Genomic DNA, 41,103 nt, shown 5'->3' with positions numbered 1-41,103 from the left:
TATTGCTGATATTCAGCTTTTCGATTTTTTAAATAATTATAATAAGCGTTTGGACAGATATCGAAACGGCATAAAAGCCATCTTAGACCATACTCTTTATTGTGTTCTTGGATAAATCGATAAGCCTCTAATCGATTTCCTTCGCAAAGAATGCCGCCGCTTTTTTTAGGAATTCATTTTCCTTTTGAAGTTCAGCAAGCTGTTTTCGAAGTTTGAGATTTTCCTTCATAAAATTATAATCGGCTTGGGCTTCTTCGTTTGTTTGGCATTCATTGCGAAATTGGTTTGTCCAGTTTGATATGCTTGCATGTGATACTCCATATTCAACTGCAAGACTTTTGAGGGAGCGTCCCTCTTCAAGATGAAGGCGAACAATTTTCTTCTTGAATTCAGTTTCATAGTGTTTCATTTGTAACATCCTCTTTTCCTTCTAAGATTATATCTTTTTTGGTAGTAGTGTTACAACTATAATATATCACAACAGGATTTATCTAATCTGTATTATATATTAAATAATGCCCACTCTCATTAAGAAGCTTTACATTTACATCAACCCATAAGCTGATGAAACTTTATAATATACACTCAATTCGTAAAAAAGGTTACAAAATCACAACTAATTCAAAGCATAATTAACATTGTTTCACCAAATCTTTTACAAAGAAATTTTACAGCAAATAAACCAAATCAAAAATGGGTTGGCAATATTACCTATATACCCACGGATGAAGGGTGGCTGCATACCACAATCGTTAAGGATTTATGCCTTAAGAAAATCATCGGCTATGCCTTTTCAAGCCGAATTGATACCAACCTCTCTGTTGCAGCTTTGAGTACAAATGGGTATCTTTGCGATTTTTCAAACTATGGGAATAAGGTAGATATCGCGGCCCCTGGAAGAGACATATATAGTACCTTGCCGAAGGATAAATATGGTGACATGAGTGGCACCTCTATGGCGGCGCCGTTTGTTAGCGGGATTGTGGCGTTGTTGAAAAGCAACAATCCTACACTGTCTGCCAAAATGATTCGACAGAAGATCTTGGCCGGACACAGTGTGCTGACGAAAGGCGGCCAACAGCCGAAAATCAGCGTCAATGCATATGGCGCTTTAAGTGTCTCGCTGGAGACACCGCAGCCCAACATCGAGCGATACGGTGCGTCAGCGGCAGAAACTGCCAAAGGAACCTTTTTGATTGGCGGCTATGACGGAGCGGGGCAATATATCTCTCAGATTGAAAAGTATGACGAGACAAAAAATGCGTGGGTCAATTCTGTTTCGGCTTCCACATTGGCTCGTGCCTTTCAGAGTAGCGTGGTTATAAATGGCAAGGCATATCTGCTGGGGGGATATGGCGGCATGGGAATTTCAGACGCTGTCTATTGCTTCGACGGCAATGAAGGCCAACTGATAGGGACAATGCCTGCAGCTGCCTACGCAATGGCGGTTGCGTCAGATAATACGTATATTTATACCATAGGCGGTGTAAACGACACCGGATATTTGAATGATGTTCGCAGATATAATGTTGCAGCAGACACATGGCAAACGCTGCCTGATCTGCCGGTTAACTGCGGTTATGGAAAAGCGGCATGCTGGAACGGATCTGTCTATGTCTTTGGCGGGGCAAACGAAACTGGATGTTTGTCTGGTGTGTATCGGCTTGACACAGTGGCAAACCAGTGGGAAGCTTGTGCTTCTATGAATATTGCTCGCAGCAATATGGGATTCTGCCAGATCAATGACAAAATGTATGTTTTGGGCGGTCAGGTCAGCTATACAGAAGATGGTACAGATGGAATCATAAATCAGTCGAATGGATGGACAGTATTGCAGACCACCTCGGTTGAGGAATATGACTCCGTCTTAGATGCCTGGACAGAACGAATAGATTTGCCGCAGGCAAAAGCAGGCTTTGCGATTGCAGAAGTGAACGAAACGCTTATGCTGTACGGAGGCTTTGATGATACAGTACCAGCAGAGGGATTTGCCTACTATGGGGCGGCCGTGCCTCAGCTGAATCTCAGCACAGACGGAGACACTGTCATAGTCAGTTGGAATAAAATTGCTGGGGTGTCAGGGTATCAGTTAGAGGTCAATGGCCAGGTCACAGAGGTGGGTGCAGAGGCATCTTATTCTCATGTCGTACAGGAGGGAACTGTTTATCAATACCGCGTCCGTGCGATGTTTGCAAATGGAGAAGGTGCGTGGAGCAGCTCTGTCTATAAGACACCGTATGACAGCACAAGGGATGCAAAGCAAATCATCAGCGGGACAGCAGTCAATGACAAACTATATTATCTGGAACAGGAAATTTGGTATCGGTTTACGCCAGAGACAGCGGGAACACTAGACATTGTGCTCGGTGATATTCCGCAAAACTGCTTGTACCGGGTGTCGCTTTATAATGAAACCGGAGAAATTATAGTAAATGATATAGAACGAAACGGCAATAAAGTAGTTGAAAATTTGTCTGTGTTACCGTATAATTATTATATCAAGGTATTTTCAGATTTGGGTGTTAGTGTAAGTCAAGCCTTCTCTTTGATGGTGAACTTTACAGCATCTGCGGAAGGGGAGATACCGCTGCGGATGCAGATGAGTACATTGCAGCAGAACATTACAACGGTAACCCCTGATTTGATTACGGATGCCCCTATGAACAATATTTCATATGTTCCGCCTGTCAGTTTTACTACGCCGGATATCTGGTTAAATGCGGAACAGGTATCCAACGGTTCTTATAAAGAGTGTACAGTGACAGAAACTGCCCCGGCAACATTTCAAATTTATATACCCAGTGGGAAAAAGTTGGTGGTTGTTACCCGGCCAAAGGACGGTAAAACGATAGGTGTGCCAAATGTTTATGATACAACTACCGACAGTTTTTTGAGCTCCGGGTATATACGACATTGGGAAAATGATAGTAAGGTTGCATCTACGCATTATGTGTCGCATTATGCAAATAACTATGGAGTGATGGTATCAGCCAAGCCAGGTGAATTGTCAAACGGGAAAAGTGCGGTCTTTGAGGTTGATTTCTACATAGTGGATACATACGATGGTTATGAACCAAACCAGAATTTTGATGACGGAACAGCGGATTCCCCGCTTGGCACTGCTGTGTTGGGAGACGGCAGCAGATATACGTCCGGGATCAGCGGATTGAATTTTGATACTGCGGTGGATGAGGATTATTATTATCTGCGGGCAAACGAGGGTGATAAAATAACGGTGTGCCTTGAAACCTTTGGAGAAATGAAAGCGGACAGCTGTGCGCTGTATCTATTCAGCAATATGCGAACAGAAGAGAATGGTGCTTGGACGGATTATTGGTTCACCATTAATAAATATGAAAATCCAAGTCCGCCGCAGGCTTCGGACAAGATGAAATATGTGACCTATGTTGCACCGGCCAGCGGAGACTATTATATCTATTTGCGGAACAAGGAAGGGAATACCGAAGGGGAATATAAGCTAACAGTAACCAAAACTTCTTTGAATGGAGATTTAACCGGGGAACAGTATAGTGAGAGTTTGACGAATGATTTTATCAGTTATAATGGGACGGATATCACTGCCGAGTTAAATAGTTCGGTCAGCGGCAAGCTGGACAATCAACTTGATATTGATTGGTATAGAATTCCAGTGGGAAATAGAACGCAAACCAAAACGATAACCCTGGAGGGAGCAGATGCGTTAAAGCAAAACAGTGTGTTTGTATTGTATGATCTAAGTGAGCAGCAGTTTATCATGCAGAGCACCGGTGCATCTTCGCTTACCTATACCATGGAGCCCGGCAAGAAATATTATGTTGGTATTACGCCCAAGGCTACAAGCGAGGCATGGAATTCCATTAAGGTGAATTCTGAATATAAAATTAGCATAAATTATTCAAGCCTGTTTTTATCTTATCATCGTCAGGAGAATATTGGAGATGGAGATTATACTAAGCCAGTGATAGGAACCAACAATCAGTTTACATGTGATGTCCCCATAGGAGCAGATCGAGCAATATTATATGCAAGATGGAGCGGTGATAGTACTGCATATTTAAAAAGTGAGGCATATGTGGCTGGTGAAAAAATAGTTTCATTTTATAACGTACGCTTTGACTCGTCGCGATCAGGTAAAAAAATTGAGCTTTACGTGGACTTTTTAAAAAACGGAAACAGTGTGGCAAGAAGCTCTAGTTTGGAAACAATAGTTCAGTCTATTATTACACCTCAAGAGGTAGTATTTGATCAAAATCCAAGCGGAGAAAATCACAAGTATATTTATGTAGATGAACCAGAACATATTCCAAATACAGAGATAGTTAATCAGGAAAATTCTATGGCACTTATGCATCTGGATCATTTACAGCCAGGCACATATACGCTGTTTGAGTACCATCATAAAGGAATGGAGGGTTACGTTCCTCAAGGCACAGCGTTTTCTGGTAATGACTCATTATATTATAATGGGGTATTTTATAATACCGGAAATGATACTGGAACAATTAAGGTGACAAAGCTGGGAGTAACGAATGCGGGCTATGATGGGAACTGGAATTTATTTAAGACATGGGGAGATTTTTCTGGAAATGAGGTGAATAGCCCAGGTCAGCGAATGATTAACGATTATAAAGAGATAGGAGCTCCGAAGGAGATTTTTCAGGATCAAAATGGAGATCATTTCTGGTGGTTTAGTGATATGCTTGTCAGCGGCGACATTTTGATTTCTGATAACGAAGGTTATGGTTATGTCTGGATTATGATGGAATTTGTTGTTTTAGAAGGTTCGGTGAGTTTGGCGACTATGGCAAGTTCTGATTCAAATTCCTATGGAAATCAAAATTTTACAAGTTATTTTGTTCCAGGAGAAACGAAGAGTCAGTTTGCAGATCAAAATCCGGTTGTAATGAAGGGAATAGGGAATTTTGCACAGACAATAGAGGCTGCTCCCATGCATTTTTATATTGATAACGATACACCAAGCGGAGAAAATCTGAAATTTATTGTGAAAAATGAGAAGTTGTATCCAGGCCAAAACAATATAACTGAGAGCTTTTATACACATAGTATGCCGTTGTTTGAGGATTGTAAAAAGCGTATGCCGGAAAGTGCGATCTTTCCATTAACGTACGATGGACCTCTTATCACGGATGATGGCGGGCTGTCGGCGCCGGTCATATTTGACGGTTATCATTCTGCGTACATGAACTATTGTGATGTGCCGTTTGAGGGACGCATTGGTCCATATAAAAACAAAGCACAGTTTTCTGGAAACGAGGAATTTGATGTGGATTGGATGCGTGCTTTGCCGGCTGACGATCCAACCCGTACAAATGCTGCGGCAAATGGCACGGAGAGCTTGTCGGATTTTATCGGGCATACCACCATGCAGGGTTATGGAGTGACACATAAATATACGGTGACCATTCATAATGCTGCGGATGTGGATCGTCGCTTTATCTATCATCCAACTTTACAGATGGATTACTATATTAAATACTGGACTAATGACGGACAAAATGATATAATTGAGGTTTATCAAACGAACCCTGATCAAAAGGAGTGGAATGAAAAAGTATTTGACGTGGTTCTTCCTAGTGGTGAAGAGACAACAATTGAATTTGAAGTTACACAATATACAGGAAGTTCTGCAACCTGCAAGAATAGATTTATTATTGAGTAACCAAAATAGGAGAGATGAAGCATGAGAAAGTTATCTTTAATAATTTTTTGTATTATAATAGTATTTTTGATGAATTTCCAAACTGTTTTTGCGGTTATTCAGGCTCCAGTAATTCAACCAACAGAAATAAACGATGATGAATTACTTTCAGCGTTGGTTATTGATAATAAGGTAAATGATGGAAAGGCTTGGACTCAGATAGATGGGAATATTTTTGTGATTGGATCTAACTATAGACAAACAGAGTATAATGAAGAGGAACAGCGGCATTTTTGGTATATGGACTACATTCAGGCAGGAGAGTATTATTTAGCAAGAGATCTAAGGGAGGCCGGTATCCCTCAGTGGAAAGCTGTCCCCTTGTTGATTTATGACAATCAGTTTAATTTGGTGAAAGAACAATATTTTTCAAATGGGTATGGAAAAGTATTGGATATGTCTTATGTCAACGGAAAATATTATTGTATCTACTCTGAGCTTTTTCAGATCCTTGAAAACGAAGATGGAACGCAGAGCTACCAGACGTTTGGAGAAGGGTTCGATGAAAAATATGCAAAGATGACTTATAATTCTTGGCCCTATGGTTTAAAAACAACAAGCTTTGTGTCTGTAGCTGAATCAAACAATGGACTAGATTGGACAACGGTTGCCGCTCGCCTGCCTGCTGACGGTTATCAAAATTTAATTCCACGCAGTAATGGTGAAGTTGCCATAGCAAGACAAAAGACAGCACCAGATAATGTGAATTTTAAAACAATCTTATACGAAGATAAAACAAAAAATAGTTTAGAACCAGATTTTATAAATGATTATAAGTATGTTAATTTATTCGGAAATTGGTTTTTAATGTATGAGGGTGGTACTGCAAATGATAAAAATGGTGAAGAAGTGGATGAACCATTGCAACTTTATTTGACAAATGATAACGTATATTTTGTAAAAATTGTACCAGAAAGAGATAATTTTAGGACTGGTGCTACAATTCCACTGTACGGATATGAAGTGGGCGAGAGCATATATGTAGTTTTTTCGTATGTAGGTTCACGACTCAAAATTCCAAAAGCCGAAGTTTATGCAGAGCTGGAACGGTTGAAGGCTGCACCATATGTGCAAGTGAATGATAAGGTGCTTGGGTTTGAAACACCGCCGGTGACAGAGAGCGACCGGACACTGGTGCCCATGCGGTTTTTGTTTGAGCAGCTGGGAGCGGAAGTGACCTGGGACGAGGGAACGCAGACCGCAACGGCGGCCATAGCGGCTGAACCCGATACGCAGAGCCTGGCACAGGCCAAGAGTGTGTCCTTTGCCATAGACAACACCACAGCCACAGTCAACGGTGCAGAAGCCGTTATGGATGTGCCGGCACGGCTTGTCAATGACAAAACTATGGTACCCCTGCGGTTCTTGTCAGAGAACCTGGGATATCTGGTCAGCTGGAATGAAGAGACCAATACAGCTACAGTCATTGACCCAGCAGAGTTTTCTGCGGACAAAACAGAACATCCAGAACTTTCAGAAACCACCCAGCAGCATTATGTGATCTACCAGGAGGGATACAGGAACGGCAGGATAGAGCTTGCGTTGTTTGACATAGCAGACGGCAGTGCCCAAAGTCTGGTGAAACGTGACAAAGCGCTGGAACTGACGGATAACAGCAAGTATCAGAATGATTCCAAATGGTATTGGGAGGATGGAAAGTGGATTCCCTTTGAGGAAGGGTATGAGCGTATCAGCAACAATGCAGTAGCGGTGATTGCCTCCGACCTGCCCGTAGCGGAATAAGAAAACATGTCATGTGTTTTGTAGGGGCGATTCACAGATCGCCCCTGCTTCACAAAGGGAGGGTAAATAATGAAAAAGAAATTTAAGATATTAACAGGTCTGGTGGCTATGCTCAGCTGTGCCGTGTGTGTCTCGGCGGCGGATGTCAATGATATCGGTCAGGGGACTTATGTACAGTTTGGAAAATACCAGGGAGACCCCATTGTGTGGAAATGTATCAACACAGAGGATGAAAACGGCATTCTTTTGCTCAGTGACAAAATTCTGACGCTAAAGGCCTTTGACGCCCCCAGTTCTGATGAAAATTCAAAACATTTTGAATATGGGTATAGTCTGTGGGAAGACTCCACCTTGCGGGCATGGCTGAATGCCACAGCGGCAGGCGGGGAGATCCAGTGGCCCGGCGGCAATCCGCCGATGGGATCTATTGACCTGCCAGAGGGAAGGAAAACTGAATTACTGAATCCCTACGATCAAGAGGATGGCTTTTTGTCAGACACCAACTTTACTCCAACTGAGCGGAGTCTGATGAAAACGGTTAGCCAATGGCAAACATTGGCAGAAAGTGAGGTGAGCCGTTCAACCAACGGAATAGATTGTTGTTTTCAATATAGCTATATTCCAACATCAGATATTGTACGCTTGATGGAGCGAACCGATATCAATAAACTGTACCAAGCGGACGCAAATCATGCGGCCATGTATCGTGTGACAGACACGGTATTCCTGCTGGACGCGTGGCAGCTGGACGCCATGTGGCAGGCCTTTGGAAATGTGGAGGCAGAGGCAACGGAAAAAGCCTGGGCTACCTTCCAGCCCAGTGACTACCAGGGAAATAGGAAGATTTGGCTTTTGCGGTCACCGTATGGAAGCACCTGTGTGAATGCTATATATGGTACAGATAAATTCTCTTTTGTAGGAACCGAAAAAGGGAATTCGGGAGTACGTCCGGCAGTGTATTTGAATCCGCATCAGACAGTTGTCCTGTCCGGAAGCGGTACGCAGGAAGATCCGTATGTGCTGGACGGCAACGAGCAGTATGGCACCATGGTGTTCAGTCAGGGCAAGCAGCTGTATCTCGACCAGCTTCCCGTGGAAGAAAACGGCCGTCTGTTGGTGCCGGTGCGTGCAATTTTTGAATCTCTGGGTGCGGAAGTAAACTGGGACGAAGAGGCAAATCAGGTAACCGCGGTGAAAGATGGCACAGCAGTTCAGCTGGAGATAGATAACGCAACTATGGTTGTCAACGAATCGGAAGTAGAGCTGGAAGCACCTGCGCGGTTGGTGGGAGACCGGAGCCCAAAATCCATATTTTCCGATAACATAGGCGTAATATATGCCATCAAATTTATGTATTAGGGGCCGTTTAAACTCATAAAATACGCACTTTGTCAACAGCCCAAAACTCTCACACCGCCCAAGATTAGATTTTGTCCGCATCCCCGTCTCTCTTAATGGTATTTCGTCTGTTCTTCGTAAAACATATAATCCTGTGATAGAATGCGTGTACCCCCTTTGAAGAAGTTTAACCCAAAAAGCAAGCAATTCTGTAGGCTTATATAAATCTCATATCTTGTGTTATAGTATTCATATACGGGGTCTCATTTGTGTGGTGATATAACTATAACACAAATTTTGAGATTTGCGTATTTTTTAATAAATATTTCATTTTTTTTGCTGTTGCTGGGATATTGGAATTGTGTTTAACAATTTGCGTTTTCCACAATTTCAATATCGGTATAACACATCTATTGTAGTCCTACACTTTTATCTATGGTAAGGTATGACAGGTCTTGCCTTATCAATTTCGATATATGTTGTATATATAAACGATATTTTCGCTCATTTGTTTATACATTTGTTTATATTTGTTTAGAAATTTGAATTTATTTTTTATATACCGTGTGTTCGTTACGATATAAACTGGGGAGCATATTAGTAGCAGCATGAAATTGCTTGGAAAAATATGCCTGAGTATTATATCCTACCTGTTCGGCAATTTTGCCTATGCTCAAATCGGTATTTGCGAGAAGGTATTTTGCTCGTTCAATTCTTAAATTTGTCAGATATTTTTTAAAGCTAATACCTGCTTCTTTGGTGAAAACTGCACTTAAATAACTTGGTGAGACGTAGAGCTCTTTTGCTAATCCAGTAAGAGAAACATCTACTTGAAAATTGTTTTTTAAAAATTCTTTTACTTGATGTACAATTTTCTTGTCTTTATCCACCATAATGACGCTGATTTGTGACATTGTCACCAATGTAATGTCAAGTAGAAATTTATGTAGCTCATCTAACGTCTGGTGCCGTTCTACAACTGACCAAATATTTGTTTTATTAAATAATACATTTGGGTCTAGATTAAATTGAATCATTGTAAGAGATAGTTTAACAATAAATTCAAGGCAAATTCTTTGTACAGTTTCAATTTTATCGAAATTTGACTGAAATGAGTCAAATAGCTCCTTAAGAATTTCAGCTACAGCATCTTCATCACCAATTTTTATTGCGTCAATATATTTCCCTTCAAGTTTTGTTTTAAATTCAATTGAGCACTGAGTGGGTTCTATATCCTCGATATATAATATCTGGTTATTACCAATACGAAAGTTATATTTTAGTGCTTCTTGTGCTCTTTTATCTGCAATACCAAGGTTTTCAATTTTATGCACAGGCTTTGAAACTCCAATAGAATATTCAGCATTGATGTTAAACTCAAGATAATTTTTTGCAATTTCAGCATACTCCATGGTTAGCTCTAATGCATTATTTATATCTGAAGTAGATAAAAACTCTAAAACAAAAGTGAATATGTGATCCTCAAAAAATGCAAGAGTGAGAAATTGATCTGAAATTAAAACCTTATTTAGTTCCCTAAAAACCTTATGGTATAAAAACGGGTTGTGCAAAAGAGTTTCATCATCGTAAATTTTAACTGTGAATACAGAAAAGATATGCTCTGTGTTTTCGATATGGAACATGCGCAACATATCGTTTTGTAATGAAGCATTTTTTTCGATTAAGCCAAAGAAATAACCCTTCATAAATTGAATGCTGTTTTCTATTTGCTTTTCCATCTCCATAAAGGTCAATTCTTTTTTTAAAGATTCCTCTATGGTGTGTTTGGCACGGCATACTGTATCTAGGATAAGAGCTACATCTAGTGGTTTTAATAAATAGTCGAATACGTTGAGGCTAAATGCTTGCTTAACATATTCAAAATCGTTATAGGCTGTCAGAAAAATTATTTTCGTATTAGGCATTACATTGTAAAGATACTTAGCAAGGTCGATGCCGCTACCGTTAGGCATTCGTATATCGGATAAAATGATATCAGGATGAGTTTCTTTTATGATTTTTATAGCGTCATCTATGTTTTGAACAGCTCCTACTAATGAAATGTCTATTGACTCCCAAGGAAGCTTAGTGAGAGCTTGCAAGCATAGTAATTCGTCTTCGATAACTAATAATTTCACTTTTTAATCACTCCTTATGGTGTTATTTATGAATCAAATGGCATTGTTGTTATATGAATAGTGGCAGTTAAACCACCCATGTCGTTTTGGGAATAGCTTAAGCCATATTGAGGACCAAAATACAACTTAATTCTTTGATTAACATTATATATACCATACTTTTCAATAGGTTCATTGGGATCAAAGGCTTTTTGAACATATTGATTCAGCTCATTTAAGCCTATTACATTTATTCCCCAGCCATTATCCTCTACTTTTATATAAATATCATCATCTTCTTTGAAGGCCTTTATATTAATTACACCATGAAAATCGCAACAATGTCCGAAACCGTGAACAATACAATTTTCTACCAAAGGCTGCAGGGAAAGATTACATATTTTTTGTTGAAGCAGATCCGGTTCAATATCAAAGTTTATTTCAAACATATCGCCAAATCTTATTTTTTGGATATCGGTGTAGCTTTTAACATGTTTTATTTCATTTTCAATTGTAGAAATTTCATTGCCATTATTTAGTGAATGTTTAAAGAAGCTTGAAAGCGATGAAACTGTATTTACAATATCATCTGCCTGGTATTTTGCGGCCATAACAGCAATAGAATTGAGGGAATTATACAGAAAATGAGGCGTAAGTTGTATTTTAAGTGCTTTCAGCTCAGTTTTTTTCTGAATTTTTGCAGCAGTGTTTATGTCCTTCACTAAATTTGAAATAATATCTTGCATTATATTGTACGAAGTATAGAGTGAATGTATTTCATCTCGCCGTCCTTTGGGGACTTCTATGTTTGATTCAAATTTATAATTTTTCATTTTGTCTGCAAGATTTGTTATGGTTTTTGTAATGTAAGACGATATTAAATACAGAATTGTGGGGATAAGAATTAACATAAGCAATAATACGGATAAATAAATTCGCTGAAGAATTATTCCGCTATCACCAAATTCCTTAACATTCACGCAACCCACAAGATACAGACCTGTATCTTGCAAGGCATAGCTTACCAGAAGATAACGCACATTGTCAATTTCTGTATATTGCGTATCATGATTTTTTTTCAGCATTGTTTGAAATAGAATGTCGTTATTTTTTAATTGATTAATTAATGGAACATTATATGAATTTATAATATGGTTTTCAGTAGTTAAAAATACTCTGCCGGTGTTTGCTAAGCGAATATCCTTTAGAATATTATTAAAATAGTCCATATCTATGTTAAGTTTTACAATAGCCGTAGGCTCTTTTGTAATAGTGTTTATTAGTTGCTTTGCGACTACAATATATGATTTATCGGGGTAATCAAAAATATTCCAGCAGGTTTTGTCGCCGCTATTTTTTACGCTTTGGTACCATGGGTCATTTCTCATTTCGGAAGAAGAGTATACATTGAGGCTTTCTGAAAGAGAGGGGTAATACGGTTGGGGAACATACAACTCGGCAGATGTAAATTTCTTTTTAAATGGATCTATGCTTAATAAGGCATTTTCCAAAACTTGTATATCGTTATAGAAACTTGCTGAGCTTGGATTGTTTAGAATCTTTTGAATTGATTTGTTAGCTTGCAAGGTGAAAATTTCATATTCAATGTCTTCTATGAATGTGTTCAAAAGCTCACTTGTTGATAATATCATTTGATCAACATTCTCCTTGGAAAGATTTTCCAACGTCCTATCAGAATAATAGTATATAATTCCTGTAAATATAGATAAACAAAGAATGATGGTTATAATGTAACCGATAAGCAATTTGAAATTGAGAGAATAGCTAAAAGATATAACTTTTTCTTTCAATATGTGCCAAAAATTTTTCATAGTCCATTATTCCTTTCGGCTGAAACATAATACAATAATATAAATTGCATAGGTAACATTAAAAAATAAACCATATTTACTATATCATACAAATAATTTAATGTCCATAATAATTTCCCAAAAATAAAAAAGTGATAAAAAAAAGAAAATTGTTATATTGATTTAAAAATAAAATAATGTTATTTTAATAAAAACATAGTATATGAGGAGGATAAAAACGTGAAGAAGTTGTTGCTTTATGGTGTTTGTTTTCTTCTTATTATATGCGTAATAATCGTAATCATTATTTCTAAAACTACAGACGATGAGGGGAAGTCAGTTGTGGGTGATACAAACCCAGTGGAAATATCTGTGGCTGTAAGAAAAGATGAATCAGGACACATTCAGCGTGTCAAAAGGGAATTTGAGCAGTTGAATCAAAACATAAGAGTTAAACTTATCGAACTGCCGGCACAAAGTGATGATGCGTATAGAATATTAATATCGGCATTGAATTCCGGAATGCAAATGTTTGATGTATGTGAGATAGAAGATGTATGGATAGGTGAGTTGGCAAGCAGACAGTGTATTATGGATTTGTCGCATTTAGAAGCTAATTATCATGAGTTATTGCCAGAGGCGGTAAGTGGCTTAGAATACAATGATAGGTTATATGCTGCTCCATATGAGATGGATTTGAATCTTTTATTTTACCTCAGAGATACAGTAGAGGAAGAAGAAAAATTTATTTTGAATAACTCTGCGGACTCAATTAGTTTGCCAATAGATATATGTGATGAAACTTTGTTAAACGATGAGATGATTTGCATGATTATGGAATTGTCAAATTATTTTAACAATGATACAGAGATGGCGGTAAGATGCTATAAGTGGATTATAGCTAACAATAGTGACAACATAAAGGAAGGTAAGGATTTAATAACAACGTTTAAATTAAAAGAATGCTATGCTTTATGGACGGATGCAAGTAATAAAAATAAGTTGGACAGTGGCTATTCAAAGGTAACTGGATTATATGGGATAAGGGAGTTACGGAATAGTAAAGGAGAACCTATTTCTGTGCTAAAAAGAAGTGGGTTAGCTATAAACAGCCAAACAGAGAAATATGATGAAGCCTTGAGGTTCATAGAATTTTGCACTTCGGAAAGCAATCAAAAAAGACAATCAATGGAAAAAAATAATTTGCCAATTAGATATGAATTTTATAATGATCCGGTTGTATTGGACGCAGTTACATATGCTAATGACATGAAAGACCAAATTTCAAAGCTGGATGAGCGACCGTGCCGAGAGGATTATATGATAAAAACCGAAGAAATAAAGCAAACCATGAAGAGGTATTTAATTGGAGAGATAGGAGCCGATATAGCTGCAACACAAATAAATGAATTGGAAATAAATAATTTTAAATAAAATATATAAAAGGAGAGATTGTTATGAAAAGGGTTTTAGCGCTATTTCTTGCAATTGCATTTGCAGTAATAGCTGGGGGATGTGGAAATTCAGGTGAGCAAGGCGCAATGCTTACAGAAGATCCCAATGAGGTTCCAAGTGATACATATGAAATTAATTGGTATTTAATGGGAACACCTCAGGAAGATATAAGTTCGGTTGAAATGGCAATTAATGATTATTTAAAGGATAAAATAAACGCTACAGTAAAGATTCATGCAATGGATGCAGCTCAGTATGAACAAAAAATGAATACAATGATACAAGCGGGCGAATATTTTGATATAGCATTTGCGGCTCGTTGGATGCTTGATTATTTTGGAAATTCTGAAGCGGGAGCATATTTCCCAATGGGAGACTATTTTGACAAGTATATGCCGGAATCAAGTAAACAGATGGATCCGGATCAATTAGAATCAATAAGGGTAAGCGATGGAAAAGTATACGGATTGCCAGTGCATAAAGAATATGCAGGCCAAATTGGTTGGATATACAGAAAAGATATTGCAGATAAATATGGAATAAATATGGCTGACTATAAAACTGTCGAGTCATTAAAACCGGTTTTGGAAACGATAAAAGCAAATGAACCTGATATGCAATATCCGATAGATTGGGATAATGATAGTGCTCCAAGAATTCTTGTAGAGCAAGAGTCTAACATTTTTAGAAATGGAATGTATTCAAATTTAGAGGTTGTTAATTACATGGATACACCTGAATTTAAAAAGGCATGTGAGGTTGCAAGAGATTTTTATGAATCAGGCTTAGTTAAAAAGGATGTGCTAACCACCCATGATACCATACAACGCATGAAAGAGGGAAAATGCTTCTGTATGCTATCTCCATTAAAGCCTGGCAAGGTAGAGGAGCTTTTCAAAAATACAAATTATGAATTTGCACAACAGGAAATAACAGCTGCAAGAGTAGATTATATGCCAGGTGCAGCAAGTATGCAGGTTATATCTGCTACAAGCAAAAATCCTGCAAGATGTATGCGTTTTCTTGAATTATTGAACACAGACCCTGTACTTATGAATTTAGTAATATACGGTATAGAGGGTAAACATTATAACAAAATTGATGAAAACACAGTTCAAATAAAACAAGGAACCACATATGATTTTTCTGCTAATGCATGGGCGGTTGGAAATAACTTTATTGTATATTTAACAGATAAAGATGACCCACAAAAACACGAAAAGTTAAAAGAACTTAATGACAATGCAGAGCGTCTGGTTTCTAATTTGTTTATGTTTGATGATAAAGGTGACAATGAAATGATACAAATTCAGACAGAGCTTGATGTTATCAATTCACGATATATGGCACAGGCTACAACAGGTGCGCTTGATCCAGGACCTATATTAGAGCAATGGAAAGAAGAATGGAAGGCTGCTGGAGGAGAAAAATACATCGAAGAAATGTCTAAGCAATATGAAGAATTTTTAAAGAAATATCCAGAAAAGGTTCAGGAAACAATTGAAAGAGAAAAAGAATTGTATAACATAGAATCAAAGGATGACAGTTTGACAGAATAATACTACAATTTATATTTAAAGAGAAAAGGAAAAGAATATGAAAAAGGAAGCTCAAAAAAAGCCAATAGGATATAAAAAGCTGTCATTAGGGCTAAAGAATGATATGCCAATATTGATTATGATGCTGCCAGGCGCTGTGTTAATATTATTATTTTCATATTTACCAATGTTTGGCATTATCATTCCGTTTAAAGATATTAATATGCGAGATGGCATTTTAGGAAGTCCCTGGTGTGGATTGCAAAATTTTGAATTTTTATTTAGAACTGAAGATGCATGGCTTATAACAAGAAATACTATTGGATATAATGTGATTTTTATAATTATAGGTACTTTTTTAAATGTTTCAATTGCGATAATGATGAGTCTATTTAGTAGCAAACGAGCTTCAAAAATATATCAAACTATTATTATTATGCCGTATTTCCTATCTTATGTCATTGTTAGTTATTTAGTGTTTGCATTCCTAAGCATGGACAATGGTTTTTTAAATAAAACCATATTGCCCATGCTGGGGATTGAACCAATAAACTGGTATACTGTTCCGGAACAATGGCCGTGGATTTTATGTGTAGTAAATTTCTGGAAATGGACTGGCTATAGCAGTGTTGTATATCTTGCTGCAATTGCGGGAATTGATGTCCAGCTTTATGAAGCGGCTGAGATAGATGGTGCAAATAAGTGGAAGCAAATTATACATATTACATTGCCATCTTTAAAATTATTAATAGTTATTCAGACCATATTATCAATAGGAAAAATACTAAATTCAGATTTCGGCCTGTTTTACCAGGTCCCTATGAATTCGGGAGCATTATATTCTACTACCAGTACAATTAATACATATGTTTATAACAAGATGATATCTGGAGGTGCAAAAACCTTGGGAATGTCATCTGCAGCAGCGTTTTATCAATCTGTGGTTGGTTTTGTACTTGTTTTACTTGCAAACATGATAGTAAATAAAGTAGACCCTGACAGTGCATTATTTTAGAGAGGAGGAGTAATATGCATAAAAACATTAAATTAGAGACATTCTTGCACGCATTTTTTCTTGTGTTATGTGCCTGCAGTATTATTCCTCTGCTTCTTGTTATAAGCGTGTCTTTGACAAGTGAATCAGGAATTGTATCAAAGGGCTATACTTTGTTGCCGTCAGAGTTATCCACAAATGCATATGAATATATATTTAAAAACGGTAATAGTGTTGCAAGAGCATATGGAGTAACTATTATAAACACAATAACAGGCGCAGGTATATCCACATTGCTCACTGCATTATTTGCATATGGACTTTCAAAAAAGGATTTTAGATGGCGTAAGATTTTCACATTTTATGTATTTTTTACAATGCTTTTTAATGGTGGAACTGTGGCTTGGTATATTGTTTGCACAAAGTGGCTGAATTTGTCTAATACAATATGGGCAATGATATTGCCGTATTTAATGAATGCATGGAATATTATAATATTACGAACATTTTTTTCAACCACAATTCCTGATGGAATTATCGAATCAGCAAAGCTTGACGGAGCAGGTGAATTTAGAATTTTCTTTCAATTGGTTTTACCTATTTCTCTGCCCGGCATAGCAACAATTGCTTTATTCCAAACCTTGGCATATTGGAATGATTGGTGGCTGCCGTTGTTGTTTATAACTGAGCCTAAGCTTTATAATTTACAGTTCATACTTCAAAATATGATGAACAATATTCAGAAAATGTCTGAAAATAGCAACTATGCACTTTCAACTGGAGCCATGGATGTTCCTTCAGAAAGTGCAAGAATGGCTCTTTGTATTATTGCAACAGGCCCTATATTGTTTGTTTATCCATTTTTCCAAAAATATTTTATACAGGGGCTGACTGTAGGCGCCATAAAAGGTTAATATAAAATGAAAGGAAGTGTTAAAAATGAAAGTAAACAATAAACAGATAATAAATATTATGTTATGCATATGTTTAATAGCTTCTTCTGTAATGTATATTTCACAGTCGACTTATGCTTCCGGTGTGGAAGAAATTTGGCAGGCTGTTATGGATACAGAGGTTAAAATTGAACAGGGGTGGGATTACACCAGCGGAGCACCAATTTTAAACTCTGCCTCGTTTCAAAATGGCAAGTGGGTTTCAGAGTGGGCATGGGAAACAGGTGAAGGAAGAATAGGTGATATTACTGATGAAGGCTTTAAGCTTTACGATTTAAAATCTAAAAAGCATTGGTGGGGACCATATCATAAGCTGAATGATACAGCACCTAATATGGAATTTGGTGATTCGGTTCGTATCACTATGGATTTTTCAACAAATGAGATTAGTAAAATTACTAATAAAATGCAATTATGGCTTCGTTGTCTTGAAAGTGATGGCAATGGGTATTCGTTATTTTCAGTAAGAAATGGTGATGGAAATACTACCGGTACATATAAACCATATACTGCAAGTATTGAAGAATACTGGATAAACGCCAATGAACTTGTTGGTTCATTATCAGATAATACGAGCTATAAAATTACTATCATTGCACGCCAAAGTCTGAGTGGAGAGGCATATGATTTGTCATATACACTTAAAGATCTAACCAATGGTACAACTGTTGCAAAGGTTACCCAAAATGAATATAAATTTTTTGACCCATCAAAAATAAGAGGTCTTGGATTTAAGGTGCAAAATGTAAATGTTGATAATGAATCCTCTGATGTAATAGGTTCAGGAGAGCAATTCCTTACAGTAAAGAGTTTAAAAATGGAAAAATCATCTAACAGCTCCTTGCCTGTAGCTACGTTTACACCTGAAAACGGTGCACGACCTGTGCCCATAGACACAAATGTTGTTGTGAAATTTGACAAGGAAGTTGAACCGTTTACAGCAGATAATGTTTCAATAACAAATGGTGCAAGTGTTGTAAGTGTTGAAATGGATGAAAATAACATGGGTGCGGTTATCAATCTTGCAAATTTACAAAAGAGATCAGAATATACTGTTACGCTGAGCAGAATAGTACAAAAATACGGAACTACTGAAAATGAATACAGTACAAGCTTTATAACTGGTGAAGATATATATTTTGGTGACTTATATAGAAGTCCTAATAAAATAGAAGATAATTTTGATAATTTTGCGACTAAGGCAGAAATTGACTATGGTAATTTTGCAGACGACAAGGAGTGGAAAGCAGGTAAATTATGGGCATATGAGATAGGATATGAAGCTGATTATAATCAAGGGAATACATATGATTTTACTGCAGACTCTGCTAATACATTGATTGAAGGCAAAAATGGTATGTTAGTTGCATATAATAACTATTTTAAGGATAGCTCAACTGATACAAGAAATTTGCGTCAAGCTGTCTGCAAAAAAATTCCATCTATTGATGTAAATCAGCATCAGGATTTAATAATCTCAATGGATATCTGGCATTCTGGCAGACAATGGATTAACAATCCATATTTTGGGATTTCATTGGCAAATTCAAAAAACACATGGAATAATAGGGTAATATATGCTATGGCTAACGGTGGAAGTGTATGGCAGGCGTTTTCATGGGGCCCAACTCTTGAGACAATAGACTATAATTTGTGGACTGGTGCTATTGATGGTGAGCTTGTAAATGTTAGCAACGATTGGGAGGTTAACGGCTGGCGCACTGAAGGTTGGTGTAGATTAATAGCAAGCTTTCAATACAATGAGTCGTCACAAAAGTATGATTTAACAATGACATTAAAGGGTCTTGATAAACAAGGTGAGGATAGTTACACAATAGAGGGAATTGACCCTGCTGCACTTGCTGAATATGATACAATCAGACTGATACAGGGTAAAAATGAGGGATTGCTTGGTGGAAACGAAAAAATAGAAATCGCCAAAATAGATAATTTTAGTGTTCAAGTTGGAGATGGAACAGATTCTTTGATTACGGGAACTAACAGCTTAAAGTTAGATTATAAGAATTTTGGAGATACACCGACAGATTTAAGGGCATTCGTGACAGTTTTTCATAAAGATGACAATATCTTAGAAAGTTGCAGCACAGAGGTTGTTACATTAAACCCAGGAGATGGAACCATATATCTCCCTGATGTAGAGATTGATGATTTATCTACCAATGAATTAAAGGTATTTCTATTTGATGACAACTGTGCACCTATGTCATCCGTAAAGCAATTTAATCAATAAAGGATATGTTGGTGAGGAAGGAGCAATATAATGAGATGTAGTATAAAGCTTTTTATTATAGCTTTTTCATTCCTTGTGGCGGGCTGTGGATGCATACAGCCTGCCTTGGCTAAGGAATTTGCATATATGGATGAAAATATGTATGGGGTTGCAACATCGGAATATTTTGTTAATAATCATTGGGGCGGAACAGGAGAAGATTACGCAAACGGTGAAGTTTGGGAGACAGGCTGGGGAAGCCAAGGCTTTTTTGAAAATGCAGAGGATGAAAGCGGAATGATTATTCAGACATCTGCAACCTGCGAAAATCCAGGCAATGCAGACATTGCAATTTCAAAAATATTTACTGTAAATGAAAGTCTTACAGGTCAAGAGGAGCTTAATTTTACCTTTGAATTTAATACATTTGGTATTGATGATTTGGAAAATGGAGCAGAGATTTGGTTTTGCTATACAAACGCATTGGGAAGACTGCCTATGATGAAGATAGGTATGAATCAGAGTGGATATTCGGTTGGATTTGCAAGTTCGGATTCTGGTCTATTTATGGGAATTGTTCCGGACAATGATACTGGTGTGACTATTGAAAAAAACAAATCATATGTTCTTAAATTAAGTATGCGTCCTAATAAGCAAGGTAACAGTAGATTAGCCTGTGTCTTAGAATCTAATGGAGAGAGAAAAGTTGCAATTGTAGAAAATTGGGAACTTGCAGCTATTGAAAGAATGCAATCTACAGGAGTGGTTTCCATTTTTGTAAAGCAAGACATGAGAGCTAAAACACCCGTACAGCTTTTAAATTTAAAGCGTGTTAAGATTGACGGATACAGAGAGGACGTAAAGCTAAATACAACATTTGTACCTAATGACGGCGCAAAGGATATCAGAGTAGACCAAACCTTTTCAGCAGAATTTGAATCTGCTGTGAATGAAATTATGCCTGAGCAGATTTCTGTAACAGGTGAGGGCTTTAATGGATCCGTTGAAAATTTAAAGATGGAAAATGACGGGAAAAAGGTTGCCTTTAATATAGCCGGATTGAAATCAAACTCGACCTATACAATCACATTATCGAATGTTTATGAGCAAGGCACTGAAACTGCATTTGACTATACATGGAGTTTTACAACAGGAGATTCTATTGCATTTGGAAGAGCGAGATTGAAGAACGGTGGAGATTTGACATTGGGACAGAACACGGTAGTTGTACCATATACAAACAGCGAAAATACAGCATTTGATGTATGTGCAGTAGTAGCGGTTTGCCAGGGAGCAAATAATAGATATAAAATAGTTGATGCGTTTATTGAGGAGTTTACACAAATTGATGGTTTAAACGGAAATTTAGAATTTGATGTAACGCTTGATTCAAATACCGACAGATTTATAAAAATATTTATGCTTAAGGATAAACAAACTCTTATTCCTATGGCAACAGAACAGCTTTTGTATACAGCAAATTAGGTCGTGGAGTAATTTGAATTGTTAGTTTGTTAAAATTATATGTGTGGTAAAATTTATACGCAGGAAAGGTAATAAAATGAAAAGATTTTGCGCATGGGTTTTAATATCTGTACTTTTTTTGTGCTCCTTCGGTGGTATTGCGTATGCAGAAAATAATAATATTGATGTTTATGTTGATGGAGTAAAACAAGATTATGTGGGCATAACCAGTGATGGAATACCATTTTTGCCGATGGAAGAAAGTTTTGATTCGATAGGTATTATAGATGCAGAGTATTTCCGTGATGAAAAAAAAGCAACTGCTACATGTGGAGAGGGAGCTGTGGAAATTCTTATTGGCGAGAATTATGCTACTGTACATTTAGTACCCATAGAGCTGTCTGCTCCTGCTTATGATGATAATGGAGTTATGATGATTCCGGCTGAATTTATAGAAAATGGACTTAGTGGAACATATAGCTATGATTCAGTGGAAAATAAAATATTTATAACTAAACCCTCTAAAGTCGTACCTGATGCTTCTACAAATAAGGATGCGTACTATAAAATGCTTTTGGAAAATGCCAAGGCAGAAAATCAGATATTAGAAGAGGATTTAGAAGGCAAGGATTGTCCGTTGCAGAGAGGATATAAAGGCGGTGAATGTGCAGATAGCCTTTCATACGAATTGAATGTACCGATTACCTCTGCACCGGATGAATCAATATTAGATTATGGTATAAGTCTTGAAACAACAGAAAAAATAGAGGAGTCGTATCAGGTTCAATGGTGCGTTGGTGTAACAACAAGGCCTGGTGGAGCTGATGATGTTAAACTTGATTTTAATCCAGGCGATATAGGTTTAGTTTCCTTTTGGGCAAAAGCTCTTGACTGGGGCGGAGATGAAAGTGGTGTAGCAAGAATTTGGTTTGATGTAGATGGAGGTAATGCACATAATTTTGATGTTTTAGGACGTCAAGAGTTTTTAATAGGCGAGGAATGGAAACAGTATTATATGCCTATATATCTATTGGACGAAAATTCAAATACATCGTTTTTAAAATCAGAAATAAGATTTGTTTTTAATCTCGGATTCAATAAACAAACAATTTTACTAACATCTCTCAAAGCATATAAACTTGAAGGCGTGACACTTGATGAGTTGTTACCTGATTTAAAGGTCTATGAGGGTATGGAGGAGGATGCGCTTTGGAGAAAAGAGGCTTTAAGGAGAATTGATAAATATCGTATGAATGATTTTACTGTCACGGTAAAAGATGCTTTAGGAAATCCCATCAGCGATGCAAATGTACGTGCAGATATGACGAAGAACGAGTTTTTGTTTGGAACCTGCATAGAGAGCTATGGTATAAATCAACTTGACACTCCAGACGGAAGAAAATATTCAGAGTTAATATTAGAAAATTTTAATACCATAGTACCCGGAAAAACAAAATGGCTTGATACGGGCGAGGATGATGGTGCACAGGCGATTCGTCTTGCAAACTGGGCATACGAGAATGGACTTAATTTTAAAGGGCACACAGCTTTTTGGGAAGGTGATGGGGTTATGCCTAAATTCTTATCCGGGAAGCCACGGTATATGAATTATGCAGAGATATATGATATTTACACAAAGCGTATAGCCGAATGCATGTTGCCTTTTAAAGGAAAAGCTGTACAATGGGATATTATTAATGAGATTACATACAATTCATATGATGTTTGGAAACCTCATGGAATAGAAATTTATGCAGATATGTTTAAGCTTGCTCACGAAATTGACCCTGAATGTAAATTATACATTAACGAAACAGGATATAATGGCGACCGACCATATAATAGTGTGGAAAGCTTTAAAAACGATAAAATAAAAGCATTACAGGATTTAGGTGCAGAAATTGACGGAGTTGGAATTCAAGGACATTATGTTAGAGCTATATATCCTCAGATGATATATAATGAGCTTGATAGCTTGACAGAGTACACAGATGAATTTACAATTACAGAATACGATTTAGATCCTCCGGATGAGGCTGTTAGTGCTCCGTTTTTAAGGGATATGCTTATTTTGACATATAGCCATCCAAAGGCGGCGGGTTTTATTATGTGGGGATTTACTGACAAACAACACTGGAAGGCAAATGCCCCTTTGTATGATGAGAATTTCAACCCAAAACCGGCTCTTGCTGAATGGCAAAGATTAGTTAAGGATGAATGGATGACTCACGAAAGCGGGGATACCGATTTAAAAGGCCAATGTGTTTTTAGAGGGCATAGAGGAGATTATATAATTACTGTAACAGTAGGCGAAAATACCATTGAGGTACCCTTTAAATTAGTTGAAAGCGGAAGCAATAAAATAATCGTCACATTAGATGGTGACGGTATGAGTGCTGATGTTTCAAACGCACCGTCTGGACCATGTGAAAAGATTGACGAAATATCATATACAGCTGTGTTAGAAAATTCCTTATATCCTCAGATAGAAATGATAGACCAATTAAAGCCTATTGTTACAGAGGATTATAGCAACTCATTTAAAAGCAGTGTTATTGATGTAAGTAGATATTCATCTGACGCAGAATGGTTAAAAGGAGATTCTTGGGGTACCCTAAAAAGTCAAAGAGCCCTTTTTGAGTTGTTGATAAATGATAGTCAAGGTATAAATTTTCAAAGAGTAGATGGTGATAGGAATCAGACAGCATTTGCCAAGAGAATTTGGCCAGAGGGGTTAAACGGAAATGAAGAAATACACTTTGAATTTTTATTGGATAGGCAAAGATTAGATGGAAATGAAAATATAGAACTAAATTTATATTTAGATAATTCGCAAGAAACCTCCGGTAATAAAAGAAAGGTTTTATATTCTATTTCATCATCAGATGGAGTTGTAACAGAGTCATATTTTGGAACGCAAATGTCTCATGGAAGTTTTTGCCTGCAAAGAAATGCAGGTCAATCACAATCCCAGATTGAAAAAATGCACATTTCTCTTATCCCGAGAGAGAACGGAGGATATACGGGAAAGGTTAAAATCACAAATCTTGACGGTGAGTTGATTTATGAGGGGCAATGCGATTATAGCGCTGATGTAACCAGTAGTGTTACTATGTCAAGTGAAATTTACGGAACAGATATGTTGCGTTGGGAATTTATTCAAAATAGTAGCAATACCAATCAAGAAGTAAACATTATAGGTATAAAAAAGCTCGATATATATACTAATGAGCAATCGAAATTGGATATTCAAATTGATGATATTTCTCGCGTTAGTGAAGATTTTAATCATTTTGATATTCCGATATTTGATGATAATACAACAGGGCAACCTAATGATTGGCAGTTAAATTTATACGGTGATGAGGAAGAGGCTCAAACATTGCTATCTTCTCAAAGCGACAGACTGACCATTAACTCAGGGGTTATAAGCACAGAGGGGGCTGAAATAAGCAGTTTTCTTTCAAAGGAATTTACACCTATAGAACAAGGTGAAAATTTAATATTCAGTACCGATATATGTTTTGAAAACAGATGGGCGGACTACACTCATTATACCGATTTTGCCATTTCGCTGACAAACAGCAGCAATGATGACGGTAATGTTAACATTATAAAAAGAGGTTGCGGAGAAAATGGTACAAAATTATTTAGCTTAGGCAGTGACAATGTTTTTGGCGATTATTCCTGCAGTGAAGATGTTTTACAGTTTAAAAATAATACTTGGTATAGTTTATTTGCAATTCTGCGTAGTAATAATCAGAATGGATACAATATACACGTAATTTTGTCAGATATGAAGAGTGGAGAAAAGCTACAGTATATAGAAAATAATGTTATATCCTATGACGACGCGAGAGGATTAGATGGTATATGTATAGCCGCACGAACAAAAGGAGCTGTTAGCGAAAGTATACCACTTACATCCGTAAGAAACCTGAAATTAAAAACTAAGGATTCAACAGATACGATTCGTAAAGGTATAAATGAAATTTTATTTTCTATTGATAACAATTCTAACGAAGATAAAACAGTATCAATTATTCGTGCTTCAAAGAAAAACGGCGTGTTAGTGGACTATGTGATAGAGCGCACACATGTTAAGGCTGGAGAATCTTCAACTGCTAACCTTATGCTTGTAAATGATGGGGAAACAGTGAATGAATTATTTATACAGGATGGAATTGATAATTTAATGCCTAAAACACTAAAAAAAGAGTTTGGCACGGTACAGTAAAAAAGGAGTTAGTCTATGAAACGTATTTTATGCTTGTTTATATCAATGATCATTATTTTAATGACTATGCCTTGTTCTATAATGGCACAGAAGAGCCAAACCATGGTTTATATAGATAATGTCTTATTAGATTTAGAGCATCCAGCTGAGATAAAAGATGGTATACCATACATACCTCTAATTGAAACATTTTTTGCAATGGGCGTTCAAATGTCTTATGATGAAAAGGAAAATGCGTACGTTGGCTATGGCAACAACGGTGAAATTGAGGTTGTAGTTGGCGAGGATGTAATATATGTTGATTGGGTAAATATTAAACTCCCTGCAGAGATATATGTTTCAGAAGATAATACTGTTATGATACCAGCATATGCGGTTGAAGATGCTCTTAAAACAGAAACATATGTTTATGATGAGTCTAAAAATATAATTTATCTTGTAAAGCCGGAGCTTGAATTTAATGAGGCCATGGAGTTCAATCTCGCCAACGAAGTTCGTAAGTTAGGCGAAGGAGAGCAAATTTGTGATGATGAGCCTTTATTTAGATTGCAGCCTGACAATGGTGATAAATATATAAAAATGGAAGAGGTAGATGTATCGGCAGAGGGAATGCCGTTTGATAGAGCTATTCAAATAGAAACATTACCACTTGAGGGGAATCAGGTTCCGGTTTCAAATTATAGCATACAAAAGGTTGTAAATAATGTTGGAGGAGATTTTGACATCGGTGATGTGGGAATCATGACATATTGGGCTCGTGCAACCAAGATAACAGACGAAACTGGTTCAGCTGGATTACGTATGTGTTATGAAAGGACAGAGGACTATCATAAGTTAAGCGCACAGGGCGATGGCTCTGTTACAGTTGGAACAGAGTGGAAGCAGTATTATGAGGTTTTATGCAATCAAAGATATGCAATTCCAAATAATCGCTCAAGATTGTGTATTGGTGTTGGTTACAAGCCTCAAATAATACAGATTGCTGGTCTTAAAATTGTAAATTATAAGGATACTGTAGATTTGGAAACGCTTATGCCAAACTCAGGCGATACATATAAAGGCATGGAAGAAGATGCTCTATGGCGCAAGGAAGCAAATAAACGAATAGAAGAATATAGAAAAAATGATATGTATATTAATGTTGTTAACGAAGATGGTGAGCCCTTAGAAAATGTTAACATCAATGTTGATATGACAAAAAGTGAGTTTATTTATGGCGATACGGTTATGCGGCGTGAATATATGAATCTTGACCCTGAATTGGAAAGCACAAGGCTACAAAATGAATTCTATAGTGAATATCTCAATACTATTATAGATTCATTCATCAAGTGGGCTGTTTCCTATGTTAATGATGGGCGAGATGCAATTCAGGTTGCAAATTATGCGCTCAGTACGCTGAAAAAACAAATAAGAGCTCACTGCTTGATGTGGGATGGTGTATATCCAGGGGAATATAAAAATATTGCGGACATGCCATATGAAGAAATATATGATATTTTTACAGAAAATACAATTAAATATATGTGGGCATTTAAGGATAAAGCCGTACAATGGGATGTTTTAAATGAACCATTTGATTCCAATGTGATTAGAAACAAATATGGAAATACATTATTTGCTGATATGATGAAATTAGCAAAGAAAATAGACCCTAATACACCGCTCTATGTTAACGAAACAGGTATGGAAGGAAAGAATTCGAAGGATGAATATACACGAGATGAAGGAGCGGCTAATATTATAGAGGCTTTCTTAGATGAGGGAGCGCCTATTGACGGAGTTGGAATACAAGCGCATTGTACAAATTTAAAATACCCTCAAGGTTTTTATTGGCAAATTGATACATTTGCAAGATCTGTTAAGAATTTAGCAGTAACTGAGTTTGATTTATATACAATGGCAGATACTGAGGCCTGTAAGCAATATATGGAGGATATAATGCGTATAACATATTCTCATCCAAAGGCAACAGGGTTCTTGATATGGGGACATTATGATCCAAATCATTGGAGGGCAGATTCTAATTTCTATGACAAGGATTATGTTGCAAAATATGGCCACGAGGTTTGGCAAAAGCTTGTGTTAGATGAATGGTGGACACGGGAAAGTGGCACAACGGATTCTGAAGGGAACTTTAGTGTTAGAGGGCATCGTGGTGATTATGACATTACGGTTGAATACAATGGAGAAAAGGAATCTATACCATTTACACTTGTTCAAAGTGATAATGACATCGTAGATAATAGAATAGATATTATAATTAAGAATGATGGAACAATAAATGGCACAGTAACTAACACTCCAAAACCTCTACCAACACCTATTAAATTTGAAACTTTATCAGAGGCTTATGCTGATTTTATGGCAAGATTCGGAAATGACGAAAACCCAATTTATATAGCTGACAGTTATTCTGATATGGGAAAACAGGTATTGGAAACATATGATGGGATAGAAAATACATATTATGAAAGCCAAAATGAAAATCATTGGGTCAGATATGAGCTTAGCGACCAGACCTATTCGGGCATAATTTCTATTGAGTGGAAACAAGACTCAAATGAAGCTGCTCATGAATACGAAGTGCTTGTATCAGACGATGGTGTTGAATGGGAAAGTATATATACAGGGCGCAGTCGAAAAATAAATACCGTTGGATACGAAAGCACAAAATATCTCATGATTAAATATGAAGGCGGAAACGGATTTGGTATTTCTGAGGTTACTGTAGATGCATTAAAGGAAGGAACGAAAAGCAATGAGTAAAATTAAGAAAGTTGTGGCAGTGATAAGTTCAATAATGTTGACAAGTGGAGTGTGTGTGTGTGTATACGGAAATGGACAGGCTGAGCCATCTATATCTAACACAATTACTGTTTCTCAAGATGGAATGGTTCAAATTGATATTCCGGAAACAGAGAATAAATTCGGGAAAATTGTATACGTTTTTGAACCCGGCACTGATCTTTCAGGGGGACTTTCTGCAGAAAATTTAAATAAAGCAATTAAGATGGAATTAGTCAGTGGCAATAGTTTTAGCTTTATGTTAGATTCAAATGCACCATATGGTATCTATAAGGTTGTGTTTAGTGAGGAAGGTGTTAATAATATAGCGTTGTTTTCTTACACAGAACCGGGAATAGAAGCTGCTGCTGTTGAAGCCTTAAAAATGGCAAACGAACAGAATATCTCAGGAATATTGGAGCAATACAATAATTATGCTTATTTGATTGATATACCTGCCGATGAGAGTAAAAAAGAAGAGGTTTCAAAGATAATGTTTAATGTGATTAGAGAAAATGAAATTTCAAGCTCCTATGACATTGAATTAAATTATAATACAAGTCTTGCAATATACGAATTGCGGACCTCTGATGCTTTGGAAACAGAAAATATTTTGCGCCGTAATGTTCAAGATTGGGGCTGGGATATTTTAAGTAATACTGATTACACTGATTACATAAGTGAAAACTCAGAAAGATTTGCATCACTGCGTAACGGAACAAGTCTTGTGAGCCTTGAAGATGTAAGAGGAACACTCGATGTTGCAATAGCGCTTACAGGGTTTGATAATGCATTACGTAGTGAAAAAATAAGCAAGCTTCAGGAATATAACCACATTTTCAATTTAGATTTTTCTGGTAAGTTTACAAACGCTAATATGGTAACACTTAATAGGGAATTAGATGGTCATAGCGTTGAAACCGTAGAGGACGTAAAAAAATTGTTTAGTGCTGCTGTTGATAAATCGGTTGCTGTGAAGGATCCTGTCGTATATCCCGGCGGCGGCTCAAGTGCCGGCGGTGGTGGTGGAGCAGGCATTATTGGTGGAATCAATAATAGCTTTGATATTGAAACAACAGATGATAATGTGATTGATGCAGATACGATTGAGGAATTAGTCGGTAAAGATTCAATAAAATTTTTAGATATATCTGATTTTGAGTGGGCAAAAAAAGAAATAGAATATTTAGCATATAACAACATTATGACAGGTGACGGAAATGGTATGTTTCGTCCCAATGAGGCTATAACAAGGGAAGAATTTGTAAAAATTTTAGTATCAGCATTTTCTCTTAAGGCACAGAATAAAGAGGTAAGTTTTTTAGATGTAAATCATGATGCGTGGTATTATGAAAGCTTGGCAATCGCCACAAATAAAAACATTATCAATGGTATCACTGAGGAATACTTTGGTGTAGGCGAGGAAATTACTCGTCAAGATGCAGCGGTTATATTATACAGACTTATAGAAAATGAGGGATATGTTTTAACATATATGCGTGAAAATATACAATTTGACGATAATAATAATATTTCCCAATATGCATTATTTGCTGTCGATTCTCTTTATAGGGCAGGAATCGTAAATGGAGTAGATAATAATAAATTTATGCCAAATGGTTTTATGAATCGTGCAGAGGCAGCAAAAATGCTTTATGGAGCGTTGGAGCATCTTTTGCTTATTAAATAATTTAATAGGTCTATATGGTATAAAAATGATAACATTATGTTGCCATTATGCATCTTATTTTGCCTGCGGGTAAGAATGCAGATATAATTAAAATTATGTGGGTAGAAAGGCTGCTGGAATTATAATGAAGCGTTATTGGAATATAGTATTTATACTGTTGTATGTGTTATCCACCAACTTATTCAGCGTGTATGCTGAAACTAACACTGGTAATAATGCAAACCAGTTTATCGCAAGTGAAAGAGCGGTAAAACTAATTACAGATCTCGAAATTATGAAATCACTTAATATGGATGAGATTGCTACATATGAGGACTTGGAATATGCAATAGGTAAAATAACAAATTATAGCCAAATTGGTGAAAAATATTTTAAATCATATAAAATTACTGAACCAGTAAATTATGCAGAAACCATAATGGTATTACTTGATATTATTGGTTATACCCCTGTTATAGGTATTGATGGATATAGCGTAGATAAATGTATGAATACTGCAAGGGAGATTGATTTAACCTCAGGAATTTCGTTGCAAAAGGATGACAACATAACCATAGGCCAACTTTGTGAATTGATATACAGAGCGCTAAATACGGATATTATCAAAGAAATTGGAGCTTCGGAAGATGGGATTACATATGCAAAAAATGAGGGGCAGACACTTTTGACGGATAAGTTTCAGCTTGAAAAGATAAGAGGTATAGTGGAAGAAACGGCTCTTTCGTCACTCTTACAGGTATCTCGCAAGGATAAAGGTATGATTACAATAAACAGTCAATCGTATCAGTGCGACCTTGAAAAATATGAGGATTATATAGGACTATATGTTGAAGCATATGTATCAAGTGATGATAGAACTGTAAAATCAATCTTTGCTGATGATAACGATAATATTGTTATAACAATTGATGCAGATGATATCAGTAATAGCTCCACAAAAAATAAAATTGTATACTATAACGAAAAAGGTAAGCAAAAAAATATTAGTTTAGATAGCAATGTTAGCGTTATTTACAACGGAAGCTTATACCAGGATTACACAAGTGTTGATTTTAAGCCTGAGGAGGGCACACTTTATCTCATAGATAACAATAAAAACGGAGTATATGATGTAGTCCGAATTGAAGAATATAAGAGTATTGTTGTTGCAGGTGTATCTATTAATTCTTGTATCATGAGAGAAAAAGGAAACAACGACACAATTGATATTTCAAATATAATTGATGGTTATGGAATATTGGTAGATGCAAATGGCAGTAATATTTCCATAGATAAAATAGGCGCTAACACTGTTGTTTCTTATGCACAAAACAAGAATAATGAAGTATATAAAATGGTTTTATCAGAGAAAAAAATAAGTGGATACATTAATGTAATTAATGAAAATGAAAGTATAAGGCTGGGGGATACTGAATACGAGGGAACAAAGACCTTCTGGGAAAATCTTCAGAACTTTGGAGCTGGTGATCTTGTATGGGCTTATATAAACTTCCAAGATAAAATTGTTGAAATCGATAAAGAAACTTCATTGTATAAATATGGATATTTAATGGATTTTGTAAGTGAATTATTCTGTGTTAGGGTTAAAATTTTTACATCTGCAGGAACTATAGAGACATTTGAGACAACGGAGGATATTAATATAAATGGTCAAAAGATGACAGCTCAGACTGCATTTGATCAAAACAGAAGGAATTCACCGTTTTGGAATGAAGCAGGCAAAATACCACAGTTAATCAAATACAGACTGAGAGAAGGAAAATATGTATCTAATATTGAAACCGCAATCAATGAAGAAGAAAAAATATCAGATAATAATTTAGTGCTTAATATCAGCGGAAATAGAAAATGGTTTGGAAACGCACAAGCAATAGACCCTATGGTGCGGTTGAATCAGAATACAATGGTTTTTTCTATTCCATTCGATGAAAGCGATGAATGGGATTACAAGGTTCAAGGATACGCCGATATAGGACTTGCGACTGACACAACATATACATGTAAAATATATGATGTAGATGATGATTGTTATGCAAAGGCGGTTGTGATCAAAAGAAATACAAGTCTGCCGAGTGTAGATAGAGTATACCCATTATATCTAATTACCTCTGTCGGACATGCAATAAATGATAGAGGGGAAAACGTTATATTCTTTGAATATGTGGATTCAAAAGGAAACAGTGATTATATTATTGCAGAGGAACAGGACTTATCTGTAGGTCAAATGTTCCCGGTAAGTTTATCTGATATTAAGGTTGGTGCTGTAATACAGGTGGCAAGAAATACCACTCGAAGCGAACTAGCAAATTTTATTTGTTATGCTAATCCTGATGATAATCAAAATCAACATATGTATGAGTATTGTTATTCAAATTGGGGTTTTAGTCTATCAAAGACTGCTTTTTACAGTGATAATAAGCTCATAAGCTTTGGAGAGGTAAGAGGTCTTGTAAAGGACGGAATGATTATAAATAATACACCTCAAAAAGATGACAGTGGAAACATTTTAACAGATGGAAGCGGAAATGTTATCTTTGACGAGGAGTATAATAGATTGGTTTCATTCCCAAGCACCGGAGTGCCTGTTAAATTATATGACAGCAGCAACGAGTTGGTTTATGATGCGTCTATTGCTGACATACAAGCCGGCGACAAGGTTCTTGTGGACCAGACCGGTGGCACTGTTGAATGGATTATATTATATAGATAATTAGGGTGTATGATATGCAAAAAGTAAGTCGTGTTAGGTTTGGAGAACTGGAACATATAGCACCTATAAGGTTTAAGCCTATATCAAAAAATGAGTTATCTGATAAAAATCCTGAAATTGTAGATAGAATGAAATATAGAGTAACAGGCCGTGGAATGACCATAGCACTGCCATTGGAGTGTGATGAAGAAATTTTGGGGTTGCAACGAACCTGTTGAAAAGGGTATTGATAGATTTCTTTACTGTTGATTCAATAGCTGAAATTATTTCTACATACAATTTGTTTTCAGGGGGGAGGTTGTATTCCTTCTGTATGGGGTCTTGCCGTTTTGTATAGATGCTATGCAAAATATAACGAAAAAGAGATAGCGACTCTTGCTAATCAATTAAGAGAAAGGACTATACCATGTGACATTTTAGGGTCTGAACCTGGTTGCCAGAGTCGAAGCTATTCCTGTTCATATTGGGATAAAGAAAAATTTCTCAATTATAAGAGCCTTATATCAGGAAAAAACAATGGTTATCATATAAATCTTTGGGAGCACGCTTATACATCCTGAAAGCCAAATCGATAAGGAGATGACAAAGTTTGGCAGCTTTTATAATGTTTGAAACGGCATTGTTCCTGATTTTGTAAATGAAGGCGCAAAAGAGGTTTTTGTACAGTATCATAAAAAATACTTGGTTGATATCGGTATAGATGGATTTAAACTCGATGAATGTGACGGAAGTGATCTTACAAAAGGTTGGAGTTTTCCTGATTATACACAATTTTCATCTGGTATTGATGGCAAACAAATACATGTGTTATTTGAAATTTTATATCAGCAAGCCATTTTAAGGTCATTCGAAGAAATAGAAACATTGTCAGAGGTAAGGAGCTCTGGAGTGTTTGCAGCCTCATATCCTTTTGTGCTGTATATTTGTATGAATTTAATGATTTCTTAAGAGGGTATGTTAATTCGGGATTCAGAGGTATTCTTTGGACGCCCGAAAAGATAAAGCTGAATTGTTAAGGTGTATACAAATGGCAATACTTTCGGCACAGGTAGTTATAAATGCATGGTATTTAGAACAACCGCATGGTGTGGGGCAGAGGTAAAAGAGCGTTGGAGGTTAGACTGTCACTTATGGCATATTTATATAGCATATTTGTCTGCTATAATAAAACAGGAAAACCTCCCTTCAGAGCACTTGTATGTGATTATACAAATGATACTGTAACATATGACATAGATGATGAGTATATGTTAGGAGATGCGTTGCTTATTGCTCCAATTTACGATAGACGAGTATATTTTCCCGAGAGCAGGTGGTATGATTTTTGGACGCATAAGGTGTATGAAAGCGGCTGGTATGATATCAAATCGGACAAAATAACTGTATTTATCAAGGAAAATGTGATCTTACCTATATTGTAAAACCACAGCTTCACATAAGTGAGGATATCAATTTTGAGTTAACGCTTATTTGTACGGGTGTAACGGTTGAATTTACCTTATATAAACCAATGGACAACACAGTTTATAAAATTGACAGCAATATAGAGTCAAAGAAAATGAGAAATTATTTTATAAAAGATAAAATTATTTTGTATAAAACGGATGGAGAATAAAACTATGCTTTATGAAGAAAAAGGACTATTTAGGTATGAAAATAATCCAATAATAAAACCCAGTGATTATCCTGGGGCTGATGCAGTTTTTAATTGCGGACAGACTATGTATGGGGATACAACTATATTGCTTTGTGCAATAAAGATGAAGGACGGAAGTATGCCGTTTATGCATGTAGCCAGAAGTAATGATGGGGTTAATTTTAAATTTGATCCTAAACCATTTATTACTCAGTCTAAGCTACCGCATATTCACGATTTGGACGGCTGGCCAATAGATCCAAGAATAACATATTTCCCTGAAGAGGATACATATTATATAATGCGACCGGGAAATTCTGACGCAGGTTGCGTTGCGTTTTTGGGAAAAACAAAAGATTTTGAAACCTATGAGGATATTGACGTTATTGCATTGCCCAATAATAGGGTTCCGTGTTTATTTCCTGAAAAAATAAACGGAATGTATTATAGATTAGACAGACCATATGTACTTCTTGATGATCCGCACAATTATTATCAAAGAGGCTATATATGGATTTCGGAATCGCCCAATTTAATTCATTGGGGAAGGCACAGAATCTTATTAAAACCATGGGCGCCGTGGAATGGAATAAAAATTGGCCCCACACCGCCTATTAAGACTGATGAAGGATGGCTAGAAATAATTCATGGTGTGAGTTCGAGCTGTTCAGGCCAAAGATATTCATTAGGTGCTATATTGTTAGACCTAAACGATCCAACTAAAATTATAGGTAAATGCAATGATTATTTAATTACTCCAGATAGAGAGTATGAATATAACGGGATAGTTCCCAATGTAATATTTAGTTGTGGTGCAATTGCTGATTATAAAGATGATAGACTTAGAGTATATTATGGTGCCGCAGATACATCAATTGGTTTAGCTACCGGCTCTATAAGTGAAATTATTGCGATGTGCAAAAAATAAATTTGTAGTATAATGATGTCCGTGTATTACTGAAAGGGAATATAATAAATATGAAATACAATATAAAATTTTTAGAAAATGAATTTTGGTATGGTGGTATTGTTGATTTAGCAGGAGATATGCCATATTCAGAAAAAAGTAACTGTAAGGTAGATTTAACAAATACGGGCAGTGATCTTAGAATGCCGCTATACATATCTACTCAAGGAAGATATATATGGAGCGAAAAACCTTTTGTTATTGAGTTTAATAACGGAGAGATTGCTATAGATGGTGCAGATGTTGAAATTTGTGACGGATTCATAGATCTTAAAGGAGCCCATAGGGCTGTGGCCAATCGACATTTTTCAAAGAATAAAAATATACCAAACGAACTTTTCTTTAAAGTCCCTCAATATAATACATGGATTGAGTTTATGTATAATCAAAATCAAACGCAAATACTTGAATATGCCCATGCAATTGTAGATAATAATATGATGCCTGGAATATTGATGATCGATGAGGGGTGGTCTGAGGATTATGGCGTTTTTGACTTTTATCCAGGAAGATTCGAAAATCCTAAATTTATGGTAGATGAGCTTCATAAATTGGGTTTTAAGGTTATGTTATGGATAACACCTTATATTTCACCTGATAGTCATGCTTTTAGAGAATTAAAAAATACAGATTATCTTCTGAAGGATAAAAATAATGAATTTGCTATTAGAGAATGGTGGAATGGATATAGTTGCGCGTTAGATTTATCAAATCCTAATGCATCAAAATGGTTCAAAAACAAGCTTGATGAATTGATGAACAAATATGGTATTGATGGATTTAAATTTGATGCAGGCGACCCGGCTTTTTATCGTGATGATGATATTACATATAAAAGAAATATTGCTCTTGACAATACAAAGGAATACGATATGTTTGCCGCTCAGTATGAGTTTAATGAATTAAGAGCCGTATGGAACATGGGCGGTGAACCTATAGTGAGTAGGTTACAGGATAAGCGGCCGGAATGGGAGAATTATGGAATAAACTGTATTATACCATTTACTATTGTACAAGGCTTACTTGGTGGTTATTATGGTTGTCCAGACATGATTGGCGGAGGAGAATTTGGAAGTTTCTTAGATGAAAACTATAAGTTGGATGAGGAATTATATATCCGTTGGTTAGAGGCAAGTGTGTTGTGTCCAATGATGCAATTCTCAATTGCTCCATGGCGTATCCTATCCAAGGAAGCTTATGAAACTGTGCTTAAAATAGTCAAATTGCGTGAAGAATTTTCAGAGTACATAATTGAACTTGCTAAAAATGCTGCAGTCAACAATGAACCAATTGTTAGAGCATTAGAATATGAATTTCCACATTGCGGCTGTGAGCAAACAAAGGATATGTTTATGCTTGGGAATAAATATCTTGTGGTACCCATGGTGAAAAAAGGAGAAACAACAAAAAGTATTAGATTGCCAAAAGGAAAATGGCATTTATTAGATGGTCGGTTATATGATGGTGAAACGGATGTTTGTTTAGAATATAGCATAGACAAGATATATGTATTTGAAAAGCTTAAGTAAATTGAATAATCATATTTTACAAATGAGGTACAAGGCTTATGAATATTAATGAGTTCCAAACGGTAAAGGAAAATTTTAAAAAAAAGTATAATCAACTAATCAAAAAAACAAATGTTATCAATAGAAAATGGCACAATGGCATATTTGAACGCTATGAGAATCCTGTTTTAACCAATGAACATATTCCTCTTGAATGGAGATATGATTTTGACTTTGAATCAAATCCGTACCTTCTTGAACGAATAGGAGTTAATGCGGTGTTTAATGCAGGGGCAATTTATCATGACAATAAATATGTAGTTGTTGCAAGGGTTGAAGGCGCAGACAGAAAATCATATTTTGCTGTTGCTCGTTCGGAAAACGGTATAGACAACTTTGTGTTTGACGAGTATCCCATAAGATTACCGGTGTATGATGAAGTGGATACCAATGTATACGATATGCGCCTTACAAAGCATGAGGATGGTTGGATTTATGGGCTCTTTTGTTCTGAAAGAAAGGATAAAAGTGTACAGGATACATCATCTGCTATTGCAAAATGTGGTATTGTGAGAACAAAAGATTTAATAAACTGGGAAAGACTTAAGGATCTTGAGTCAATTAGTCAACAAAGAAATGTAGTATTGCATCCTGAGTTTGTGAATGGGAAATATATGCTTTACACAAGACCATCTGATGGATTTATAGATGTGGGAAGTGGCGGAGGCATCGGCTGTGCTTTAATTGAAGATATTAGCAATGCAACCATTGATGAAGAAATCATCATTGATAAGAGAGTATATCACACTATAAAGGAAACAAAAAATGGTGCAGGAGCTACACCTATCAAAACAAAAGAAGGTTGGCTGCATATAGCCCATGGTGTTAGAAACACGGCTGCAGGACTTAGATATGTATTATACTGTTTTATGACAGATTTAAATAATCCACAAAAAATTCTTTATACTCCGGGAGGGTATTTTCTTGCGCCATGGGGTAGCGAGAGATTAGGAGATGTTTCAAATGTTGTTTTTACAAACGGCGCAATAGAAAATGACGGTAAAATATTTATTTATTATGCCTCATCTGACACTCGCTTACATGTTGCGACCACAACTGTTGACAAAATGATTGATTATTGCATGAATACGCCTGCAGATGGTTATGATACTCATAAGAGTGTGGATGTAATCATTGAATTAATTAACAAAAATAAAAATGCAAATAATCTCTAATGATTTATTGTTTTACTACACAAGAGTATAGTAAGCTATTAGGTATCAAAAAAATGAGTCAGTTCTTATACATCGATATAGTAACAAAATAGACCGCATTTTTTGCGGTCTATGTTAAAATTTGTTAATATATCAACGTCAGACAGTGAAAAATTGTGTGTTTGTTTTTTCGACACAGTCAAATGAAAATATATTATTTAGGAGCAAAAAAATGAATGGTTATATATTTGATGATGAGAAAAGAAGCATATGTATAGAAAAAACAGATATGCCAGGACCGTGGATAAATTATTTGTCAAATGGACATATGCATGGCTTTGTTTCGCAATGTGGTGGAGGCCTATTGTGGATTGAGAATGCAGCAAAGTATCGAATTACTAGGTACAGAATGCATAATTTACCAATAGATTCTCCGGGATTTTATATATACATAAGAGAAAAAGATGGAACAGTTTGGTCGCCTACATTTAGACCTATTGAGACTAAACTTGATAAATTTAATGCTAATCATTTCCCGGGCAAAACGGTATTCACGGCAGAAAAAAACAACTTAGAGGCAGTTTTAACACTTTTTATCATGCTGGAGTATGATATTTTGACATGGAAATTGGACATAATAAATAAAAATAATTCATCTACAGAAATAGATGTTTTTGCATATGCTGAGCTATCACAGCAACGATGGCTGGATGAACAGACCAACGGATATTATTGGAGGCATATGCATAAGACATGGTTTGATCGAGATAGCCAAACTATACAGTATTTATATCAATTCCCAGCACCTGGAGATGTAGAGAAATTACCATTAGTATACTTTGCCAGCAATCGCAAAATCCAATCATTTTCGGGTGATCGTGACGCATTCGTTGGTAATTATCGTTATGAAAAAAATCCTATTGCGGTAGAAAAAGGAATATGCGGTAATGAGGAAATTCAATCCGGTGAGCCCTGCGCTGCGTTGCATACCAAAATACACATTAATGCAAATTGCAAAGAAAATGTCACTTTTTATTTAGGAGCTGTAAGTGGTGGATTAACACACTGTAACGAGCTGCAAGAGAAGATAAAATTAGATTTAAACGAATTAAGAAATATAAAAAAAGTAGATGAACAAGAAAACAAGCTTGATAGTTGGTGGAATGAATTTTTAGGAAAGTTTGAGTGTATGATTCCTGATGAAAATGCTCAAAGACAGATAAATATATGGGGACCAATTGATTCGGTGAATACGGCCAGATATTCTCGCTCCGTTAATGCGAACGCACCAGGAACCAGAACGCTTGGATTTCGAGACACATGTCAAGATATGCTTGCAATCACATACAGAAATTCTGAGGTTGCCAAAGATAGACTAAAATTTTTAATGAGTAAGCAGTATAAAACAGGGAACGCAATACATTGTCTTGGGTTTAACGACGATGACCTGCCAGATTATCATACAAGGTGTGATGATCATATGTGGCTTGCGTTTTTGGTCTATTCGCTGATAGCAGAAACCGGAGATGTAAATTTGCTAAATGAAACAGTCCCATATCTAGGGGTTGACCACCTGAGCGAGGGTGAAGAGGCGACAGTATGGGAACATCTTATTGCCGGAGTTAATTTTACTGAAAATAATTTGGGAGAACATGGGCTTCCGCTTACACTAAGAGGTGACTGGAATGATATAATAGGCAAGTTTTCGCAAGAAGGAAAAGGAGAATCTGTGTTTGCAGCTCAACAATATGTTGTGGTATTAAATTACATGATAGAGATTGCTGAATTTATTGATGATAATAATAGTCTTGAATATCTTAAAAAATGCAAAGAAAAACAGGTTGAAAATATAACAAGACATTCATGGAATGGTGAATGGTGGTATCGTTGTTTTGATGATGATGGCAATCCTATTGGAAGCAAAAAAAACGACTTTGGGAAAATATGGTTAAACTCTCAGACATGGGCTGTTATAAGTGAAACAGGCACAAGAGAACAGCAAAGGAATGCTATGGATGCTGTCAAAAAATATTTAGACACAGATATGGGGCTTGTGAAGCTAACACCTGGGTTTGAAACATGGCCTAATGTTAAGGATCCGTTTAGTGGATATAATCCTGGTAATGGTGAAAACGGAGCTGTTTTTTGTCATGCACACACATGGGCAATCATTGCAGAAGCAAAGCTTGGGAATTCGGAGCTTGCGTGGAAATATTATAACGACCTTATTCCCCATAATATAATATCAAAAATTGGGGTTGATAAATACAAGGCAGAACCATATTCTTGGTGTAGCAATATAGTGGGATATCCTAACAACAAACAAGGCTGGGGAAATATTTCACATATTTCTGGTACAGTGGCGTGGATGAATGTTGCGGCAACACAGTATTTGCTCGGGGTTCGCCCTGTGCTTGACGGAATAGTATTTGAGCCTTGTATTCCAAAAAAATGGGACGAATATACCGTAAAAAGAGTGTATAGAGGCGTTAAACTAAATATTAAATTTTTAAATCCGGAACATAAGAGTGGAGGAGTAACCAACATAGAGGTGAATGGTGAAATCATTAACAACAATCATTTACCATATGAGCTTATTAAAAATCTGAATGAAGCAAATATAAAGGTTGTGTTATAGATAATTTGCAAATAATTACCTTTAGGCAGATGTGTTAAAAAATTTTTCCATTGTTGATAAAGGCGAGGGGGGCATAGTCGGGGGAATCCTGTGTTTTGTGTAAACTCCAAAATGATAATATAATTATAAGTAAAATTTGGAGCTGAAAGCCAAATTTAGGCTTTCAGCCGTAAACTTACTATAGCGTAAAATTACTGGCATGTCAAGGGCGCCCTCGAATGAGGGCGTTTGAAGTGAACCCCAAAAGTTGGACAAATTTTAAAATTAATTTGCTAAGGATTGAGTTCTAAACTGAACAGGACTCATTCCTTTTAATTTTAATGAAATTCTCTCGTTGTTATAGTAATCAATATA

General features: G+C 36.3%; 24 protein-coding genes and 1 pseudogene. 21 read left to right on the top strand and 4 right to left on the bottom strand.

All coding sequences use genetic code 11. The features are described from left to right. Positions 1 to 418, bottom strand: a pseudogene (locus INF28_RS10615) (transposase); the annotation flags it as partial. 156 nt (positions 419 to 574) lie between these two features. Here INF28_RS10615 and INF28_RS10610 point away from each other — a divergent pair. The 3 genes from INF28_RS10610 (at position 575) to INF28_RS10600 (ending at position 8,821) form a co-directional block, all read left to right on the top strand. Next, positions 575 to 5,680, top strand: coding sequence for a Kelch repeat-containing protein (locus INF28_RS10610; RefSeq protein WP_318961769.1), 5,106 nt, complete (start codon positions 575 to 577; stop codon positions 5,678 to 5,680). A gap of 21 nt (positions 5,681 to 5,701) precedes the next feature. Then, the gene (locus INF28_RS10605) at positions 5,702 to 7,462 is read left to right on the top strand and encodes a copper amine oxidase N-terminal domain-containing protein (protein ID WP_226393435.1); all 1,761 of its coding nucleotides are present in this window, start codon (positions 5,702 to 5,704) and stop codon (positions 7,460 to 7,462) included. 69 nt (positions 7,463 to 7,531) lie between these two features. Then, a complete protein-coding gene (locus INF28_RS10600) occupies positions 7,532 to 8,821 on the top strand; it encodes a stalk domain-containing protein (protein WP_226393434.1) in 1,290 nt (429 codons plus the stop codon). Positions 8,822 to 9,348: 527 nt separating this feature from the next. Here the strand turns inward: INF28_RS10600 and INF28_RS13020 are convergent. Next, a complete protein-coding gene (locus INF28_RS13020) occupies positions 9,349 to 10,938 on the bottom strand; it encodes a response regulator transcription factor (RefSeq protein WP_226393433.1) in 1,590 nt (529 codons plus the stop codon). Between the two features lie 26 nt (positions 10,939 to 10,964). Beyond that, positions 10,965 to 12,749 carry a cache domain-containing sensor histidine kinase gene (locus tag INF28_RS10590; protein WP_226393432.1) on the bottom strand — a complete coding sequence of 595 codons (1,785 nt, stop codon included), beginning with the start codon at positions 12,747 to 12,749 and terminating at the stop codon, positions 10,965 to 10,967. A gap of 219 nt (positions 12,750 to 12,968) precedes the next feature. Between INF28_RS10590 and INF28_RS10585 the strand changes: the two genes are divergently transcribed. The 18 genes from INF28_RS10585 to INF28_RS10505 all read left to right on the top strand — a co-directional run bounded on the left by INF28_RS10585 (position 12,969) and on the right by INF28_RS10505 (position 40,749). Beyond that, positions 12,969 to 14,162, top strand: coding sequence for an extracellular solute-binding protein (locus INF28_RS10585; RefSeq protein ID WP_226393431.1), 1,194 nt, complete (start codon positions 12,969 to 12,971; stop codon positions 14,160 to 14,162). A 23-nt stretch (positions 14,163 to 14,185) separates the two neighbouring features. Then, positions 14,186 to 15,742, top strand: a complete 1,557-nt coding sequence (locus INF28_RS10580; protein ID WP_226393430.1) for an ABC transporter substrate-binding protein — start codon at positions 14,186 to 14,188, stop codon at positions 15,740 to 15,742. Positions 15,743 to 15,779: 37 nt separating this feature from the next. Beyond that, the gene (locus INF28_RS10575) at positions 15,780 to 16,736 is read left to right on the top strand and encodes an ABC transporter permease (RefSeq protein WP_226393429.1); all 957 of its coding nucleotides are present in this window, start codon (positions 15,780 to 15,782) and stop codon (positions 16,734 to 16,736) included. Positions 16,737 to 16,750: 14 nt separating this feature from the next. Continuing rightward, on the top strand, positions 16,751 to 17,629 hold the full coding sequence (locus tag INF28_RS10570) for a carbohydrate ABC transporter permease (RefSeq protein ID WP_226393428.1): 879 nt from the start codon (positions 16,751 to 16,753) through the stop codon (positions 17,627 to 17,629). Positions 17,630 to 17,654: 25 nt separating this feature from the next. Beyond that, complete coding sequence (locus tag INF28_RS10565) at positions 17,655 to 19,919, top strand: Ig-like domain-containing protein (protein ID WP_226393427.1); 2,265 nt, start codon at positions 17,655 to 17,657, stop codon at positions 19,917 to 19,919. A gap of 126 nt (positions 19,920 to 20,045) precedes the next feature. Further along, complete coding sequence (locus INF28_RS10560; protein WP_226393426.1) at positions 20,046 to 21,383, top strand: Ig-like domain-containing protein; 1,338 nt, start codon at positions 20,046 to 20,048, stop codon at positions 21,381 to 21,383. A 76-nt stretch (positions 21,384 to 21,459) separates the two neighbouring features. Continuing rightward, positions 21,460 to 25,599 carry an endo-1,4-beta-xylanase gene (locus INF28_RS10555; RefSeq protein ID WP_226393425.1) on the top strand — a complete coding sequence of 1,380 codons (4,140 nt, stop codon included), beginning with the start codon at positions 21,460 to 21,462 and terminating at the stop codon, positions 25,597 to 25,599. A 15-nt stretch (positions 25,600 to 25,614) separates the two neighbouring features. After that, on the top strand, positions 25,615 to 28,368 hold the full coding sequence (locus INF28_RS10550; RefSeq protein WP_226393424.1) for an endo-1,4-beta-xylanase: 2,754 nt from the start codon (positions 25,615 to 25,617) through the stop codon (positions 28,366 to 28,368). After that, entirely contained in the window at positions 28,361 to 30,076 is a 1,716-nt protein-coding gene (locus tag INF28_RS10545; RefSeq protein ID WP_226393423.1) for an S-layer homology domain-containing protein, read from the top strand. Before INF28_RS10550 ends, INF28_RS10545 begins: the two co-directional genes overlap by 8 nt. A gap of 97 nt (positions 30,077 to 30,173) precedes the next feature. After that, a complete protein-coding gene (locus INF28_RS10540; RefSeq protein WP_226393422.1) occupies positions 30,174 to 32,786 on the top strand; it encodes a hypothetical protein in 2,613 nt (870 codons plus the stop codon). Positions 32,787 to 32,800: 14 nt separating this feature from the next. Further along, positions 32,801 to 33,004, top strand: coding sequence for a hypothetical protein (locus INF28_RS10535; RefSeq protein WP_226393421.1), 204 nt, complete (start codon positions 32,801 to 32,803; stop codon positions 33,002 to 33,004). Positions 33,005 to 33,043: 39 nt separating this feature from the next. After that, the gene (locus tag INF28_RS13100) at positions 33,044 to 33,346 is read left to right on the top strand and encodes a TIM-barrel domain-containing protein (RefSeq protein WP_404815168.1); all 303 of its coding nucleotides are present in this window, start codon (positions 33,044 to 33,046) and stop codon (positions 33,344 to 33,346) included. A 58-nt stretch (positions 33,347 to 33,404) separates the two neighbouring features. Continuing rightward, a complete protein-coding gene (locus INF28_RS10530) occupies positions 33,405 to 33,734 on the top strand; it encodes a TIM-barrel domain-containing protein (RefSeq protein WP_404815167.1) in 330 nt (109 codons plus the stop codon). Between the two features lie 182 nt (positions 33,735 to 33,916). Further along, positions 33,917 to 34,207, top strand: a complete 291-nt coding sequence (locus INF28_RS10525) for a hypothetical protein (protein ID WP_404815165.1) — start codon at positions 33,917 to 33,919, stop codon at positions 34,205 to 34,207. Positions 34,208 to 34,405: 198 nt separating this feature from the next. Continuing rightward, positions 34,406 to 35,350: a glycoside hydrolase family 130 protein gene (locus tag INF28_RS10520; RefSeq protein WP_226393418.1), complete on the top strand. Its 945-nt coding sequence runs from the start codon at positions 34,406 to 34,408 to the stop codon at positions 35,348 to 35,350. Positions 35,351 to 35,400: 50 nt separating this feature from the next. Continuing rightward, a complete protein-coding gene (locus tag INF28_RS10515) occupies positions 35,401 to 36,918 on the top strand; it encodes a glycoside hydrolase family 31 protein (RefSeq protein ID WP_226393417.1) in 1,518 nt (505 codons plus the stop codon). A 38-nt stretch (positions 36,919 to 36,956) separates the two neighbouring features. Further along, positions 36,957 to 38,132: a glycoside hydrolase family 130 protein gene (locus tag INF28_RS10510; protein ID WP_226393416.1), complete on the top strand. Its 1,176-nt coding sequence runs from the start codon at positions 36,957 to 36,959 to the stop codon at positions 38,130 to 38,132. A 211-nt stretch (positions 38,133 to 38,343) separates the two neighbouring features. After that, positions 38,344 to 40,749: a GH36-type glycosyl hydrolase domain-containing protein gene (locus INF28_RS10505; RefSeq protein ID WP_226393415.1), complete on the top strand. Its 2,406-nt coding sequence runs from the start codon at positions 38,344 to 38,346 to the stop codon at positions 40,747 to 40,749. A gap of 264 nt (positions 40,750 to 41,013) precedes the next feature. Here INF28_RS10505 and INF28_RS10500 read toward each other — a convergent pair. Beyond that, the coding region (locus INF28_RS10500; RefSeq protein ID WP_226393436.1) for an IS3 family transposase at positions 41,014 to 41,103 on the bottom strand (90 nt) is incomplete at its 5' end.

Source organism: Ructibacterium gallinarum (assembly GCF_014982785.1).
Classification (GTDB): Bacteria; Bacillota; Clostridia; order Monoglobales; family Monoglobaceae; genus Ructibacterium; species Ructibacterium gallinarum.
The sequence above is the reverse complement of the archived record's forward strand: the minus strand, read 5'-3'. Positions and strand labels throughout refer to the sequence as shown.

Excerpts from the sequence above, each read along its gene's own strand:
- INF28_RS10605 (WP_226393435.1), top strand. The coding sequence starts at position 5,702 with ATGAGAAAGTTATCTTTAATAATTTTTTGTATTATAATAGTATTTTTG.
- INF28_RS10600 (WP_226393434.1), top strand. The coding sequence starts at position 7,532 with ATGAAAAAGAAATTTAAGATATTAACAGGTCTGGTGGCTATGCTCAGC.
- INF28_RS10590 (WP_226393432.1), bottom strand. The coding sequence starts at position 12,749 with ATGAAAAATTTTTGGCACATATTGAAAGAAAAAGTTATATCTTTTAGC.
- INF28_RS10580 (WP_226393430.1), top strand. The coding sequence starts at position 14,186 with ATGAAAAGGGTTTTAGCGCTATTTCTTGCAATTGCATTTGCAGTAATA.
- INF28_RS10575 (WP_226393429.1), top strand. The coding sequence starts at position 15,780 with ATGAAAAAGGAAGCTCAAAAAAAGCCAATAGGATATAAAAAGCTGTCA.
- INF28_RS10570 (WP_226393428.1), top strand. The coding sequence starts at position 16,751 with ATGCATAAAAACATTAAATTAGAGACATTCTTGCACGCATTTTTTCTT.
- INF28_RS10565 (WP_226393427.1), top strand. The coding sequence starts at position 17,655 with ATGAAAGTAAACAATAAACAGATAATAAATATTATGTTATGCATATGT.
- INF28_RS10560 (WP_226393426.1), top strand. The coding sequence starts at position 20,046 with ATGGATGAAAATATGTATGGGGTTGCAACATCGGAATATTTTGTTAAT.
- INF28_RS10555 (WP_226393425.1), top strand. The coding sequence starts at position 21,460 with ATGAAAAGATTTTGCGCATGGGTTTTAATATCTGTACTTTTTTTGTGC.
- INF28_RS10550 (WP_226393424.1), top strand. The coding sequence starts at position 25,615 with ATGAAACGTATTTTATGCTTGTTTATATCAATGATCATTATTTTAATG.
- INF28_RS10545 (WP_226393423.1), top strand. The coding sequence starts at position 28,361 with ATGAGTAAAATTAAGAAAGTTGTGGCAGTGATAAGTTCAATAATGTTG.
- INF28_RS10535 (WP_226393421.1), top strand. The coding sequence starts at position 32,801 with ATGCAAAAAGTAAGTCGTGTTAGGTTTGGAGAACTGGAACATATAGCA.
- INF28_RS10525 (WP_404815165.1), top strand. The coding sequence starts at position 33,917 with ATGGCATATTTATATAGCATATTTGTCTGCTATAATAAAACAGGAAAA.
- INF28_RS10520 (WP_226393418.1), top strand. The coding sequence starts at position 34,406 with ATGCTTTATGAAGAAAAAGGACTATTTAGGTATGAAAATAATCCAATA.
- INF28_RS10515 (WP_226393417.1), top strand. The coding sequence starts at position 35,401 with ATGAAATACAATATAAAATTTTTAGAAAATGAATTTTGGTATGGTGGT.
- INF28_RS10510 (WP_226393416.1), top strand. The coding sequence starts at position 36,957 with ATGAATATTAATGAGTTCCAAACGGTAAAGGAAAATTTTAAAAAAAAG.
- INF28_RS10505 (WP_226393415.1), top strand. The coding sequence starts at position 38,344 with ATGAATGGTTATATATTTGATGATGAGAAAAGAAGCATATGTATAGAA.